Annotated in this window: 50 protein-coding genes and 2 riboswitches (1 of these 52 running past the window's edge); of the genes, 8 read left to right on the top strand and 42 right to left on the bottom strand. The window is 46.7% G+C overall.

Features of this window, described 5'->3' with window-relative positions; translation table 11 throughout:
- From K8S19_00765 to K8S19_00645, 25 genes are all read right to left on the bottom strand, one after another.
- On the bottom strand, positions 1–738 hold the start of the coding sequence (locus tag K8S19_00765; protein ID MCD4812216.1) for an MMPL family transporter. The gene continues 1,944 nt to the left of window position 1, outside the view; the window shows 738 of its 2,682 coding nt (coding positions 1–738); its start codon is at positions 736–738; the stop codon falls past the left edge of the window.
- Complete coding sequence (locus tag K8S19_00760) at positions 731–1,408, bottom strand: TetR/AcrR family transcriptional regulator (GenBank protein MCD4812215.1); 678 nt, start codon at positions 1,406–1,408, stop codon at positions 731–733. The genes K8S19_00765 and K8S19_00760 overlap by 8 nt, the downstream gene beginning before the upstream one ends.
- Before the next feature lie 340 nt (positions 1,409–1,748).
- A complete protein-coding gene (locus K8S19_00755; GenBank protein MCD4812214.1) occupies positions 1,749–2,696 on the bottom strand; it encodes a tRNA-dihydrouridine synthase family protein in 948 nt (315 codons plus the stop codon).
- A gap of 33 nt (positions 2,697–2,729) precedes the next feature.
- A complete protein-coding gene (locus K8S19_00750) occupies positions 2,730–4,433 on the bottom strand; it encodes an NAD+ synthase (protein ID MCD4812213.1) in 1,704 nt (567 codons plus the stop codon).
- A 180-nt stretch (positions 4,434–4,613) separates the two neighbouring features.
- Positions 4,614–5,933: a transglycosylase SLT domain-containing protein gene (locus K8S19_00745; GenBank protein MCD4812212.1), complete on the bottom strand. Its 1,320-nt coding sequence runs from the start codon at positions 5,931–5,933 to the stop codon at positions 4,614–4,616.
- Positions 5,934–6,040: 107 nt separating this feature from the next.
- Entirely contained in the window at positions 6,041–6,805 is a 765-nt protein-coding gene (locus K8S19_00740; protein MCD4812211.1) for a hypothetical protein, read from the bottom strand.
- A gap of 13 nt (positions 6,806–6,818) precedes the next feature.
- A complete protein-coding gene (locus K8S19_00735) occupies positions 6,819–7,439 on the bottom strand; it encodes a hypothetical protein (protein ID MCD4812210.1) in 621 nt (206 codons plus the stop codon).
- An 85-nt stretch (positions 7,440–7,524) separates the two neighbouring features.
- Positions 7,525–8,307 carry a GTP cyclohydrolase FolE2 gene (folE2, locus tag K8S19_00730; protein MCD4812209.1) on the bottom strand — a complete coding sequence of 261 codons (783 nt, stop codon included), beginning with the start codon at positions 8,305–8,307 and terminating at the stop codon, positions 7,525–7,527.
- A 17-nt stretch (positions 8,308–8,324) separates the two neighbouring features.
- Positions 8,325–9,263: an alpha/beta hydrolase gene (locus tag K8S19_00725; GenBank protein MCD4812208.1), complete on the bottom strand. Its 939-nt coding sequence runs from the start codon at positions 9,261–9,263 to the stop codon at positions 8,325–8,327.
- 855 nt (positions 9,264–10,118) lie between these two features.
- Entirely contained in the window at positions 10,119–10,967 is an 849-nt protein-coding gene (locus K8S19_00720) for a zinc ABC transporter substrate-binding protein (GenBank protein ID MCD4812207.1), read from the bottom strand.
- A 34-nt stretch (positions 10,968–11,001) separates the two neighbouring features.
- Positions 11,002–12,108 (bottom strand): glycosyltransferase family 4 protein, encoded by a 1,107-nt coding sequence (locus K8S19_00715; protein ID MCD4812206.1) that lies wholly within the window; start codon positions 12,106–12,108, stop codon positions 11,002–11,004.
- A gap of 225 nt (positions 12,109–12,333) precedes the next feature.
- A complete protein-coding gene (locus K8S19_00710; GenBank protein ID MCD4812205.1) occupies positions 12,334–13,146 on the bottom strand; it encodes an archaemetzincin in 813 nt (270 codons plus the stop codon).
- 93 nt (positions 13,147–13,239) lie between these two features.
- Positions 13,240–13,599: a sulfite exporter TauE/SafE family protein gene (locus K8S19_00705; GenBank protein MCD4812204.1), complete on the bottom strand. Its 360-nt coding sequence runs from the start codon at positions 13,597–13,599 to the stop codon at positions 13,240–13,242.
- Positions 13,600–13,760: 161 nt separating this feature from the next.
- Positions 13,761–14,330 carry a hypothetical protein gene (locus K8S19_00700; GenBank protein ID MCD4812203.1) on the bottom strand — a complete coding sequence of 190 codons (570 nt, stop codon included), beginning with the start codon at positions 14,328–14,330 and terminating at the stop codon, positions 13,761–13,763.
- Between the two features lie 410 nt (positions 14,331–14,740).
- Positions 14,741–16,513, bottom strand: coding sequence for a methyl-accepting chemotaxis protein (locus tag K8S19_00695; protein ID MCD4812202.1), 1,773 nt, complete (start codon positions 16,511–16,513; stop codon positions 14,741–14,743).
- A gap of 73 nt (positions 16,514–16,586) precedes the next feature.
- Positions 16,587–18,491, bottom strand: coding sequence for a chloride channel protein (locus tag K8S19_00690; protein MCD4812201.1), 1,905 nt, complete (start codon positions 18,489–18,491; stop codon positions 16,587–16,589).
- On the bottom strand, positions 18,466–18,705 hold the full coding sequence (locus K8S19_00685; protein MCD4812200.1) for a zinc ribbon domain-containing protein: 240 nt from the start codon (positions 18,703–18,705) through the stop codon (positions 18,466–18,468). The genes K8S19_00690 and K8S19_00685 overlap by 26 nt, the downstream gene beginning before the upstream one ends.
- Before the next feature lie 222 nt (positions 18,706–18,927).
- A complete protein-coding gene (locus K8S19_00680) occupies positions 18,928–19,293 on the bottom strand; it encodes a hypothetical protein (protein MCD4812199.1) in 366 nt (121 codons plus the stop codon).
- Between the two features lie 41 nt (positions 19,294–19,334).
- Positions 19,335–20,042, bottom strand: a complete 708-nt coding sequence (locus K8S19_00675) for a type 1 glutamine amidotransferase (protein ID MCD4812198.1) — start codon at positions 20,040–20,042, stop codon at positions 19,335–19,337.
- A gap of 238 nt (positions 20,043–20,280) precedes the next feature.
- The gene (locus tag K8S19_00670; GenBank protein MCD4812197.1) at positions 20,281–21,087 is read right to left on the bottom strand and encodes a GNAT family N-acetyltransferase; all 807 of its coding nucleotides are present in this window, start codon (positions 21,085–21,087) and stop codon (positions 20,281–20,283) included.
- Positions 21,088–21,095: 8 nt separating this feature from the next.
- The gene (locus K8S19_00665; GenBank protein MCD4812196.1) at positions 21,096–21,554 is read right to left on the bottom strand and encodes a GyrI-like domain-containing protein; all 459 of its coding nucleotides are present in this window, start codon (positions 21,552–21,554) and stop codon (positions 21,096–21,098) included.
- A gap of 137 nt (positions 21,555–21,691) precedes the next feature.
- Positions 21,692–22,372, bottom strand: a complete 681-nt coding sequence (locus K8S19_00660; GenBank protein ID MCD4812195.1) for a hypothetical protein — start codon at positions 22,370–22,372, stop codon at positions 21,692–21,694.
- 67 nt (positions 22,373–22,439) lie between these two features.
- Complete coding sequence (locus tag K8S19_00655) at positions 22,440–23,174, bottom strand: HAD-IA family hydrolase (GenBank protein ID MCD4812194.1); 735 nt, start codon at positions 23,172–23,174, stop codon at positions 22,440–22,442.
- A gap of 23 nt (positions 23,175–23,197) precedes the next feature.
- Positions 23,198–23,740, bottom strand: coding sequence for a macro domain-containing protein (locus tag K8S19_00650; protein ID MCD4812193.1), 543 nt, complete (start codon positions 23,738–23,740; stop codon positions 23,198–23,200).
- 6 nt (positions 23,741–23,746) lie between these two features.
- Entirely contained in the window at positions 23,747–24,670 is a 924-nt protein-coding gene (locus tag K8S19_00645) for a hypothetical protein (GenBank protein MCD4812192.1), read from the bottom strand.
- Positions 24,671–24,873: 203 nt separating this feature from the next.
- Here K8S19_00645 and K8S19_00640 point away from each other — a divergent pair, with 203 nt between their 5' ends.
- Positions 24,874–25,182: a hypothetical protein gene (locus K8S19_00640; GenBank protein MCD4812191.1), complete on the top strand. Its 309-nt coding sequence runs from the start codon at positions 24,874–24,876 to the stop codon at positions 25,180–25,182.
- Positions 25,183–25,246: 64 nt separating this feature from the next.
- On the opposite strand, the gene K8S19_00635 is transcribed toward K8S19_00640, so the two are convergent.
- From K8S19_00635 to K8S19_00605, 7 genes are all read right to left on the bottom strand, one after another.
- Entirely contained in the window at positions 25,247–25,768 is a 522-nt protein-coding gene (locus K8S19_00635; GenBank protein ID MCD4812190.1) for a cob(I)yrinic acid a,c-diamide adenosyltransferase, read from the bottom strand.
- A 16-nt stretch (positions 25,769–25,784) separates the two neighbouring features.
- On the bottom strand, positions 25,785–26,771 hold the full coding sequence (locus K8S19_00630; GenBank protein MCD4812189.1) for an iron ABC transporter permease: 987 nt from the start codon (positions 26,769–26,771) through the stop codon (positions 25,785–25,787).
- Positions 26,768–27,550 carry an ABC transporter ATP-binding protein gene (locus K8S19_00625; protein ID MCD4812188.1) on the bottom strand — a complete coding sequence of 261 codons (783 nt, stop codon included), beginning with the start codon at positions 27,548–27,550 and terminating at the stop codon, positions 26,768–26,770. The genes K8S19_00630 and K8S19_00625 overlap by 4 nt, the downstream gene beginning before the upstream one ends.
- Entirely contained in the window at positions 27,547–28,485 is a 939-nt protein-coding gene (locus tag K8S19_00620; protein ID MCD4812187.1) for a helical backbone metal receptor, read from the bottom strand. The genes K8S19_00625 and K8S19_00620 overlap by 4 nt, the downstream gene beginning before the upstream one ends.
- Before the next feature lie 446 nt (positions 28,486–28,931).
- On the bottom strand, positions 28,932–31,040 hold the full coding sequence (locus K8S19_00615) for a TonB-dependent receptor (GenBank protein MCD4812186.1): 2,109 nt from the start codon (positions 31,038–31,040) through the stop codon (positions 28,932–28,934).
- 19 nt (positions 31,041–31,059) lie between these two features.
- A riboswitch (cobalamin riboswitch) is annotated at positions 31,060–31,244 on the bottom strand.
- A 381-nt stretch (positions 31,245–31,625) separates the two neighbouring features.
- Positions 31,626–31,811: riboswitch (cobalamin riboswitch) on the bottom strand.
- Between the two features lie 235 nt (positions 31,812–32,046).
- Positions 32,047–33,048: a hypothetical protein gene (locus K8S19_00610; protein ID MCD4812185.1), complete on the bottom strand. Its 1,002-nt coding sequence runs from the start codon at positions 33,046–33,048 to the stop codon at positions 32,047–32,049.
- The gene (locus tag K8S19_00605; GenBank protein ID MCD4812184.1) at positions 33,048–34,772 is read right to left on the bottom strand and encodes a L,D-transpeptidase family protein; all 1,725 of its coding nucleotides are present in this window, start codon (positions 34,770–34,772) and stop codon (positions 33,048–33,050) included. The genes K8S19_00610 and K8S19_00605 overlap by 1 nt, the downstream gene beginning before the upstream one ends.
- Positions 34,773–35,214: 442 nt before the next feature.
- Here K8S19_00605 and K8S19_00600 point away from each other — a divergent pair, with 442 nt between their 5' ends.
- The 5 genes from K8S19_00600 to K8S19_00580 all read left to right on the top strand — a co-directional run bounded on the left by K8S19_00600 (position 35,215) and on the right by K8S19_00580 (position 41,204).
- Complete coding sequence (locus K8S19_00600; protein ID MCD4812183.1) at positions 35,215–36,309, top strand: hypothetical protein; 1,095 nt, start codon at positions 35,215–35,217, stop codon at positions 36,307–36,309.
- An 86-nt stretch (positions 36,310–36,395) separates the two neighbouring features.
- Positions 36,396–37,718 (top strand): hypothetical protein, encoded by a 1,323-nt coding sequence (locus K8S19_00595; GenBank protein ID MCD4812182.1) that lies wholly within the window; start codon positions 36,396–36,398, stop codon positions 37,716–37,718.
- A 24-nt stretch (positions 37,719–37,742) separates the two neighbouring features.
- Positions 37,743–39,149, top strand: a complete 1,407-nt coding sequence (locus K8S19_00590) for a HAMP domain-containing histidine kinase (GenBank protein MCD4812181.1) — start codon at positions 37,743–37,745, stop codon at positions 39,147–39,149.
- 4 nt (positions 39,150–39,153) lie between these two features.
- Positions 39,154–40,479 carry a sigma-54 dependent transcriptional regulator gene (locus K8S19_00585; protein ID MCD4812180.1) on the top strand — a complete coding sequence of 442 codons (1,326 nt, stop codon included), beginning with the start codon at positions 39,154–39,156 and terminating at the stop codon, positions 40,477–40,479.
- A gap of 17 nt (positions 40,480–40,496) precedes the next feature.
- Positions 40,497–41,204, top strand: coding sequence for a hypothetical protein (locus tag K8S19_00580; GenBank protein ID MCD4812179.1), 708 nt, complete (start codon positions 40,497–40,499; stop codon positions 41,202–41,204).
- 60 nt (positions 41,205–41,264) lie between these two features.
- Here the strand turns inward: K8S19_00580 and K8S19_00575 are convergent, their stop codons facing one another.
- Positions 41,265–41,783 carry a hypothetical protein gene (locus K8S19_00575; protein ID MCD4812178.1) on the bottom strand — a complete coding sequence of 173 codons (519 nt, stop codon included), beginning with the start codon at positions 41,781–41,783 and terminating at the stop codon, positions 41,265–41,267.
- Between the two features lie 126 nt (positions 41,784–41,909).
- Complete coding sequence (locus K8S19_00570) at positions 41,910–43,028, bottom strand: hypothetical protein (protein MCD4812177.1); 1,119 nt, start codon at positions 43,026–43,028, stop codon at positions 41,910–41,912.
- 372 nt (positions 43,029–43,400) lie between these two features.
- On the opposite strand from K8S19_00570, the gene K8S19_00565 reads away from it, so the two are divergent.
- The gene (locus tag K8S19_00565) at positions 43,401–44,120 is read left to right on the top strand and encodes an RNA methyltransferase (protein MCD4812176.1); all 720 of its coding nucleotides are present in this window, start codon (positions 43,401–43,403) and stop codon (positions 44,118–44,120) included.
- Positions 44,121–44,167: 47 nt separating this feature from the next.
- Here the strand turns inward: K8S19_00565 and glgP are convergent, their stop codons facing one another.
- Positions 44,168–46,726, bottom strand: coding sequence for an alpha-glucan family phosphorylase (gene glgP, locus K8S19_00560; protein ID MCD4812175.1), 2,559 nt, complete (start codon positions 46,724–46,726; stop codon positions 44,168–44,170).
- A gap of 422 nt (positions 46,727–47,148) precedes the next feature.
- On the opposite strand from glgP, the gene K8S19_00555 reads away from it, so the two are divergent.
- Positions 47,149–48,201 carry a DUF933 domain-containing protein gene (locus K8S19_00555; GenBank protein MCD4812174.1) on the top strand — a complete coding sequence of 351 codons (1,053 nt, stop codon included), beginning with the start codon at positions 47,149–47,151 and terminating at the stop codon, positions 48,199–48,201.
- 10 nt (positions 48,202–48,211) lie between these two features.
- Here K8S19_00555 and trpD read toward each other — a convergent pair whose 3' ends face one another.
- The 7 genes from trpD to K8S19_00520 all read right to left on the bottom strand — a co-directional run bounded on the left by trpD (position 48,212) and on the right by K8S19_00520 (position 57,471).
- Positions 48,212–49,282, bottom strand: coding sequence for an anthranilate phosphoribosyltransferase (trpD, locus tag K8S19_00550; GenBank protein MCD4812173.1), 1,071 nt, complete (start codon positions 49,280–49,282; stop codon positions 48,212–48,214).
- Entirely contained in the window at positions 49,282–49,755 is a 474-nt protein-coding gene (gene bcp, locus K8S19_00545) for a thioredoxin-dependent thiol peroxidase (protein ID MCD4812172.1), read from the bottom strand. Before bcp ends, trpD begins: the two co-directional genes overlap by 1 nt.
- A 178-nt stretch (positions 49,756–49,933) precedes the next feature.
- On the bottom strand, positions 49,934–50,563 hold the full coding sequence (locus tag K8S19_00540) for an RNA polymerase sigma factor (GenBank protein MCD4812171.1): 630 nt from the start codon (positions 50,561–50,563) through the stop codon (positions 49,934–49,936).
- A gap of 481 nt (positions 50,564–51,044) precedes the next feature.
- Entirely contained in the window at positions 51,045–53,045 is a 2,001-nt protein-coding gene (locus tag K8S19_00535; protein ID MCD4812170.1) for a PhnD/SsuA/transferrin family substrate-binding protein, read from the bottom strand.
- Between the two features lie 42 nt (positions 53,046–53,087).
- Entirely contained in the window at positions 53,088–54,494 is a 1,407-nt protein-coding gene (locus tag K8S19_00530; GenBank protein ID MCD4812169.1) for a sigma-54 dependent transcriptional regulator, read from the bottom strand.
- Positions 54,491–55,855 (bottom strand): HAMP domain-containing histidine kinase, encoded by a 1,365-nt coding sequence (locus tag K8S19_00525; GenBank protein MCD4812168.1) that lies wholly within the window; start codon positions 55,853–55,855, stop codon positions 54,491–54,493. The genes K8S19_00530 and K8S19_00525 overlap by 4 nt, the downstream gene beginning before the upstream one ends.
- Before the next feature lie 17 nt (positions 55,856–55,872).
- Positions 55,873–57,471: a T9SS type A sorting domain-containing protein gene (locus tag K8S19_00520; protein MCD4812167.1), complete on the bottom strand. Its 1,599-nt coding sequence runs from the start codon at positions 57,469–57,471 to the stop codon at positions 55,873–55,875.
- Positions 57,472–57,671 lie beyond the last annotated feature (200 nt).

The following is a 57,671-nucleotide window of genomic DNA, read 5'->3' as shown; positions in this document are numbered from 1 at the left end:
GGTATCAATCACTGCCTGCATATCCAACACACCCGCATAGGCGAGGTCGGTATCATCTGCGGTAAAAGTCGGCGCAATAATTAACATCGCCATTTTGCGATCAGATGATAAAAAATATTTCTCCCCAATCGTGAGACGTTCTACCAGCATTTCCATGTCGCCATCTAAAACGTTTCCCGTGTTGGATAAACGCGAGAGTGTATCTGCCAAAACACCCAGAGCATTGATCTGTGAAGCAATCTGTGCTTCATCCTTTTTCATATTCCCGGAATCCTCGATATATTCCCGCTCAAAATCATCATTGAGCGCTGTCAACCACGGAAGTAGGTTGGGATCGGCCAGCATACTCTGCATGCGTTTTAGATCTTTAGCCTTGGAAAGCATCAGACCATGTTTTCGGATAAAATCAAGATCCACTGTATAATCAATTCGCTTGACCCATTTACCCAGCGTTTTTAAACGAGCCGCAGTTTCTTCTGTCATGGCGATAACGTCTTCCTCTGTCGGCGCCTCAACCACGACCATGATCATATCCGTGGTACCAAAGGTCTTCACCAAATGACGGTACTCCTTCACAAATGCTTCTTTTTGGGGCATCATATCCATCCAGGTCATGGCCAGTTTCAATTGGCCGGCCTGCCATATAAAAAACAGTGTCAATAAAAATGCACCACCAATGATCCACCAGGGTTTGGCCACTGAAAAATCCACAAATTTTGAGTATAGTCTTTTAAACATTATTGCTCGCCTCCTTCGGATTTTCCTCGTCCCTGGACACGGTCTGTTCAGGACGCAATCCCTTGAACAGAAGATTCATCACCACCTCTGTCATGGCATGAGGATTAACCGGTTCCACAAAAATATGCTGCATAATCATCCCGTCAATAAATCCCACCAATAATCTTGCCAAACGATGGGTATCTGCCGGACGCATCAGCTTAGCTTGCACCGTCTGATTAAACAATTTCTCTAAAATACATATAGTGGATTTATACAGCGAACCGACAGCCGCATGCATTTCTTCTGCAAAATCCCCTTGGGTCTCGCCGATTACAGAATAAAAAATATTGTACAGCTCCTGGTGATGCACAACTTTTTCCAGCCAATTATAAATGATACTGCGTAATTTTTCATGCAGCGTACCGGATTTTCCAACCTCTGCTTCAAGTTGCTCAACCCAGTCAGTGTGAATCTGAGAAATAATTGCCTTAAATAATTCTTCCTTGCTTTTAAAATACCAATAAAGTGTTCCGCGCCCCATATCCGCTGCCTGGGCAATTTGAGTGATTGTACTCCTATGGTATCCATTGCTACCGAAAACTTTAACTGCGGCAAAAATGATTTTTTGCTTTTGCATTTCCTTCTCTTCCTCAGTAACAGCGATCTTTTTTCCTGCTTCCTGAACCATAATAACGCCTCCAACATTTCCGTTCTCGAACGCCAAGTCTATTCAATGTTTAATAAATCTTATAACAGACCGAACGTTCAGTCTATTATAAGTATCCACCTATATTGTCAATTTGTCAAATCAGTTTACCTTTAAAAACTCCAAAGGTACCTGGCACTTTGGGGTACATCATTTTTTGTAGGGAATGGTCAGCTTGCCGGGCGAATGCCGGGCGACCATTCCCTACTGAGTTTGATCAATACCCAGGAGCATCCAGTTCTCTGCAGTGCTCTAACTATTTTAATATCAACAAATTTTGGTGCCTGGCACCACATGGCCTGTGGCTGGCCCGAGCGGGTAACTAAAAGTTATTTTTCATGAGGAAATCGGTGGCAACTTCAATAATACTCTCTGAATCCCGCAAACCCTGTATTTTACCCCAAAACCAGTGCGGAACCGGCATTCCTTCTGCAAAATACTCACAAAAAGTCTTTAATTCCGATCTTCTTTTGGGATGAGATACTTCTTCCCCCATCAGGTCAATCAGTTCGTGAAATATCATGGCTTTACTTGAATAAAAAGGCTTTTTTTCATGGATCAGATTAAAAATATCCGGATTTGCAACCGCACCCCTGCCAATCATAATGCCGTCACACTGAGTTTGCTCCAGCATCCTCTTTGCATCTGCCGCAGTAAGAATATCACCATTCCCAATCACAGGAATACTTACCATGGCTTTTACCTCTGCGATCCATTCCCACTTGGCAGGCCGGGTAAATATTTTTTCCGGTGTACGCGGATGCACAATCAGAGCATCAATACCCTGCTCCTCAATCATTTTTAAAAACAGTCCCGCTTCTTTGATGCTTGACCATGCATTTCTAATTTTAACTGTGAAGGGTTTCAGCGTCTGCTTGCGCATGGCAGCCAACACTTTGGAGGTCGCATTGAAATCCTGAAGCATGGCTGCGCCCCATCCATGCCGCATAATCGCCGTGCGCGAGCACCCCATGTTTAAATCATACCCCAAAGGATTAAACGATTGCTCCAGTCGTCTAATTGATGCCGTCAGTTGATCCGCCTGGTTCCCTAACAATTGAATCATCAGGTTGGATTCATTCTCAAAACCGCGAAACAGCGGGACGCTGTCCTTTTCTATCGGAACACGCCGGGCATTGAGCATTTCTGAGTAAAAAAGATGACACCCGCCTGCCCGGCGGACGAGTTCCCGAAATGCCCATCCGGATAAATCCATCATAGGTGCCAACAGAAGTAAAGGTTGATCTGTTTTTTTTCTTAGTTTAAACATAGTGAATACCTGAACAGACAGAGCGATCGCCCATCAAGACAAGGGTTCAGTAGGATCAAATCGATTGGTGATTGGAATACGTCGATCTCGTCCAAATGCTTTTGGCGTAATTTTCACCCCGGGTGCAGCCTGGCGCCGCTTGTACTCGCTTTTATCAATCATGCGGATGGTTTGAAATACAATGGCTGCATCCAGTCCGGTTTCCACCATGGTTTCCGCATCCAAATCCTCTTCAACATACCCGCGTACGATTTCATCCAGGATTGCATAGGGTGGCAGACTATCCTCATCTTTTTGGCCGGTACGCAACTCCGCAGTCGGCGCACGCGTAATCGTACTTTGCGGGATTACATCATCCTGACTGGTTTCATTCATAAACTTTGCCACCTGGTAAACATCTTTTTTCAGCACATCTTTGATCACCGCAAAACCACCTGCCATATCCCCATAAAGCGTACAATACCCAACAGCAGTCTCACTTTTATTTCCCGTCGTCAGTACCAGCCATCCAAACCGGTTCGAGAGTGCCATTAAAATATTTCCCCTTATTCTCGCCTGAAGATTTTCATTCTCAATCCCCGGCTTTCCAGGCCCAAAGACTTCCTTCAGTTCCTGCTGGTAGCCCGTTAAAATCCGCTGAATCGGTACTGTCAGCAAGCGCATCCCCAACCGTTTTGCTGCCAGCACGGCATCATTCTTGGTTTCAAACGAAGAAAACTCAGAAGGCATGGTGACACCCATCACATTTTCGGCGCCCAATGCCTTACAAGCAATGGCCGCTGTCAAAGCCGAATCAATACCACCGCTCAATCCCAAGACTACTTTTTTAAATCCGTTTTTCAATACATAATCACGCGTCCCCAAAACCAGGGCCGAAGTCATTTCCTCAATTCTGGATAAAACCGGAGCACAGCTGTCGGCCGCCTTGCCGGCCCGGCTGTTCTCAGAATCAGACACGCTCACCTTGGCAGGTAACCGGTCTGCCTGCCCCGGTTTTGGATCTATTTCCATTGTCACGGATACCAAGGCTTCCACAAATTGAGGTGCACTGGCTTTTAAGGTCCCGCCGGAATCGAAAAACATGCTGCCGCCGTCAAAAACCAGTTCATCCTGCCCACCCACCAAATTAACATAAGCAATGGCGGCTTGCGCCCGTTTGGCCAAACTCGCCAGCATGCTTCTTCTCTCATGGGTTTTCCCGGTGTGAAAGGGTGACGCAGATAAATTTAAAATCAAATCAGCTTTTTGCTCCACGAGAAATTTTTCGACCTCACCTTGTAAAATCCATATATCCTCACAAATCGTAACCATGGTTCGTATACCATGATAATCCAGGATCAAGGGGTGTCGACCCGCTGAAAAATACCTTTTTTCATCAAAAACGCCGTAATTGGGGAGCTCTACCTTCCGGTAGCTGCCAACAATTTCCCCATCATGAAAAATGGCGGCAGCATTGTAAATTTTCTCTTTCTCTTTTTCAACAAATCCCACAACCGCTGTCAGTTGACGGGTCGCGGGTGCCAAACTATCTAAATAATGCCGCGTTGCTTCTAAAAATACCGGCTGATGCAGCAAATCTTCCGGCGGGTACCCGCAAAGCGCCATTTCAGGAAAAACCACCAGACCGGATCCTTGGCAACGCGCCTGTTCAAGCCGGGCAATAATACTGGAAGCATTCTGCTTAAGATCACCCATGATTGGATTGGTTTGCGCCAATGTGCAGTGTATTGTTCTCATTTCAACCGCCCTTCATCCCGGCATATCCTAGGAGCTTGAGCATTTAGTCGAATTATTTGTATTTTGCCGTCATACCGGCGGAAGCCGGTATCCAGGAATCTGAATTTCAAAGCTTTTTCTGAACCACGGTTTTCACCGGGGTGACGAACAATACCAAAAACAAACTAAATGCTCAGACTCCTAGCGGGTTCTGTAAATCCTCAATTTTTTCCCGGAATGAATATATTTGCTTTTCCGTACACTGGGATTCCAGCGTTTGATTTTCGCTATGGTAGTATGATGCTTTTTAGCAATAAGATAGAGGGAATCACCCGGTTTGATTTTATAAACAAAATAGACCCCTTTAAATTTACGCCGTGCCATCTCTTCCGGACTAAGATACTTTCTATCTTCCGAAATAGCCGCAAACCCGGTAGAAAATGATTCTAAACTTCCTTTGGGCAGCCGCAATCCATACGCTTCCGGCCCGGGCGGGGTGCATCCTTTGGTTAATTCTGTATTCATGTCGGCAATCACGGTTACCGAAACCCCGATCGCTTCAGCCACAATCTTAAAATCAACACTCCCGGGAACCGTAACCTCATCACAGCTTTCTTCGTCTTCATACTCCGGATTGAATCCATAAAGATGCGGTTCTTGGGCAATAATCAAGGTCGCATAAAATTTCGGAACATAGGACTCGGTTTCAGGCGGCAGCGCCAGTTTCCAATAATCCCGTACACCCTGGGCTTTAATGGCACGACCGATCCTTCCTGAACCCGCATTATAAGCGGCCAGTGCCAGGTCCCAATCACTAAATTCCCTGTAGAGTGATTTCAAATGCTGAATGGCCGCCCGCGCCGCTTTTTCCGGATCACGCCGTTCATCAACCCAAAAGTTTTTTTTCAGACCCACCATCTCTGCCGTACTTTGTATGAACTGAAACAAGCCCACTGCTTGTTTATGCGAGCGGTTGCGGGGATTGAATCCGGATTCCACCAATGCCAGATACACCAGGTCCCCGGGCAAGCCCGCCTCAATAAACATCTGACGAAGACGCAGAACATACCGGCCGGACCGCCGTAACCAACGGGAAAATCCCTTGCGACCATGTTTTAAATACACATCAATCTGACGCTCTATCCTGGCGTTATAAGGGATTGACATCGTAAACATTTCAGGATCAATTTCCACCGAACTTGTGTGCAATATCCAGTTGAGTCGCACTGTAAGCAGGCTTACTTGAGAGGTTAAAGATGCATAGCGTTTGCCGTCACCGTTTTGAGGTGATTGCGCGCTATAGAGCACGCGGGCCGCACGAACAATGGCCAGCTCTGCGCCTGCCCAATCGCCGGCGTCATAACTTTCCAATGCCAGGTCAACTTCCAGCTGCGCCGCATCCAACAACGCACTTGTCAGCCGAACACCCTCGCCGGCCTGCACCACGTGTACCGGTGGCGCGCCGGCACAACCGGACAGCAGGACCATTCCAATTATCAGCACAACCATTTGATTCTGCATACAACGTCTCATTCCCTCTTTTGAAAATAAATATTCCATCAGATCAGGACACAAGCCCCGACTGGAATAACTATTGATCCGCAGGACACTTTTCAGCCTGTAGATTTTTATCCCAGTGTATGAAATACAGCTTCCCGTGATTTGGTTTGGACAATCGCAAAATGACCGTCAGCCAATGAACCGGGATTCACAACCACCGTACTGCCCAATTCATTAACCTGAGGAACTGCAAAGGACGAACCGCAAAAAAGAAACGAAGGCGCTACTGTCGTCACAATCTCATTGACCAATCGGCTTCCTTTTTGCATCCCGGCTTCTTCTTCAACATGAATAATCGGTGCTGAATGAAAAATCAGAATGCGCGACGGATTAATATAGCGCATCCGCCGAGTTCCAAATAAAGTTTCCTGACGAGGATACTGTAGAACAAAATAGTCCTCTTTTTCATGCTCCGTCAATTCCCCGCCAAACCCGGCCACGACATACTCATCCAATTTAACCGTATTTTCGTGGAGTAAAAGAAGATTGTCCGATAAGAAAACGGCCTGCTGCATAAACATAAAATAACGTTCCTCGGGCGCGTCCAAACTACCGGGAATAATCAGGCTGGGAATTCCCAACGAATCAACCAGGGCACAAAATTTTCGATAAATCCTGAGATCTTCCAGCGCTTCTTCCAAAATATCAGTCTTATTCCGGTTGGGAACCCGGCCGGTATGCTTCGCACTCGCCCATTCATCAACCCGCGCCCGCCCATGGACAATATTGCCGCAAAAACAAAGTACATCCGGCTTAAGAACCGCACATTGTTTTACCAGTGCTTGCAGATTTTCCAGTTCACCACGCAAATCCGACAGAAGTAAAATCTGCATGCAACCTCCCGAACTATACCGGTGAGAGAATCCGGCGATCAGTCAATAATTCAATACCGCTCCGCGTCTTCATCAAGCCACTATGGCTGCCGCTCCATTTAACCCGAAGTTTTTTCGCTTGTGCACCTGCACCGACAAGTACTTTTCCTTTGGTCCCGGCAAAAACATAACGATTTTTATCCACCTTATAATTTACCAGCAACATAACCGAACTACCCTTGGAAACCTTGGGTTGACCGAAAAACTGAACTGCATAACCCAATTGATCCTCAAAATAGGTATTCTTATTTCTGCTGACAACAAAATCTTCAACTTTTCCGGCAAAACGTTCCACCCGGTTTACAATCGCATAAGTCTTGGCTTTCTTCTGTGTCAAATTTTCTTTAACCAACAGCTTAAAACCCAACTTGATTTGATCCCAGTACCGAAACACCAAATCTTCAATCGTCTCAACCCAGATTTTAATCGTGCCATCGTTTTTAACCCAGCCTTTAAGATAATTATCGTAGCCTGCCGGATTCAATCCTGCATGGTCAATAATTTCCTGATGACTTTTTTCACTGATATAGGTGTGACTTTGTAAATCCACCAGAAATTTCATTTCCTTGGTTTTATCGCCACCGCTCCAACTCATGAATTCCCCTCCTCAATACTGCAATTTGTTACTTAAAATTATAGCGCAAGCATTTACATGCTGCAATGGTAAACTCATACCCTCCCTATGCAGACGTACGCTTGCCTTCAATAAACGCATAAGCATTGTGATTGTGAATACTTTCCATATTCTCGCTCTCCACCGTAAACCAGGTAATCCGTGTATCCGCATGGAGACGCCCGGCAATTTCTCTGACAATATCCTCGACAAAGGCAGGATTGTCGTAGGCGCGTTCGGTGACATATTTTTCATCTTCCCGCTTGAGCAATGCAAAAAGATCACAGACCGCACATTCCTCGACCAATGTAATCAAATCTTCAATCCAGACCAACGTTGTCATCCGTATGGAAACCGTCACCAAAGACCGCTGATTATGTGCCCCGCGATTACTAATCTCCTTGGAGCAGGGACATAGGGTTGTCACCGGAACACGTACGGTTAAAGCCAATTCATTGTCTCCGTTCCGGTGTTGACTGGCTACCATGGTGCAGGTGTATTCCATCAGACTGACGGCCTTGGAAACGGGTGCCTGTTTTTCAATAAAATAGGGGAAAGACAGTTCCAGATAAGCGGCTTCCGAATGCAGGGTTTCGCGAATTTTCTTAAGAATTTCATCAATTTTCTCAATATTAATTTCCCGTTGATAATCATTGAGTATCTCGACGAACCGGCTCATATGGGTTCCACGAAACTGTTCCGGCAAATGAACATATACATTGATATCGGCAACCGTATGTTGAACTTTGTGCGCTTTATCCAAAACAGAAATCGGATATTTTATATTACGTATACCGACCTTATCAATTTCAAGATTGCGGGTATCTTTTTCACTTTGAACATCACGCATGATTTTTCTCTTTTCCATCAGTAGGCATCATCAATTTTTTTCGATTTTTGCGTAAAAAACAGTTTAATCATTTCATAAACCGCATCAGGATTTTCTTCCTGGGGTAAATGCCCTTGCCCTTCAAGAACCTTCATCTCGGACCGGCCCAGGCTTCGCAAAAGACGTTGACCCGCTGTTGCCGGAAGCACGCGGTCATGACTTCCCCATAGAATAAGCGTTTCTGTCGCATACCGTTCCTCGTATGGAAGATAATCAAAATCCATCCGACTCCGGTGCAATGCAAGAAAACCTTGTCTTCCGTTTTGGGTTCCCAAAATACGCGCGTACCGCTCCACAATTTGGTGCCAACCCGCATCTCCTGCGTGCCATGATCGTTTAAGCAAATCACGAATAAACTGCCGGTCCAACCTCACGGTTGACCAGAGCTCACCCAAAATCGGAAAATGCCAAATTTTACTCATCACCCGGGCAGAAGTTCCAACTGATGAATCCGGTGCTATCAGAACAACCTTCTCCACCATCTGCGGAAAAAGTGCGGCGGTTACAATCGCAACACCCCCGCCAAAATCATGTCCTACCAAATCAACTTTTTGAACACCAATTCGATCCAAAAAAAGCTTGATGAGAACTGCCAGCGATTCCGGGGTGGGTGCTTCACTTAACTTTTTACCGGAGAGACCTGCCCCGGGAAAATCCATTGTGATAAAACGATATCCTTCAAATGGCCGACTGGCAATCGCAGAGAACGATTCTGAATGATAGGGGAAACCATGTAAAAATAAAACCGTCTTACCTTTGCCTCTGGCAATTGTATACAGCTTTTTCCCGTCCAGATTGATATATTCTCCCCGCACCGGAAAAACAGCCTTCGATGAATAAAAACGTATTCCATGCAGCGTTCCAAACAAAAACAATACAAACAGTGCTAAAACAGTTACGACTCTTTGCAGTTTCATAATAAACCCGGCACGCTCCTTAACATGGATTGATGCTATCAAAATCCCTTCGAGTCTGTCAAACGCTTTACCCCACAATTCAAAACAGAATGACAAATATCGGTCTTTTGTTTACAATACTCTTTAATGAAACCTCTTCGTACTTTTCAATTCAAATTATTTTTCTTCGGTGTGCTGTTTTCTTGTCTGCATGCCCTTCCGCTCCAGGCTTATTGGGAGCACGGATCTATTTCCCAAACAACCAAGCTCCCGTCGGACCGGCCGGCCCACCGGACCGCAAGCTTCCTATTTGACGACAACGGCCTTTACCCAGGCAAAATTTATTTCCCCGGCAACAGCACCTTGACCATTACGGTTTGCAATGTGGCGTCGTATACAATCCATGTCCGCAGGCCGGACACTTCAAGCAAAATTATGATTCTCCCCGGGAGAAAAAAAACAATTCCTTTCGGAAAAATGACCACCGGCACACACATTTTTTTTATTGATGCAGCGCCAATCCACACGCCGGATACTCAGCCTGCTCCCGGGCATGCTAAAATCCCAACCCTCATGAAATGTTTCCTCCATGCAACCCAATGGCCGGGAACCCCAACACCCTACCGCACATCTGTCGTTTGGCATCAAGGCGCCTTTTATCCCCCGATCCTCTGGATTCCCGCCGGCAAGCCGGTAAATATTTTTTGCGTCGGTATGTCCGGCGCACCCGGCGTACGATTAAACCATGATGATTACTCTTTACAATTTATCCCTGGTAAAATCACGCTTACGGAAATCCCCGCTTCAGCGGGTAAGCGCATCACGTTTCCCGCCGGGGACACCCAGCCACCCTTCATACTCCGTTTCCGGTAAAAATCAATGCCATTCCACCGCTTGCAGTAATGCCTGGGTGTTGTTTTTAATCAGATCTTCCCAGCTGTAATGTTCCCCATCCATGCCGATCACAGGAAACCCGTCCAAAACAACGGTTTCGCCGGCAATGGCTTCAGCAATTTTTCCGATCATTTCCACACCGCTATTTTGATGATCGCCGACCACCAACCAGACATCCATCGCCACAGCCGTATTCTTCATTTTTTTTAAATGCAAGGCATTTAGTGCCTTGGTCTCATCAAACGTCGCAACAACTTTCAGACCCAGCCATTTCAAGTAATGCGCCTGGCGTTTCCCGGAAATACAGGTCAATCCCATGAGCTTACTTTTTCTTGATTTGGCCAGCAACAGATTTTCCGTCGCTTTGACCATTTCAAGCAGTTGGTCATACTGTTCCTGCATATAGGTTGTATACTCCGGATAATACTGCGCAAGACTCTTCTGCATCTCGCGTGCAGCACTTAAAAAATCTTCCGGAACAATCAAATTCATTTTCCCGCGCATCGGATTTTTTTTTGCATGCTGTTTTTCAAAATGATCCATCGCTCGGGCCATCCAGGTCTGAAAAGGATGGTAATAAAACAACGTCGAGCGTTCCAACGCCGCCACCTGCTCATCGTCCAACGAAACCGGTTCGCGGGGATTATTTTCCGGTCCCAGGATCAATAGACAATCGACCTCATCTCCCAGCAACGCACCTACCAGTGATGCCAAAAAACTGTTACTGCAGCTCACACTGCCCTTACCGGCAGCGCTGTCGCTTCCCGCAATCAAACCCAGACAGAAAGTCAAATATAAAATTTGTGTGAATTTTCGAGAAAAACGAGGCATGGCAACAGCTCCTTTCCATCCCGCACGGGTCGTTCTAGCCGGCGGACAAAACACGTCGAAAAACATCCGCAACTGATTTTGCCATCAAATCAAGATTGAATTTTTCTAAAACAATTTCCCGTCCCGCCTTGCCCATGGCAAGCCGCTCGGAATCTGTTGTCATTAATTTTTCCAGTTTTTCCGCCATCACGGTATTATTGTTGTACGGATAAAGGTAACCACATTTCCCTGATTCGATAATTTCCGGAACACCGCCGGTATCCGGGCCGATCACAGGACGTTCCATGGCCATCGCCTCCACCACCACCATGCCAAGCGACTCAAATTCAGATGCATTGGCCAAAATATCAAACGTATGCATCACTGCCGGCATATCCGTACGATACCCGGTAAAATGGACACGCGCAGCAAGCCCAAGATGTTCCAGCTTACTTTTTAATTCAGCGGCATATTTTTCTTCATTTTCGCCGACCGCTTTACCCACGAGTACAAAATGCCAATCAGGATGGCGAAACGCAATTTTTGAAAATGCCTCCAAAATATGATGCGGTCCTTTCCCCCGATTTAAGCGGCCTACGTATCCTAAAATAGGTTTCCCGGCAGGTACACCAAACGTACTCCGCAAATCTTCCTGATGCACTTGTTCAGGATTCCATTGTTTTTCCAGTTCGATCCCATTATAAATGGTTTCAATTCGTCGCGCCGGCACTCGAACTGTTTTTTCAATATTTTTTGCCACCAAATCGGAAATAGCAATCACAAAAGGCGTATTTCGATAGACCCAACGGTGAAAGACATCATGCTTATCTTCCGTTGCATAGACGTGTTTGGTGAGAATAACAGGAATGTTACCCGCTAATTTAGACGCCAAAATTAAATTGGAGAGATCCTTCGACCAATGTGCATGAATAATTTGTATGCGCTCTTTTTTCAGAAAGCGAACCAAGGATATAATATCCGCAGGATCAAAATACCATTTCATGTTGGTTAAGATGACCGGCAATTGCCATGTAAGCGAAAGACGTTCCACCAAGGTCCCCGGCCGGCACATCACCCACGTTGGATGCCCCTGGGCAATAAGTTTGCGCGCAAGCACCGGAACATCAATTTCCCGACCGCCCACACCGGGTGACGAGATCATTTGGAGATTCCGAATGGGTGACGTCATAAATAAAATAAATGCAAGCCGTGCAAATTCAATTTCCCCGTTCTAAAGAGCAGGGATTTGGATATGATCTGTAAAAAATCATGATTACTCTTCCGCAGTTCGTTTCTCAAACAAACTACCCCCAGCTTAACATGCTTTCCAATAATGCTTTCCCGCTCATGTCACGTAGTCAAAACCGGGGAATTCACGGCGAGCATACTAAGCATCCTTTATTTTGGAATCCGCGTCCAGTGGTTCCTCAGGCCCGGAAGCTTCAGTATGCATGGCCGCCTCTTCAGCTGCCACCGGCCCTTCCGGCTCTAACATTTCAGCTGCAACTTCAGTCTCATCCTCGACCGTTTTTCCCGGATGGATCTCAGGGCTCACCTCATTGACAAGCTGTTGTTCCTCCGGACCCCCGCTGGGTTGTTCATCCACGTCATCGGCCACCATTTTTTTATCATTCCCGGATTTCCCGGGCTGTAAAACGCGTTCCATTTTTATTTTACAAGCATCACAAAATGTCTGTTCTTTCCCATCCAAGCGCCAAAGTGACGTGGTGGGTAATAAAATACATTTTTTCATAATGCAGGGTTGTAATCCCAATGTCATTCCAACCTGGAAAATGGATTCGGTCACCGCCCGGCGCAAAAACAACTCCAAGTTAGCCGATTTTTTATAATACTCCTCGCGCAATCGCGATAGCGCAACCAGCGCGACCCTGTTCTCGGGTTTGTGCAAACCAAAGATAAAGTTTTTTTCTCCGCTAAACATATCCGCATCCACAACACCTAAAACCGAGACCAAACTTTCCCGTTTTCTTGCCTTCACCAGTGCCGTCAGGCTTTCCGCATTAAATTGCCGGCGTTCATCACTGTACATCTCCATCCCGGGTTCTTCGGAACGCCCGATATGAACATGATATTTATAGGTTTTTCGCAGTGCAACTGCAATTTCACTAAGAATATCCACCAAAACTTTCCCGACCGGAACAATTAATATTTCCTTTCTTTGTTCCCGTGATTTGTCCATGTTGTCATCCTCCTTGCGATACAATTCCATGATTGATATTTTACCACAACTACATGCCGCGTGTTTGTTATTTTAATAAACCAGTCGTCTTGCTCATGGACGAAAAAACATTTTTGCTCCCACCAGAATCAAAAGCAGGCCAAAAGCTCTGCGCAATACCACCGGCGGTACATTTGCAATCAACTTTGCACCGATGAACCCCCCGATTAGAAATCCCAAACAAATCCACGCAGCCGCCACCCAGTCAGCCTGCCCATGTCGCCAATATTCCCAGGCGGCAAAAAAACCGATTGGCGGGAGCATTAGCAGCAGCGTTGTTCCTTGCGCCATTTTCTGATCCATACCGCCAATATACACCAGGATGGGAATAATAAGAATCGCACCGCCAATCCCCAGTGCGCCGCTGGCAATCCCGGCCAGTAAACCAACAAGAATCATCCCGCCAACAAACATATCCGCTCCTTACCCGCCCGGCAATCACTTTAGAAGATGCAAAAATTATTACGATTCCATAGGCAGCGCCCCATCACCGTGTGTGCCTATCAGACAAAATCTTTGGCAGGTTAATTAATCAGAATTGAGCGACACTTGAAAACCCGCGCAGCCGCGACCGCCTACTTATTCAACTTGGCAATCCTGCGTTCTTCATTTCTTCTTTCTAAATTTCTCCGGTCACGAATACGCCGCTCCATACTGACATGCACCAGGGTATTTCTCCGATCATCAAAGCGCCGTTCTAAATCACGCCTTTCATTTGCCCGACGATCATGAAGAATAAGCAGTGTTTTAGGACGAATGGCGCGAAAAATCAAATAATTGGCACTGGTGGAAACAGCCATGAGTATCAAGTCGCCATTTTCCACTCCTTGTTTTTTAAACCATTCTTTCAAACCAAAACCAACCGGCCAAAAACGCTGACGCTTAAAGACTTTTCCCTTTTTCCCTTTGGCTTTACGCTGGCGGCATCTAAAAGTAACTGGTTCTTCAAATTTCCCATTGACATCAATCATCACCACATGGAGCAACTCATCATCAATATGACAGCGGGGCGGGATATCCATATTCGAGAGATTGAGATAGCCGTCACCGACTTCGGTCATCGAAAGCCGATTTTCATAAACGCTTTCCGACTCCACAACTTCACGAAAAATAACCCGATTCCATAATTCTTTCACTTTATGCATCTCATCACTCCTCGTCAGGTATTTTGCGTTGATTTCTTATTCAACTTCCCCATTCTAATCCGGCACCCGGCCTTCGCCCCCACATACGCGGGGCAAGCTGGACACGGTCCGCCGGACAAAAAAACAAACGATCAAGGAAGTCCCGTTCTCCCATTATCTGTCCAGTCGAAAAATTTGGATATAATCTGTAGAAAACCATTATAACTGTCCCGCTTCAGCCCCACCGGGGAATTCGCGACCAGCATATTAAACATAATAATCACAGTTACGGTTAAAATCAAGAAAAATCAAGAATTGTGAAACTTCCCCGGACATGCAACCGAAAAAAATTCCATACGATCCCCAAACCGACCGGGGCGGAGCCACCGACATTATTAGGTAAAAGCGTTTTCCTTCCGACTATCCATCGTTCAATCAATCTTAAATTCTACAACCAGTTTACGAATATTTTGAGCGTCTTCACTTAGTTTTTGAATTGCGGTTGTAATCTGTTCAAAAGACACTGTCTGTTCCTCGACCGAAGCCGCTACAGACTGGGCTGCTACAAAATTGCCTTTCACCAGCTGCTTAACATTCTCAACCTGCGTGATCATCTCTTTAAGAGAATCAGATTGCATGACCAAACTCGAAGAAATATCTTCGGCCACACCCGCTGAATGCTCGGCACTTTGCATAATAGTGCCCAGAGCATTTCTTGCTTCATTAATCATCTCGGAACCCTGCCCGACAACCTCGGCACCCTGACGGGTTGCCTCACTGGTACCTTTAACTTCCGCCTGAATTTTTCCTATCAAATCCTGAATCCGCTCGGAAGCACCCCCGGAATCCTCTGCCAACTTCCGAACCTCTTCCGCTACCACGGAAAACCCCCGACCAGCTTCTCCTGCTCGAGCCGCTTCGATAGCGGCATTCAATGAAAGTAAATTGGTCTGCGATGCAATTTTTCTAATCGATTCTACAAATTCTCCGATGCCGCTCAAGGACTCATTCAACCGACCCATCCGTTCTTCTATCAAATTCATTTTATCGGAAATACCATTAATCATCGCAACTGTTTCGGTCACCGTCTGACCGCTCTCCCGGGAAACTCTTTCAGTTTCAGCTGAAACCTGGTAGGCATCCTGAGATTTTTGAGTTGTTTGTAAAAGCAATGTAAGAATTTGTTCAATGGTATTATGGGTGGTAGTCGATTCGGTTTCCTGAAGTTCCAAATCACTGGTAACACCCTGAACAGTCGAATTGACGCTATCCGCATTGGCGCTCAGCTCTTCAGCAGTGGATGATATCTCCTCCAAAGAAACATTCATTTTACCAACCAATTTCGAAGTTTCTTTCACAATCCGGGAAATATTATCAATAAACTCATTAAAATAAACCGCCATTTCACCGAACTCATCTTCACGATCAAGCGTCAACCGCTGCGTAAGATCACCGCCCTTTGAAGCAATATCCTTCATGCGGGCAATAAATTGATGAATTGGCGTCAGCAGAAAATTTATAAAATAAAAACCAAATACCGTCCCCGCGACTAAAGCCAACAGGCTAATAATAAACAATTGAAAAATAATTTTCCGTTCAACCATTTCCAGGCGGTTTAAAGACATGCCGACATGCACAATACCAACAGTACTGCTTTCCTGTTCATCCAAATCACCGCTTAGGTCCGTTTCTTCCCCAAATCCCTCTAAAAAAGCAAGCTCCTGATTCACCACAGTATCTGCGGCCAATGCGTTTTTTTTAATGCCCACAATATGATTGTACGCCTTCTTGCCGTCCGGCAACCGAATCTTGGCGGCATTCACAGCATGACTTGCCGGCAGTTTCTTCAATGTCTCTCTAAGGAATTCAAAGTCAACCGTACCATTTTCCGCCAGCACATTGCCCTGCCCATCCATAATCAGAACCCACATTAAATCACTCTCGCGCATAAGACTATCTACCAAGGTGAACAAAGCATCACGGTCCTGATCGCTCAAAATATTTTGACAATTGAGTGCAAAATTTCTCGTAAGCGATTTCCCGCGTTCAGCAAATTCCTGAGTAATATGCCATTTTTGCTGAAGATAACTTGGAATCACAAACACCAAACTCAGACTAAAAACAAACACATAAATAAAAATAAAAACGGACCGTTTGATGCTCTTGCTCTTTAAAGAACTGAGATAGTGCAATAGTTTATTCATTAACAATATCGGCTCCCGTCAAATTGGGTAATTGGTTTGTTTTTATCCCAGCCTATCCACACGACTTCTCAAACTACAAAAACCCTCCACGCTTCCCCATCTCCGCACCCGGCGTTTTAAAACTTTCCAACTTACTGTTATACGCGATCATAACATCATTTTTTGACAAAACACCCATAAGTTTTTTTGTTTTTTCGTCCAAGACCAACAGTTCGCTCAAATTATACTGGGCGAACTTGGTAATTGCACTATGTAAATTCTCATCCGGTGTTATAAAAGGGAACCGCATTTTCGCAACATCAGCTGCAATGATCAAATTCAAATCAAGTTCACCTTCAAATAATACGTCTCTTAAATCCTGGAAATAAATAACCCCTAAAACAACCTCGTTTTGATCAACCACCGGCACAATATCCTGTTCGCTTCCGCTGGTCTTTTTCAGCATATCCGTCAATGTAGTAACGGCACGTACCGAGACCGGTTTAACGGACAATGCCTTGGTACTGCGGGTCGACAAACCATCCAAAAAATCAGTGATAAAATCACCCCGGTGGGCCGGCGAATCAATGGTGGCATTAACCTGTTTTTCATAGAGTGAAAAATTCCGGGTAAAAAGAACGGTAATGGTTGAGACCAGCATCATCGGCACCAGCAAACCATAACCGGCTGTCATCTCGGATACCATAATGATACTGGCGAGCGGTACCTTGGCCACCCCGGCAAAAAAACCGCCCATTCCCACCACCACCAACGCGGTTGAATCAGGCATGAAATTTCCCGGAAACCATCCTGTAAAGAGCGTTCCCACCGCACCACCTAACATAGCGCCAATAAACAGTGATGGCGCAAAAACACCCCCGGATCCGCCGGAACTGATACTAAACGATGTGGCGATAATCTTCCCAAAAACCAGCAGAAACATCAAACCCATACTCAATTGATGAGACATGGCTTGCTGCATGATATCATAACCACCGCCCCAGACCTGTGGCAGGAACACAAATAATCCGCCAAGCATTAATCCGCCGATGGCAGGTTTAAGCCATTTAGGGATTTTCATAGGCGAATAAACATGATCCCTGAATCCATAAAAAATCTTCACGTAAAACATCCCCACCAAGGCACATATTATTCCCAGAATGGCATAAATCAATAATTCTTCCGCACGCTCAAACCGTAATTGAGGAATAACAAACAGTTGTTCCCGGCCTACCAAACGGGTGTAAAGCGAGTAGGCAGTCAACGAAGAAATAACCCCGGGAATCAGCGCTTCGGTCTCCAATTCGTGATTCCGGTACAATACTTCTGTGGTGAAAATCGCACCGCCCAGCGGCGCCTGAAAAATTGCAGAAATACCGGCAGCCGCTCCCGCCAGCACCATCAACCTTCTATCCTTCACCGAAACCCGCATCCATCGTCCCAACAAAGAACCAAAACCAGCCCCGATCTGTGCGATCGGACCTTCCCGGCCCGCGCTGCCGCCGCTGCCAATAATGGCTGCCGACGCAATGGTTTTTACAATGGGAACCCGGCCGCGAATCAAACCACGACCACGATGAAAGCTATTAATCACACCATCTGTCCCATGACCTTCGGCTTCCGGTGCCCAGAGATATACCAAAATTCCTGAAATGAGTCCCCCGCAAAATGGAATCAGGGGAACCAGCCACCACCAGGAATAAGAGAGCAAAGAGCGATATTGGCCGGGCTGCATAGCTGCATGGGGAATGATTTTAAGCAGGGCATGATCCGTAAAAACAGTTTTGGAAAAATTAAGCAGCAGCATAAATACCCAAGCACCCAGACCGCCGACAACACCAATCAAAATACCGATAAAAAGCCACTTGCCGATAATATTTAATTCAAAATGATCTACAATCCGTTTGATTTTTTTTCCGAACCAAACCTTCAATACGTCTCCTCTTTCTTCCGGCACACTACGCACCAACCAATCATGAAACAGAACAACTTCCATCACCGCAACATCCGCCGCCACAATTGCCCGAGTTTATTTCATTCCCATCCTTAAACCGGACCGGCGCTCCCTTAATCGACACACCCGGCGCGGTAAAAACCCGTTCGCCGGTAACGTGACAGGTTGGGCAAGTCTCTAAACGCGCAGCCTCTGCCATGGGTTTATCCACTTCATATTGCTTGCTGCATTTTGAACAAAAATAAACATACCGTGCCATGGAACCACTCCTTGCCGGACCTCTACCCGGTCCGTTTTAATTAATATCGGTTAAGAAAAGATAAGTTCCGGCTTACGACATGCCGGGATAAACTCCAGCCGGTATCCAGGAAGTATCTTTGCTTATACTACAATGTTTTTCTGAATTCCGGCTAAAACCACGCCGGAATGACGAACCCATAAAAAATAAATACACGCTTCCGCAACAGAAACTGTACAACCTTCACCGATTTTTTTGATTACCCGAAAGAATAACACGTCGGGTTAAAACAAAAAAAATACCCAATAAACCTAACGGAATACCAATAACAGCTCCGCTCATCAGTGGTTCACCACGAAACAGCGATGTGATGGTTAACAAACCGCCCATAAGGACCATGGCGGAGCCGTAGGGTATGGGTGCCCGCCTTGCCATAAGAACCAAAAACAACATGGCCGTACCCGGCAATAGGCTTATCAAATACTGCCACCAGGCTGCCGGTGTTCCCACCACGGACAAAAAACCAAAAAGAACCCAAAAGGAACCAATAAACACACCGCTCCCCATTAATAACAGCAACTGCCAGGGTTGTTCATTTCGTATTACCATTATCTTTTCCTTCTATTTTTTAACAGGAATGAAACTATCACTTACTCCATTGCGGTCACAGAATCCCAAAACCGGCGAATCACCTGACGCCCGTACAAAGAAACCATGTGACCTTTGGCATTGGCATCATCCTTGAGTTTTTGCGGTGTAAGCGACGGTACACGCGCAAGCATCTCGCCGTAAGCCTGTGCAAACGTTGCAACCAACTCCGGCGTAACTTCAAGATGAAATTGAAATCCCCAGGCATTCCCATAGCGGAATGCCTGGTTGGGGTAATCTTCCGTCCCGGCAAACCGTTCGGCGCCCTTGGGCAATTCAAAACCCTGCTCATGCCATTGAAAGACAGGCAAATCCATAGGAAATCCCAACAACAGCGGATCCGCCACCCCTTCATGGGTCAATGTAACGGAAGAATAACCTATTTCCGAACGCGAACCATTAATAATTTTCGCTCCCAGGGCTGCGGCAATAACTTGCGCTCCCAGACAGACACCCAGCACATGAACTTTACGATCAATCAATTTCTTAATATAATCAATCTCCGCAGTTAAATAGGGATGGTTCTCCGAGTCATTTACGCTCATCGGCCCGCCCAAAATAATGGCCGCCAGCGTGTCTTCCGGTGCCGGCATGGCTGCGCCTTCCCAAACCTTGACATATTCATAACGGGCATACCAGCGTTTTAATTCTTCTTCCCATATCCCCAGCGGCTCACATTCAATGTGTTGTAAAACATAAAATTTTTTCACACTATTTTCCCCCGTAATTTACCACGCTACAATAACAAAGCATAAAAATTCATAAACTTACGTTTTTTGTCTGTCCTGCTTGTCCTTATTTTCATACGGGAACTGTTTTGCCTGACGATCATCTTGCGATCCACCCCTGCCCGCAGAACCCTTTTAATTACTTTTTCAGGATAAAATAAATTGCTTATTTGTGCAACCTAGAATTCCGTTTTCTTTGTAACTTTAAACCGCGCTTTATTTACGGCCTGAAATTAATAAAATGCGCCCTGAGACCGGCCCCCAATGATTCCACCAGCCCCCTGGCAGCCTCGTTTTCAGATGGTGTTACTGCTAAAAATTTTTTATTATCCGCCAATATCTGCAAAATAGTGTATGTCGTCAGATAGCGCCCATAGCCTTTCCGGCGCATACCTGCATCAACAATGCAGGCGGTCGTAACATACGGTTCAATCTGAGGAACACAATAGCAGACCGCCAGCGTCTGATTTCGGTTCACCAGGCGGTAATGCCGCCAAAGTGCCAGACTCTTGGTGAGCGCCATTTCATCCGGGATTCCGCCGTCCTCCGGACTGGCAGAAGCGTAAAGCGATAATAACTCCTGCGCCTGGTCCATTCGGCATTGTTCTATATGGATGTCGGAATCTTCCACCCAAACCGGTTTCTGCTCCAAACAATACAATGACGCTGCCACTTCATTAGGGAGGCGTAAATCCATCAATAAGGGAAAACCACGAGTATCATCCGTGCGGCTCATCACCGTTGCCGGACTAAGCGCATCAAAAATCTTTTCCAGAATCGTCCGGGCATATTTAGTTTGTTCAAGATCAAGACAAAATTCAGGAATCATCGGGTCCCGATCCTTTAAAAAAGTATCTTGAGAAAAAATAACATACCCCAATGATCGACCCATATCCTCAATACGAAAAGCCTGACCCATCCGGCATAAAGCTTCATGAAAATCTGAAATAACAGGAATCCCCAATTGCTTTCGATAGGATTTCCTCAGTGTCTCCAGTTTTCCCCCGGGAATCGGACGTAAATCCACATCACACCTTAAAAACCGGGACGTTCTACCGGAATTTGAATCTCCGTTAGGTACGTGGCGGAATCAGCCGGCGGACCGGAAATATAATACTCATGCGGCGGACCGATTATTTTAAACCCCTTGTCGTGAATCCAGCTTAAAAGCCGCTGATACGCGTCTGTTAGTCCGGCATAATCACCCTGATGGCTTTCACATGCCATAATCGCAGCACTCTGAATGACCACCGTGACCTCTCCGTCACCGGTACACTCCCCTGCCAGCTCCACTGCAGCTGCAAAATGTGCGTGTGCGCGGTCAATACCCTCCGGCGCATCATAAAAAATCGCCAGCCGGTCACCCTTGATCGGAACGCGCCGTTCCTTGACAAATGTATCAATTTGCCGATAGAGATCGTGTATCGATTCAAAGGGCCCGGTGGTTTCCAAGCATAATAATTTTCCGGATTCAACTTTTCTAATTTCAGGCATTGGCAACTCCTCTTTTTTTTTACATCGCGTAGGGTTCAAACCGGCGATGGTCGGTATCATTTCCCCTGCGCTGCATACCCAGGCAACCGCCTGCATCGTTTCATCCCAGGGATTGCTCTGTCATACCGTGCATCAGGTTATTCCCCGCTCAAACTCTTCAGCATTTTTTCAGCAATCTGTTTTGCATCTTGTTGACTGCTTTTATCCAGTTTTTCAATCGCAGTCCTTAAATAACGTTTGGCAGCCGGTTCATCGCCTCTGGCTTTGGCCAACCTGGCCAGATTGATATACGCCGGACCGTACTTCGGGTAAAGCACAAGGCACTTCTGATAACTTTTTTCCGCCTGTTGATATTTTTTCAAATGAGTATTTAGACTTCCGTAGTAAAAGTGTACTGCAGGCTCCTTCGGATCAAGCGTACGTATTTCCATAAGCTGCTTTTCCGCGAGGGCATAATCCTCCTGGTCAACCGCCTTAAAAAACTCTTGATAACGGGGCCATTTCTTAATAAAACACCGGTACGCAACCGCGTGCTTAGCCTGCGGGCGCATCGACAAAAAGATGCGCATGGCCTCAGTCCCTTCAGAAAAATCATATTGCCGCGAACTGCCGTCAAATGGTTCCCCCGGCCGGATCATCAGGGGAAGTTCTTTGGGCAACCCAAAAAACACGGTTTTCCATGAAGGAATTTCCACCATCACCATCCGGGGTTTGGTTACATCAATTGCCTTCGCTTTACTTTTTGCCTCTCCCACCGTCACCCCTATCCCGGTCAGTATGAGCAGACACCCGATTGTCAGCACCCATCGTTTCAGCATCGTTTCCTCCTTGTTAATCCGCCGCTGTAAATCCCCGCAGCAAGCCCCGGCTTCCACTCCGGAAAATTTAACAAAAATCCAAAACTGCATGCAGAGAATCGGCCATAGCGACATCTTGCTGCCTACGGTCTTGGGACCGTTCAATCAAAAGCGCGTCCATTCCGGCTGCGTACGCGCCATAAATATCATCTTCCAGGGAATCGCCCAAATGAATCGCTTCGTCCGGCTTCACACCCGCCCGTTCCAGCGCCATATGAAAAATGGCCGGGTCCGGTTTGGAAATACCTACCATGGCCGAAGCAATAATAAAATCAACCTTTCCGGAAAGCCCCAGTCCTTCGCAGATCTTCAACAAACGCGAATCCCAGTTAGAAACAATCCCGACAACCAATCCGCGTTCACGGCAGGTTTCCAGCACATGGCAGGTCTCGGGAAAAAGCTGCCACACCTCCGCAGAAGCAAACAGTTCATACAAATGATCAAAAAACGGATCAAAATGATCCATCCCGCCCAGCCGGTCAAAAACCGCTTTTACCAAATCGTACCACCATTGCCGTTCTTCTTTGAGCGTACCGCCCAAATCAAATCGCCCTCGGGAAGAACGCTGCTTCCATTCCTCCTGAAAATAGCGTTCCAAAGCCGTCTGCTCACCCGGGCCTAATTTAAAACCAAATAATTTCGCGGTCCGGGCATAGACCGTTCCTACCGAGGGCTGTACTTTGAACAACGTATTCCCCGCATCAAAAAAAATCGCTTTGTAGTGTCCCGGCCGAATCGTGCCTCTTGGAATTGTCAACATCATGACTCCATCGAATGCGTCCCGTATCAAATCAACGCTTGCAGTGTTTCTTGATAAACATGCAAATGCTCGTCTGAATACAAAATAAATACGACACGCACAAGTGTTGTTCCTCGAAGCAAATACGCTTTCACGCTCTCCAGGGCCGCCTGCGATGCTTCACGAACCGGATAATCACCCATACCCGTCCCTATCGAGGGGAACCCGATTGTCTTCAACGCCATTTTTTCCGCCAGCACCAGACTTTCCTTATAAGAACCGGCAAGAACCCATGCCGCCCTTCCCGGGTCCTTCTGCCAAACCGGCCCCGCCGTATGAATCACATGCTTTGCAGGCAATATCCCGCCGCCGGTGATGACCGCTTTCCCTGGTTGCAGGCGTCCAATCGCGCGAATCAATTGGCGGCATTCAAAAGCAATTGCCCGCCCGCCCGCCCGATGAATCGCAGCAGCAACACTTCCGCCGCCAATCAAATGCGGGGTCGTTGGATTGACAATAGCATCAACAGCATGTTTGGTGATGTCGCCCTTTTCGAGCATCAGCTGTGTCGAGCCAAAAACAGTTTCCATAGATACCTATAACTGATCTTGTTGAGAAATAGGCATCGTACTTTCTCTGGAAATACCGTCATCATTGTGTCGTAGCGGCGATTTTTTTTCCACGCTCACTTGCAGGATAGGCGAGCCGGGACCTGTCAGCCAAAAATAAGCTATACTGGTTAACACAATCATATCGCGCATCATAAACCGGCCTCCGGCGCGCAAAAGGTCTTTGCCGGCAAACCAATTCATTCCAATAAGATGAATCACGACAATCGCCGCAAGGGATGTCAATGCCCAGCGGTACTTAATCCCAGTAAGAATCATCACCCCAGCCAGCATCTGTACAATATAAAACAGAACCATTATCACACTCACTGCATTATCGGGCACCAGCGGAATCTGGGTGAAGGTCCCGCTCAAAAAGGTTAAATAGTGGTTGGCATTCAATGCCTGCAAAAGCCCGTCCCAGATGCAATACACACCTAAAATAGCGCGAAAAACCAATTGTATTTTTGGCTGTAGTGCCGGTAACCCGGCAACCCGGCGCCGTTCCGGATTAAACGGATCGGTCGGCTGTACGACCAACATCAGACATGCGCCAAACCATACCAAATTTTTCAAAAACAGCGGTCGAAATGGCCCCAAAACAGCATTCACGTTGGGAGCCATAAAATTAAAAACCAACAAAGACAGTAATAAAAAAACACCCAAAATTGCTGTGGCCTCCCGAAAATACCAGCCGCTAAAAATCAAAACACCGCAAGCCAGCAAGATGACAAACCAGGCCACCATGATCTGCCCGGACAAAACACCCCCAAGGGGAAATGCTGCAAAAAAAGCATTGACCTGTACCTGATGGACAATCACATCCCAAGCTGTCCACAACGTCACAAAACCAATTCCAATTCTCAAATAATAGACCGCCAGTTGGTTTGCTCTTTCAGAAATACCGTTCAAAGGAATCCACCTCCAATAGTTCGTTGTTTGGCCAGACACCACTTCGTCCCCAGTGCCTGCCCTATCTGAAGTCATCATTATAAATACTTTCAATCTGCATACCAAGGTCTTTTATTTTTATTTTTTACGAGCCAATGATTGACCCTGTCAATTACTTTCGCTATAATATCCCATCAATTATTTTCGAGAGGGGTTTTTAGCCCATGGTAAAAGAAGTTGCCATTTTCAAACTCAAATCCGATGTCCAGGAAGAAGCCCTGCAATTATTCGAAAATTACGCTGCTTTCAAACGGACCTGTCCCGGCTGCCGGACTGCCTGCGTCAACCCGATGGTGAAAGACCCGACCTTACCGTACCTGGACCATGCCTCTATCCTCATTTATGCGGAATATGATGATTTAAAATGCCTGGCTGAATGTACCCATGCCCTGCAGGCTCATTTCCAATTTCACAAAATGCCCTTTCAGGATATGCTGGTCGGTCCGCCGGTTTACGGCATCTTCGAGGCCTGATTTTTTTTTAATTGTAGGGAACGGTCAGCTTGCCTGGCGAATGCCGGGCGACCGTTCCCTACAATCAATATTCAATCCCGCGTCGGGCCATGACACCTTTTTGATAATAATGTTTCCCTTCCTTCATCTCAGTTACCAAATCCGCCATACGCTTCAGGCCGGGAGAAGCATTCCTGCCGGTCAGTACCAGTTCAACTGCTTGCGGACGTGCTTGCATGCATTTTTTTACATCCGACTCAGCAATCAATGCCATGCTGACTGCTACCAAAATTTCATCCGCAATGACCAAATCATACCTGCCGGAAAAAAGTGCGGTCGTAACCGCAGCCAGGGCCTTTTCGGTTTCAACATAATCTGCCTCAACCGCTTTCTTCCCAACCAAACAATCCCGCCCGAATTTCTTGAGTGTAATCCCTTTGATTTGTTTCAACACACGATGCTCTGAATAGATACCGCCCTTTAAAAACTGGATAAAGCAGACCCTCTTTCCGGCACCAACAGCACGTACCGCCAGGCCTAAAGCCGCCGTGGTCTTGCCCTTGCCATTGCCGGTATAGATATGTGTGTACCCTTTTTTATTTTTCATTGTGCTCCTATCCGGCTTACGATATTTTCTTCCGGAGCAGCACCCAGAGGAAAAAAGGCCCGCCCAAGAGCGCGGTCACGATGCCGACCGGCAATTCAGACGGCGCAATCAGCAAACGGGCCAAAGCATCACAAACGGACAGAAAAATCCCGCCCAGCAGTACACAGGCAATCACCAGTCTGCGATGATCCGGGCCGATAAGCAACCGGCAAATATGCGGCACAATCAAACCGACAAACCCGATCGGCCCGGCCACTGCCACCACCGCCCCCACCATAAGACCGGCTGTGACCAGCAGCACAATCTTTGTCCGGTTGACATTAACCCCGCGCCCGGCAGCCAAATCCTCACCGGTGGAAATGAGATTCATTTCCCAGCGGTAAAAATAAATTACCACCGCGCCCAGCAGCATAAATGGCAGCACTTCCAAAAACTGACGAAATCCCACCACTTCCAAGCCACCCATAAGCCAGCGCAAAATCCGCAGACTATGCGCCTGGTCAGCCATATACTGGATCAAAAGAATCAGACTCGAAAAAAAGATGCCAATCGCGACACCTGCCAGGAGCATGGTATTGGTTGACATCCCGTTTTTAACCCGTGAAAATCCGTAGACAAATGCCAGTGCCGTAATGGCGCCTAAAAAAGCAAACAACGTCTGCCCGCTAATACCCAGCAGACTGATGGACCACCCGGCCCAAATATAGACACTGGCTCCCAGACTGGCCCCGGAAGCTGTCCCAAGCGTGAAAGGTGTTGCCAGGGCATTCCGGAAAAGCGCCTGAAAAGTCATTCCCGCCATTGCCAGCACTGAGCCTACCAGCATACCGGTCAGTACGCGCGGTACCCGTAATTCCCAAAAAATATGCTGAATTTGATTCTCCTCCGCTGTAAAAACCTGCGCCGGGGTTATCAAATCAATCCCCACAAAAGGCAGTATGACCAGGGCCGCAACAAAGCCGGTTATCAGCAGGGTAAAAAACAACCAGGGATTTTTTCTCATATACTTTTCCCCGTGGGCATCACGACTTGGCAATTATTTTCCGGATGACGCGCAAATGTGAAGTGTTTGCCATAAATAGCGTACAGTACTTCCGGCTGCATTAACTCCTCCGGTGTGCCGCAAAAAACGACTCGCCCCTGCCTTAATCCCAAAATAATATCATGACTCAAAGCGGCACGATTGACATCATGCGTGACCTCAATTAAGGTGACCCGGGTCCGGGCACGAATGGTTTCCAGCAGTGCATAAACCTGGTCCTGCTGTAAGGGATCGAGAAATGCTGTAGGTTCATCCAGCAGCATGATACGCGCTTCCTGCACCATCGCTGCGGCAATCATAACTTTCTGCCGTTCCCCGCCGGATAACGTGTCGAGCCGGCGCTGGGCAAATGTCTGCATACCTGTCATTTCCAGAGCTGCATCCACCTTGTCACGGTCTGTTTTCCGCAATGAAGTAAAAGGCGAAAGATGCGGATAGCGCCCCATAAGAACAAACTCATGCACTGTAAAGCCATTGGTGTTGAATACTGTCTGCGAAACATAAGAAATCCATGTTGCCAGATCTCTTTGTGAAAACGCGGACATTTTTTTTCCCGATAAAATACAGTCCCCAGCTGAAAGCGGCATCAGCCGGCAAAGCGCCTTGAGCAAGGTTGATTTACCTGCGCCATTGGGACCGATGACAGCATACCGCAGCCCGGCCTCCACCTCAAAATCCACCTGGTCCAATAAAATTTTATCCTCAACCTGACAACTGCATTGTTTGGCACTCAGAATCATTGGCCTGACACCTCTTGCAAAATGGTCCGCAATGTTTCTAAAAGCCGGATAATCCGTGGTCCGGGGCGCACAAGATATGTCCCGGTTAACAGTCTGATCGGTATTTGGTTTGGTTTATTCAGACCGGGCAACGCATACCAGTCATGGGTAAGTTCGGAAACCGGCCGGGACACTTTTTCCGGTTCAGCCACTAATTCAACCACCACATCGGCCCGCAGCGCGAGAATCCCTTCCTGGGAAAGCTTGGGATACCGGGGCGTGGATCTGGTATAGGCATTTTTACCGCCGGCCAAAAAAATCAATTCATCATAAAAATCACCTTGCCCGGCAATATATACCTCTTTGATGGACGAATTGTCATAGTCACGACTGATCACCAGCATAACCGCCGGACGGATTTCCCATGGCTGCCGTGCGAGCGCATCCAGCATGGCGCAGCGCAGGGTCTCCGCCAGATGGATGCCTTGGGCTTCCTTGCGGCAAATCATCCCCAATTGAATGAATGTATTCATAATACCTACCAGACTATTCATCTCCACTGTCAAAGTCGGTATGCGCAAATATTGAAAACGCGCACGGAATTCAGCGTGTTCCGGCAAAAGCACTACCAGATCAGGTTTTAATCTCAGAATAGCTTCAAAGTTGGGATCATAATACCCTCCCACCTTGGGAAGCTCTTGGGCTGCTTCAGGAAAATCGCAAAAATCCGTGACACCGCAAACCTGCTTGCCGGCCCCTATTGCAAAAAGCGTTTCTGTAATACCGGGTGCCATGGAAATAATCCGCTGCGGCGATTGCCCTTTGGCCAATTGATACAAGTGCATACGTCCCACCTGACCACCCGGCATAATGAAAGCCACAGCAGGTATTGCGATGACACAAAATCCTAATATGCAAAGACCCAGTACCCTGACCCAAAGATTCTTTTTCATCATACAAAATTACCCGGCTTTCATTTTTTTCAGTTACATTTTCTTTTCAAATTAATGAATCTTCCTGGAAAACATCCATTCTCCCCTCCAAAACGAAAAAACCACATTCAATCACAGGTACTGCTTGGCAAAGCGTTCTCTTTATTTTCTTTATACCGTAATTGTATGGAAAAATGAATACTTTCCAGAAAGACAACTCCCAACATTTTTAACTGTTCCGCACGCCAAAAATCAATGCCATCTATTTAATTCCATTACAATCCGGATTACCTATTTTAACAGTCACTCCGGCGAGTCTTTATTTCGGTTATACGATTACGCTATAAAGTATCACGGAAAACAATTTGCCAAACAACACCTTCTGTAAATGATACGTCTTTTCGTTTTCGTATAACCGAAATAAAGACTCGCCGGAGTGATCCTGTCTTTCTTCAATTATTCTCTCTTAATTACAAATCAATCTTGATCCCCGCATAGGCTGCAAAACGCGCCGTGGTGTATCCGCTCACTTCCACATAATCCTCATCCAGCATATTCTGTAGTTTCACATAGACTTGGGCTTGTGGCATCGCCTGATAACGCAGCACCATATCAAGCAGTGTGTACGATTCCAGTTCCTTTTTCCCGCTATCCCAACGCGGCCCTACATGACCTACATGCAACGCAGCGGATGCTTTTTGAAACGTATATAAAATATCCGCCGCCACTTGATAATCCGCCCGACGAATTAAGGGTTCCGGACCGATCGTATCTTCATGAGTCAAATCATTGGCAGTTAGTTTCGTGTAAACAATTTTGCAAACAAGATCATCCCAAGGTTCAACACTGATCTCGACCTCCCAACCTTTGGTCTCGGTCTTTCCCAGATTGGTATAAACATATTTATAAACCGTCGCATCAAAAGGTGCATCAATCTGGTTTTCATAGGTTGTCTGAAAATAGGCGGCACTTACCATTATTTTATCATCCATTATCTTTTGTTCCACACCAATATCCCACCCCATTGAGGTTTCCGGTTCCAAGGCAGGGTTCCCTTGAGAATATATATCCTCAACATAGAGTTGATAGAGTGACGGTGCATTAAATGCCGTCCCATAGGTTGCTTTCACACGCGTACCCCAATCTGCCAACCGGTAGGAAGGTGTCACTCGATAGGTCGTATGACCGCCGTATTGATCATGTTCATCATAGCGCACACCGGCATTGACGACCAGTCCTTCCCAGGTATATTGATCTTCCAGATAAATACCCGTGGTATGCGTGCTGCGAATAGCAAAATTATTTTCCGAAACCGCAGACATAAAAGTATAGTAGTCCAGATATTCACTATAATAGTTGAACATACCCTGTTCCTGCTGATAACCGACGCCAAGCGCCAGATGATTCCCTGCCATGACATCCAGTTGGTTGTGCCAATCCAGGGTTAATGTCCTCGAGCGGTATTCGCTGCGTGTCATATTAAAGGGATGATCCGTATCAAAATCATTATTCGTAACGCGGTCCAGCTGGCTCAATCCCGCACTCATCCGTGTCTTCCAAACATCCGGAAATACTTGATAAACCGCATCAAAACGATGGGCGGTCTGAGTATAGGCAGAGACAAAATTAGGATCATCACCATAATCTCCGCCATAAGCATCAATCTCTGTCATCGCGCGGATCAGACGATTGGTCAAACTGAACAAAAGGTCTGACACTGCCGAATAATCCAAATTCACATCCAGGGTCAAGTTACGAAACCCATCATCTTCCATCGCAGGAACGGGCTGGGCCGCAACAAAATCATCGCTATGCCTGGCTGCTGAAAAGCCTTCCGTACCTTCCAGCGATGCGCCAACCGTAGCTGCCAACCCGGCCCACGCACCGCCGGCCTGCAACTTCCCTAACCACGAACCATATTTCCCGCCTTCAGCCGTCATCGTTAAAAAGGCGTCTTCCGGTCCTCGTTGCGTGATGATATTCACCACGCCGCCCATCGCGCCTGACCCAAACACCACACTCTGCGGCCCGCGCACAATCTCGATCTGCTTGACATTGTCCAGGCTGATCCGGGAAATATCCGTATTTCCGGCAGGCGACATGGGATCATTGAGCGGCACACCATTAATCAAGACCAATGTTCTTTCCGATGCGGCACCGCGAATAAAAATCGATCCTAACTGACCTGGACCGCCGTTTTGTGCCAGATCAATACCCGCAACACCTTGTAAAATCTCTTTCAAATTTTGTGCTTTGCGTGCCTCGATCATCTCAGCAGTAATCACTGTAATCGAACTCACAACTTCTGAAAGCGACATTTCCATGGTGGAAGCAGTCACGATTGTCGGCGCAAGTACAACCGGTTTTTCATTCATCACATCCGCTGTTACTTCCGGCACCACAGGTGCAATAACATTGTCCTCAACCGCCTCACCACTTTTTACATTCATTACTTTTTCTTCCTGAATTTCACCTGCATTTTCCAGTGCTTGAACAACCGTTTCTTCCGCTAAACTCATACAGGGTATTATCCCTGCCAGTACAACACCAACCAGCACTCTTTTTGTTAATCGTTTCATGCTTCTTTCCCCTTTTCTCCCAAGAAATTATTCCGGCAGCCCTGTTTCCTGGCTCGCATTCATCCTACTTACCGCGCCTTCCCGGGTCATCCCAGTGGCAATCCAGCGGCTTTCGTCCTGCTCACAGTTGCCGGGCAGCTGGGGTTTTTCACCCCATTCCGCATGGCAGCCGGTGCGGATGACACTGTCATCCTGTTTACGTCCAAACTCACTCATATCTAAGTTAATAAACCACACTGTTTCACAATCACCTTGAATACTGATTTTTTAATGAAAAAACTTGTCCAGCGGACCGTGTCCGGCGAATGCCGGATGCAGGACGCACCTCAAACTTATGAAAGAGCACTTAGGAAATTGTATCGTCTAATCCGGCTCTAGCGTGTGGACACAGTATTGATTTTCATTAAAAAATCAGTATTCAAGGTGATTCCATTCATTATCGTATTTTTCAGATACGAATGTCCTAAGACAAACAACATTCCTCCTTTCCCAAAATAAAAAAACGCCTTAAACTGCATCCAATACGGTTGCGGTTCAAGGCGCCTGAAAACCTGATCCATCATTCCCCTTTATCTGCCCGAAGGGTTGTGATACCGCTTTGCAGACAGGTCTTCTGACTTCCGTAAATGCATTTCAGACTTCACCTTCCCATCCAAACGGACAGTGGCGAAACAAGTCTGGGTATACGGTTACAGCGGCGGGCCCGTTCCTGATTTGCACAGGATTCCCTTTTCATCCCCTCGCAGGGACATCTGCAAAAACAAGCAATTATGTAATGGGAGGATTATAGTCAAATATCGAGACAAGTCAACGGGAAAAGGATCCCTTGGAATCATTACTGTGCATGCCGTATATATAAAAATTGCCGCGCGTGGTCTGCTTTTCAAGCATTGAAAAACAAAAATACCCGGACGCGATCAGCATTGCTGTTTGTCTAGAGGAAGAATGGTGCGCAAAATTTTGTTCCAATGTTTGAAAAACAAACCACGCGCGGCAAGCCGATTAATTACTTCCCTGCCCGGACCGGTTTTTGAACCGCAATTCCCCACCGGGCTTTTTTCCCGCGAACATCCAGGTGGACAAACGGGCCGTGATTCCGGTTTTTTGCATAAAGCCCCAGCCCACCGACCAATGTCTTGCCCGCACCTTGCCCGTCCATCCGTTCAATCATTTTGTACAGAATGGCGGCATCCATATAATTATTTTTTCCATCTTGGTTCAAATCATCCATCAACCCATCCCGGTCTTCATCCACATAGACATCTGCTGCCCGGCCCCAGACATGGCTGCTGAAGCGGACATTTCCCAAGCGGCGGTTGTAATAAGGCGTCCGATAACCGCTCATAACCACCAGAGTCTGACAGGGATACCCGGCACGATTAAGTCTCTCCACCAATTGCTCACACTTCACCACCAACTTGGGGTCCAGCAATAGATACTGCGGAAATTTATCCGATTGTTTGCAGGCAAATTGCCTTAGTTGAAAATGCGGACTGACCTGGGTGGCTTGATTCGCTTGCGTCACCCGAATAAAACCTCGGGGCGGCTGATACAAGACAGAGCTGTGTACGGTTCGCCGGGGATAGTTCCCAATACGGTAACCCTTGATCCGGGTAGCACTGCCGGCCTGAAAAGGCACCATCACAAATACATGAATTGTCATCGTATAACCGGTATCCGGCTGTTGAATCAACAAACGCCGCAATCCCGGTTCAGACGGGGCTTGCCAAATCCAGCTCCCGGCAGCGATGGGTGCCACCGGAGTCTGTGTCTTCAGGGCAATACATTCTGCCGCCGGTTGCGGGTCTGTCATTTCCAAACGGACCGTTTCATCGGGCAACACTGCCAGACTTTCAATCGCATACGATAGTATCCGGTCCTGATACTGAACACGCAGCCGGGACTTCCCTGAATCAAAACCTGTTTGTGCTGAAATCAAACCGGGCCATACAAGCAGCGCGGCCAACACCAGATATAGTTGACACGCCGAAAAATACTGTCTGAACATTATTTTGATTCCTTTGCTTCCTGCTGCTTTTGATAATCCGGAAAATATACATCTGCGAAAGCCTGCCGGATTTTTTCGTCCCGCTGGTAAATATCCTCACGAAAATTCACCCGACCGGATGCATCCACCCAAGCGGTCCAATAGAGAATATGGATCGGCAGCGGATTCGTCAACTTAATTTTTTGTTCAAGTTTCCCTTTCAACGCTGATCGCAAACGGGATTTGTTCCAAAACCGATCATGCCGTAAACAGTGCACTGCCAGTGCATAGGGTTTTTCCAGACGAATACATCCTGAGCTAAACGACCGGACTGCGCGGTCAAACAATTCGCGCTGAGATGTATCGTGCAGATAAACATTATAGTCATTGGGAAACATAAACTTGATCCGACCCAGGGGGTTACCCGGTCCGGAGGCTTGACGAAGACGGTATTTTTCAAAAAAATCCCTGATCCTCACCTTTTTCCAATTAATGTTTGCGGGGTTTATCTCTTTTTCCGATTTCCCCCATCCCCGGATAACCTTGATATTCCGTTTCTTGAAAAAATCCGGTTCATACCGGATTGCATAGAGCTTATCCCGTAATATAATTGAAGGCGGTATTTCCCAGAAAGGATTAATCACAATAAAACGCAAGGAATCACTGAAAATCGGTGTTTTACGGTAGGTCTGACCTGTGACCACGCGCATGGTCAGAACCTCTTTTTCCTGCTGCACAACTGCCAATGAAAAATCCGGAATATTCACCACAATATAGTCAGCTTCCCAGTTCATCGGATGCCAGCGGAGCCGCTCCAGGTTGACTTCCAAACGTTTAATATAATCTTTTCCCGGCAAGTTCAACCACACCGCCGTTTTTTCATCCATCACACCGGTCGCCTCAAGTCCATGCCGCTGCTGGAATAACTTCAGCGCTGTTTCTATCTCTTTATTAAAAAAAGTATCATCAACCACAATGACTTCTTCAAGATCTCCCAGCAAATGCAATTTGATGCGCAGTGCCGGAATCCGCTTAGGATCACGCGCCCCCTTTTTCAAAGGTGGTACAGAAGCAATTTTCACAGCATCAAGCGTCTTTTCCAGTTGACGGTATTTCATGAGCATCCGGCGTAACCGGAGATACTCCGGCTGAATGGGAGCAATTTCCGAAAAGCACTCATGAATTTTACCCGTCACCAGGACCTCTTCCAGCATTTCCGGCAAAAAAAATGTTCGCACAACCGCCGGCAATTGTTCATCCACCCCGCGCGGATCAACCCTACCTTGCGACAGATGCGAGGCATAAAGGAAAAAAGCGTCTGTCAGCAAAAGATCCAGTGCCGCAACCCGGATCGGCCTGAGGAATTGAATAGGGCCGCCAGGTCTTACGCGCCGTAGAATCTTTTCTATCTTTTTCAAATGATAATTTTCCGGATCCAATCCCTCATTGGATGCACCCCTTAATACGGTGAGCACTTTATCAATATCCGCCAAAATCGGACCATGGTCATTGCTCCAGGCAGGCCGAAACCCCCTGGTTTGGTAAAACCGGAACACCAGAGGTGTGGCGTGAATGGTAACCCCGCCCACCCGGATTTGTTCAACCTTATCAATCGCGCCCAACCAGTCCTGAAGATGATAGGTTACCCGAATGAGAGGAAAGCCCAGTGTCTGATCTTCCGCACTTAAATAGCTCCTGAATCCTATCAAAACTATGATTACGATACTCATCCAAACTTGCTTCATTATTAAGGCTTCCTTTTTTTACGACAAACCTAACAGCATTGTCTATGCTTCAGGCTGGAATTAGTCTCGACTGAATTTTCATTTTCATTTATAATAGTTTGGTTCAGAATAGTACAGAATGACCTTTAATTCAAAGAAAATGATAAAATTAAAAGGAAATCATTTACATTACCTGTCTCGGACACATTGTAACGAATATTCGTCACTCACGCTAATTTTCGTCTTTTTTAAATATAGTATGATTTTATAGTGTTTTTCAAAAAATTCATATGAGCGTATCAATATCCGTTGTTATAGATGTGACTATTGACATGTGCTCAAAAAGATGTTCTTTCTTTTTCTTTATTTTTAAGGGTTTTTATTCAACAATACGCACACTAAATTTCTGGCATGCTTTGTGCATTATATAACTGTGAAAACTAATTCGAAAGGAGAAAAAAAAATGAAAAACACAGTTTTCAAATTGGTTCTTGGATTGAGTATGATCTGCCTGATCTCCACCTCAGCCTGGGCGATCCGTCCGATTCATGACCTCCGAACCCCGCAAGAAGTGGAAAACACGATTGTAGAAAAATTCACCAGCGATGCCGAGGCTGTCGCACCCACCCAGACCGAAATTGAGGAAAAACGCTCCCAAGAAGTTGAGCGCATTCGCAACGTACTCCGCTTGGATGAATTAAACCGCGAAAACACCATGGCGGATGCCCTGCGCCAGGAAAACCTCGAAGACCGCGTACGCGGCCATGAGGACCTCCAACTGGCCATGGCGGAGAAAAACATAGACCTTCACCTGGGAAAAGTCCTGACGGATATGCACGGTAACCGGGTCCGGATGGAAGAATATGTGCTCCGCCCGGAAGCCAACCAGGTCCAGTTCCTCAACCTCACGATGCGTGACAACCGGCTGGACTATGTGAATTATCTGGCCACTTTCAATGACATCCTTCCAAAAAACATCCATGGTGTCTGGGCCAAAACATGGAAACATACCGGAGAAAACGGACCGGCGATTTATTTGACTGAAGAAGCGATCGAATATTCCAACATGCTTGACAAGGTCAATTATGGCGTGGATTACTTTTCACCGGAATGGAATTCCGGTTTCAGTCAATTTGAACTCTATGAAAAATCCGCCTATCTTTCGGTCAATGATATTCATAAAGCCGGCCATGAGCGGCTCACCTCTGCCGAAGATATTGAATGGGACGGCATCAAGCATACTTCCGTTGATTACATTGATAAAAATTTGCTGGCCACCCGGATTATCTATACCTTTGATGATGACACCTTTCTACAAATTGATGACTACATGATCAGCGAAGAAGGCGGACTGCGTCAGTGGCGATATGATTCCATTGATAACTTTCTTAATGACTTGGCAAATCTTGTAGAAAATTTTTCCGCCCTGGTTTTCAATACCTACAAGGAAAGAATCATGACTGCAACTGAATTTGAAGGCCGGAACATTGATACGGTTTCCCAGTTCATGCACTTGGTTGATGTCTTTGAAGATGAATCTAAACGCCCCTGGCGTTAGCTAACCTGCAGGTCCACAGCGCGTGTGCGCTGTGGACCTGCTTTTTTTTACCTAGATGTGACGAAATTTCAAACAGGAGGATTCAAATGAAAACCATTTCTTCTTTCAGTTGCCGGTTTTTAATCACCTTGCTGGCCTTCGGCCTCACCGGCTCTGCGTTTGCTGAGATCAAGCTGGCCCCCGTCATTGATGCCAGTCTGTCTGTCAGCAGCGCTGCGTATGACCCCGACTACGTCACCGAAGAAACACAGTCTGTCAATCCGGATGACCGCTCTACTGCTGAAAACATCTATCTCTATTTTGCACCCAATGTTCGCTTCACCGAAATTCCGGGCTTATGGATCACACCGGCTGTGGAATTTGAATACAACGGAGCCAACAATATCCTGCAGATTGATGATGAGGCCTTCATTTTTGCCCGAGGTTATAATCTTTATTATCTGCTGGGCGCCAATTACCGCTTCAATCAAACCTGGCAGGCCAAACTCAAAGGCTTCGGACGCCTGGAACGTTCCGCAGAAACCAGCGACGAGACTCTGGAAAATGGGATTTATAATTATAGTGATGCCGGCGCCTGGGGCGAGGTCAATGCCCGTTACAAACTCGGTGTGCCCATGCGCTCCAAGCTGGGATACAAAGCTTACATGCGGCGTTATCCCAATTACTCAGTTAACTGGCGTCAGGAATTTATTGATGAAGGCGGCGATACGCTGACAGCCCAGGCGCTGCCCGATGATCTGGATGAAAAAGACATCAATGTCACGGAAGTCTGGCTGCGCCAGGAAATGACCTGGGGCACATTCCCGCTTTTAACCAATATCGAATTCCATGTTAAAAATGTTTTCTATACTGAAATGCCCAAATATGAACCTGACGGAACCTTTTCAAACGAACTGCGCGAAGACATCTATGCGGATATTATTCTTGAAATTCCTTATATGATTAATAAATTTCATCAGATAGAATTCGATTACAGCTACCGTCTCCACTATACGGCTACCGGGTATTATGATACCAGCCAGAGTGCTTTTCTGGACGGTTATTACAACTACCGCGAGAACAAGCCCCGACTGCTTTACAATTTCAAATTTTGGTTCCCGATCACCGGCTTTGCACCCCGCGGCTCGGTCTCCTTTGGATGGCGTAACCGGTATTATTATTCCCGGCCTTCTTACCAACAAACCGGTTCCGGAGAAAATACGGTCACAGAATATAAATGGGATGACCCGCACTGGGAATCCAGTCTGGATTTCGGCATCACCCTGCGGCAGCAACTGTTTGCGGAATGGTTCAATCTTTTCCTGAGTTTTCATGCCATCTCACAAACATCCAATTCCACTGTGGAAGACAATGCAACCTATAATTATAAATACAATACCGTGACCTTGGGAACTGCGGTCTCTTTTTAACATGACTAATAGGATATTGCTGACATGATAAAATCATTTCGCTGGTCATTAAAATGGCAGCTACTCACCGCTATTTTAGGGGTACTGCTCCCAACCCTGTTGCTTTACACCTGGATTGCGGGCAATCTTTTGCTCACTGCCCTGGACCGTGAACTGACCTCCCGCCTGACCATGGTCTCCAATCTGGCAAAAAACTACGTGCCATTGGAGACCATGCTGGGCTATCTCCCGGATGATGAGACAACCCGGATTTATATTCATGATGTTGCAAAGCTCAATAATTTTGCCCAAACCAATCTCCTGGACCGAATCAGTATCCTGACCAACCAGGGTTTGGTCAAAATCGATACCCATGACTGGACACCCGGCACGGCCACCGGAATAAGCGACACGATTATACAAAATCCCAACGGTGCTCTGACCCGGCTCCATCGCAGTACCCAAGGGGCGTGGCATAAAATGGTATTGACCCGGTTGGATGAAAACCATTTACTCCGCCTCTCCGCCGGATCGGAAATGTTTGCGATGATTGACCGCGTCCGCATCCGCAGAACCATCATCCTCATCAGCGGCATTATTCTGGCGCTGGGGCTGAGCTTCGGTATGGCGTTTTGGCTGGGCAAGCGCCTCTCGCGCCTCTCCAATGCTTTTCGGGCCATGCAGGCCGGCAAAAACAGCATCCAGATCCCGGTCAGCGGCAGTGATGAGCTGGCATTCCTCTCCCGGTCATTTAATGAAATGACACTTGCGCTGGAAAACAAAACCCAACAGGAGCGGGACCAGCACGAACGCAGGATTTCCGAATTAAAAGTACTCTCTGCCGGAATCGCCCATGAAATCCGCAATCCCCTCAGCGCCATCAGCGGGTTGGCCGAATTGCTTGCCCGTCAGCCTGCGATTCAGGCGACTGCGGATAACCAGGATCTGGTGAACCGTATTCTCAACGAGATTAGACGACTGGACCTGATTGTCATGGATGTCATGGCCTATGCCCGGCAACCCACACTGTTGCTTGCATTTATTGGTTTTTCTGATCTCAAAACAGCGATCCGGGAAATAGATCCGCATTGCCATATTCATTTTCCAGAAACGTCAAAAGGACTCCAGGCTGACCGTACCGGTCTTTTGACCATGCTGCGCAATCTCATTTGCAATGCCCGGCAGGCGGCAGGTAAAAACGGCGAAGTTGCCATTGAAGTCCAGCGCGAACCCCAAGCCGTCACCCTGCAAATCAGTGATAACGGCTCCGGGATCGCCCCGGAGGAGGCGCAACAAATTTTTCAGCCTTTTTTTACAAAAAAATCAAATGGTACAGGACTGGGCTTGGCCATTTCCCGAAACATTGCCGAAGCGCACGGCGGTACGCTCACGCTCGCACCTTCGGAACGCGGTACCGCGTTTTGTATTACCCTTCCCCAGGACAAGGAGTAGCCCGATGGAAAAAATTCTGATTGTCGAAGATGAAGAAAACATCCGCGAAGTGCTGGCCCGATCGCTGGCTGAAAAAGGATTTACAATTAAAACCGCACCTGACAGCGAGACCGCCATCACTGATATTCAAAACCGCGAATATGATCTTGTGCTCACCGATCTCCGCCTCCCGGGAAAATCCGGTCTGGATCTGTTGGATCACATTAAGGAAAACACCCACGACACTGCCGTGATACTCATGACTGCGTATGGTTCCGTGGAAAACGCAGTTGAAGCAATGAAGCGCGGTGCAGATGATTACGTTGTCAAACCTTTCCGGCTTGAAGAGGTTGAAGTGAAAGTCGAGAGGATTCTCAATGAAAAGCGATTGGTCGACAAAAATCGTTTTCTCCAGGAGCAGGCGGATGCCAAATTCGGAAGTATCATCGGCAATTCAGAACCGATTAAAAAGGTGACGCGTTTGATTGAGCAGGTCGCATCCTCCGACTCCACCGTGCTCATCACAGGTGAGACCGGGACCGGCAAGGAACTCATCGCGCACTCGGTGCACAGCAGCAGCCCGCGTGCCAACGGACCCTTCATTGCCGTGCATTGCGCCGCCTACAGCCAACAACTCATTGAAAGTGAACTCTTCGGCCATGAACGCGGCGCCTTCACCGGCGCCTCCGCGCAGCGCAAAGGACGCCTGGAAATATGCCACAAGGGAACATTGTTTTTAGATGAATTAGGTGAAATTCCGCTGGAAATGCAGGTCAAGCTGCTCCGCTTTCTGGAAAACAAAACATTTGAACGTGTCGGCGGCAATGATCCCGTCCAGGTTGATGTCCGGGTCATCGGCGCCACCCACCGCGATTTGCCGGCCATGGTCCGGGAAGGAAAATTCCGCGAGGACCTTTACTGGCGCATGAATGTCTTCCCTATTCCCCTGCCGCCTTTAAAGGAACGCGGCGATGACATCCTGCTGCTGTCTGATTTTTTCCTGCGCAAACACCAGGGGGATCGCATATTTAAAATCAGCCGTTTCAGTGAACGACTCATGCGTGAATACCATTGGCCGGGCAATGTTCGCGAACTTGAAAATATCATTGAGCGGGCTGTTTTGCTCTCTACCGGCGACACCCTGCGAATCGACCAGGCACTTTCCAAACCCAGTGATGAAATCCGCTTGGGTGATCAAAATTTAAATCAGATGGTTGAAACCATGGAAAAAAAACTTATCGAAGAAGCATTGGCACAAACCAACGGCAATCAGGCCCAAGCAGCCAAATTGCTGGGTATCCAGCGCAGTACATTACAATATAAACTTCAGAAATACGGCTTGGTTCATTAAAAACCGGGAGGGTGATCATGCAAATACATCCATTGACACTTCACGCACTAATCCTGCTTAGTCTTATGCTGCCTCTCCAGGTTCCGGCCGCAAAAATGGAACCTGTCCTGCCGGATGAGACACAACAAAAAATACTGCGCAATGACCTCGCGCAATGGCACCGCTTAAGCGAGAGCCGGTCTTCCTTGAAAGAGGCGTTCCAGACGATTGATGCGCAAAATGATCCGGAAAGAGATGAACGCTTCTGGTGGAATCCATTCCGGCAAAATGCACGCGAAACCCAGGCCCAGGAGGCCAATCACCTCCTCCTCCAGATCCAAATGGTCGCCCGTGATTTAAAAAAAATGCAGCCAACACTGCTGGACCGGACTTCCGCCTTCGCCCATGCCGCGATTGCCCAGCCAATGCCGCTCAATCAGGACCAACTGACATTATGGATGCAAAGCGATACCTGGCGTGTACCGATTATTCTAAAAACACCGGATTGGAAACAATTTTCCCGTTCCAACCTGACCCGGCTTTCACCGGAACTGTATCAAAACCGACTGCGCTTCCTGCAGGAAAAAAGATTCCAATGGGAAACATTAAAAACTTATCTTGAAAAAAAACAGCCCGGCCTTTCTGAAAATGCCGTCAAACAGCAGCACAGCGATTGGGAGAAAATTACAAAGGATTATTTGGAAAAATTAAACAAAATTATACCGACAACACCTGATAAACCGTGATTGCCGGAAAATATTTTTTTAGCAAATGCAATCGCCGCATCTGTTCACGAAACAGCTTAATTATTCGGAGGATTTTCCTTCATCTTCAGGTTTAAAAATAGGGATATCAACTTGCGGTATTTCCTTTTCTGCGGGTGAATAAAGCGGTTCAATGCGATTATCTGTGGTTAATTCATCCACCGAACTCAAAACCGGCGGTTCTTTGGCCGTCCCCCAGCTGAAAAAAGCGGCAAAAAAACTTAATAAAGATGCATATAAAAAAAGTTCGGCAATCGCGAGGCCCAATTGCTCTGCGCTCTCCATTTGCGCCCAATTCATAATTCTGTTTTGAACCCTGACAACATGAAATGCCCATTCTGCCGCAATACCACCGACCAATCCAGCCATGGCACCAGCCAGAGATGCTGCGCGCGGTCTCCCGCGAAAATAAAGCCCGGCCACGATTGCTGCTGCGAACATCGGAATGGGTGCATAGACAAGATCAATAAATGCCATGATCCAGGCAGTCAATGCCTGTGTCATGACAATCCAAAAAAAAGCGCCCCAATCTTTCCCCTGCAAACCGCTTTGTACGTTCATTCACTTCCCTATCTTGATGACTTTCGCTTCGAAAACCAAGAACATTCCAACCAGATACCCTCGCATAGGGTGTCCGTAATGAAAAGCATTATACCTTGGCAAAAGACTTTGAGCAATAGGGCCCGCCTATTTTTTCGTAATTTTTTTCTTTGCTTTTGTTTTTTTCAATGTAATTGGTTTACTTACCTTCTTTTTCACAACCTTCTTTTTCACAACCTTCTTCTTCACAGCCTTCTTCTTCACAGCCTTCTTCTTCACAGCCTTCTTCTTCACAGCCTTCTTCTTCACAGCCTTCTTCTTTACGACCTTCTTTTTTACGACCTTCTTTTTTACCCCGCTGGTTTTTTTAGCTTGCTTCGTAAACAACTTCTTTTTTACCGTTTTTTTGAGAAGCGGCGTCTTTCCAGGACTCCGCCCCTGCAAAGCCGGATTAAATGAAGCCCCCTCCAGACGTTCCAGGAGCAACCCGATTAAAACCAGCCACTTTAAAATCCTGGCCGGGTCTTCCGGCACAGATACTTTTGAATAAACCAAAGGTTTTGTCAGCGTGAGAATCCCGGAGCACAAATTACCAATACCGCTTAATTCCTCATACAATTTCTTCCCGGATAAATCCGGCAGAAGCAAGCGCGGCGGGTCCATGGACAACTGGGTCACAACATCCCCGGGTTGTTTAATACGGGCATGCAGCAGAGCTTCCAGGCGTGTCACCAACAACCCCACCACCGCAGCGATGGCTTCTTGAAACCGCCCGGCAAGAAACGGCTGTCGGGCCACCCGAATAACATCCGCATGCATTAACATTGAGCCAAACAAACGCTCCCGTTCCTGATCATGAGCATCATTTCCACCCTCGGAATAACTCTCACTTAATAAAAATTCTTCAATACGTCTGACCAGACGTTGTTGGTGATCAGGCGACTCCATCTCGCACTTAAGCATCAGGCTAATGTAATCATGCCGACGAACAAGTTGGAATTTTAAATTCATGCCTTTCATCCACTGATTGGAAAAAAGAATTTGATGAATCTCCGGCCAGGTCTGAGGATTGATAAACGTCCCCAAATCTACCGGGGTCAGTTCGTCATGCAGGCGCTCATCATTATTTTTCTTGATCATCAGATCAAACTGCGCTTCTTCATCAAAAAACATACTTTCCACCAGCAGCTGCACCATTTGAATACATTTTTCTGGACCAAACGTAGGCCGCACACGAAAAGTCAAATTAATCTGAGATCCTGACATGTCTGCATCCTCCCTTTTTCAACAAAAATAATGATATGCTTAAACAAAAACAATTTTGCTCCTGAGTGATATCCTGGGATTCCATCGCGCCCCTCATCCCAGGCTGTTTTAATACCTATTCCACCTTTTCATTTTAAACGAGAGTCCGGATAGTTTCCAGGAGTTTCTTCAGGCAGCCGACTATTCTCCGTCACCTGCCTGTCTGGAAAAACCGCTGGTAAAATGGAATAGTTCCCCGTAAAATAGGCTTGTCCAAATTTCAGTAAAGGTCACTGCTTTCCAAGTTTAAAACACACTGTCTTCCATTCGACCTAAGCGCTGATCCGGTTAGATGCCATGTTTTAATTTAGACAAAATGAGTAAAGGAACCTCATGAAAAAATCATGTTCACTGCCGATCGTTGTTCTGGTCCGCCCGCAAATAGCTGAAAATATCGGTGCCACCGCCCGTGCCATGGTTAATTTTGGAATCACAGAGTTACGTCTGGTGACACCGCGCACCTATGATGAAGCCCATGCAGCCCGTATGGCCTGTGACGGACGGACGATTCTGAAAAATCTACAGATTTTCCCTGATTTAAGAACCGCACTGGAAGATTGTGCTTATACGATCGCCACCACACGCCGCGCCCGCCGGGTTAAAATTTCTTCTTTGCAGCCCGAAGAAGCGGTTTCCCGGCTTTGCCGGATTGAGCACTCAGAAAAAACCGCAATTATTTTCGGTGCCGAAGCGGCCGGATTAACCAATGAAGAGGTGTTTTTATGCGACACCACCAGCACCATTCCGACAGGTGAACTCGGCAGCCTCAATCTGGGACAAGCAGTGATTATTTATCTATATGAATGGTTCCGGAAGTCACCTGCGATCCTCCCGGAAAAAAATCCCCTCGACCGGCTGGCGACCCATGGTGAAAAGCAGCGGGTGTATGACCTTCTCAACCAGCTCCTGATCACAAGCGACTACCAGCCGCGCGGCCGTCTGCCGGAATTTATACGGCGGGTCAAACTGCTTTTCGAGGACCGCTTGCTGACCTTCCGCGAGCAAAAAATCTTCCTCAAGGTCCTGCGCTATCTGGAAAAAAGAGATACTTAAAAAAAACGTCGGAGCGATAATTCGCCCCGGCGCTTGTCATATCTCAATTAATCTCCCCAGGTAATTAAATTCGTCTCAAAACGGTGAATCTGATCATCATGCCGCGGTAAAACCCGAATGGTCAATCCGTGATTACCGGTTGTCACACAGGGGATATTTCCGGTAAAGGTCACCTTGCCGCCTTGGGTATCTTTCTCAGGATTCATGACCACCGTCCGGGTGGCATGCATCTCTTGCTTCTCATCAATCGCACCGTAAAAAATCTCGACCTGAACATCCTCGGTGGAAAGCCCGCCGAGATTAACCGTCGCTTTCACCGGTAATTCACCCCCAACAGTATGCTCCTTTTCAGGAATATCATAAACCTTTTCCACCTTCACCGCCGGCCACTCCTGCGTGACTCTTTTCTTCCAAGCAGCCAGGTCTCTGACAATTTTACAGTTGTTAAGTTTGAGCCGCTCCAACCGCTCGGTCTGAGGAACATAGAACCGTTCAGTGTACTCCGTGACCATTCGGTTGGTATTAAAAACCGGACCCAAACTGGTCATAGAACGCTTCATCATTTTCAACCAGTTTTCAGGAATATTATCCGGTCCCCGGTCATAAAAAAGCGGAATCATTTCATTCTCCAAAATCTGATAAAAAGCCGAACTTTCCACCTGATCCTGATACTCATTATCATCATATTCTTCACCCCGGCCGATCGCCCAGCCGTTTTTGCCGTTATAACCTTCATCCCACCAGCCGTCCAGAATCGAACAATTCAAACCACCGTTGAAAATCGCCTTCATCCCGGATGTCCCGGATGCCTCCAATGGGCGACGGGGATTGTTCAGCCATACATCCACGCCCTGAACCAAATAATGGGCGCAATTAAGATCGTAATCCTCTAAAAAAACAACATGCCGTCGCAATCCGGCTTGACGGGCAATCTTGACAATCTCCTGAATCAACCGTTTACCGGGTTCATCATGGGGATGGGCCTTACCGGCAAAAATAATTTGAATCGGCCTGTCCTTGTCTGAAATCAGCTTCGTGAAGCGCTCAATATCCTTAAAAATCAGGGTTGCCCGTTTATAGGTGGCAAAACGACGGGCAAATCCGATGGTCAAGGCTTCCGGGTCCAACACCTGTGACGCCATCTCGATCTCCTCAGCCGGCGCGCCGCAGTCACTAAGCTGTTGACGCAATTTGCGTCTTACATACCCCACCAGACGCTCCCGGCGGCGGGCATGCGTCCGCCACAATTCCGCTGAAGGAATCTCCATAATCCTTCCCCAAATTTTCTGATCACCCGGTTCCTCCACCCAACGGGGACCGAGATACCGGTCAAACAACTCCGACATTTCCATTGAAATCCAGGAATTCACATGCACCCCATTGGTAATATGCGAAATCGGCACTTCATCTTCCGGCAACAAGGGCCAGAGATTTTGCCACATTTTCCGGGAAACCTCACCATGCAGCCGGGCCACACCATTGGTCTTGGCTGCCAGATTAATCGCCAAAATCGCCATGGAAAAATTTTCATGCGGATCATCGGCATTTCTCCGGCCCATGGCCAAAAATTCCTGCGCAGAAACACCAAATTTTTCAAAGTAAGGCACAAAATAATTTTCAATTAACTGGGAACTAAACATATCAATCCCAGCCGGCACGGGCGTATGGGTGGTAAAAATATTGCTCCCCTTCACCAATTCACGCGCTTCGCTAAAACTAAGCTTGTCATTTTCCATATGATAACGGATGCGCTCAATGCCGAGAAACGCCGAATGCCCTTCATTCATATGCGTCACTGCCGGAAGCAGTTCCAAGCGCTTAAGGGTTAAAACGCCTCCCACACCCAGTATCAACTCCTGCTGCAAACGCAGCTCTTTATCCCCGCCATACAATTTGGCCGTAATATTGCGGTCAACCGGTGAGTTACCGGGAAGATTGGTGCTGAGCAGATAAAGCGGAACCCTGCCCACCTGCACTTTCCAAATACAAACCTGAATTTTGCGTCCCGGAAAATCCACTTCCAGAATGATCGGTTTTTTCTTCTCATCCCGCATTAACATCGCTGACATATTATAAAAATCGTTTTCCGCATACCGTTCCTGCTGCCAGCCATCCTGGTTCAAATACTGACGAAAATATCCCTGATGATACGCCAACCCGATGGCAACCAGAGGCACACCCAGATCCGAGGCGGATTTGAGATGATCTCCCGCCAAAACACCCAAACCGCCGGAATAGATCGGCAGCCCCTCATTAATCCCAAACTCTGCGGAAAAATAAGCAATCCGAACAGGTTTTTCTTCCGGCCAGCGATTCTGAAACCAGGTTTTTCTTTCCATGTACCCTTTGAAATTCTTCATAACCTGATCAAGGTGATACTTGAATCCCTCATCCCGCGTCAACTCTTTAAGCCTTTCCTGTGAAACTTGTCCAAGAAATTTAATTGGATTATGTCCGCAACGCGTCCAGAGATCTGCGGCAATATGCCGAAAAACATTAAAGGCATCGGCATTCCAGCACCACCAATAATTAAATGCCAGGGTCCGCAGTGGCGCCAATTCCTCAGGCAAGGTGGGAATTACATTAAACGTTTGCATTATTTTCATGATAAAACTCCTTTTTAAATACACATCCCGTTCAATTTCCCCGCTCTGAAGATCGGGAATTTGGATATGATCTGTAGAAAATCATTATTACTATTCCGTTTCATCCCCGGCTTGAACTCCGGGGAATTCACGGCTAACATATTAAAAATGATTTGTATTTTACGGAAATGAGAACATAAGTGCAAGTCCAATTAAATGCCTATCTCCTATCTGCAAACAAACTCCCCAGCGCCCCCGCCGGCGGCAATGCCTCGGTCACAATTATCGCTTCGCTGTCTCATTTTCAAAAAACATATTTTATAATCAATACCTTATTCAGTCTCGGTCATTTAATACCTGTATTAAAGATTTTTTTGTTGGATTGACAAGCCATGCCATTTTGGCTAGAATTGTGGCTCATTTGATCTCCAGGAGGATTTTTCATGCAAATCGGTTTTCTAGGCGCTGAATCCAGCGGAAAAACAACCTTATTTGAACTGCTTAGCAATACCCAGGGAGCCTATCTCTCCCCTGACAAAGCCAATACCGCTACGGTCGATGTTCCGGATGACCGGATTGATCAATTAACCGCGCTCTATCAACCCAAAAAAACCATTTTTGCCAAAATAACTTTTGTCGACATCAACCGTCTCGCCCCCGGCGACCGCGAAAACAACAATAAATCATTAAATCATCTTAAATTGATGGATACACTGGCCATCGTGATCAATGGCTACGCCCAGAATCAGGATGGAAAAAAAATGCAAAAAGAACTCGATTTTTGTCTTTCCGAGCTCATCCTTTCCGACCTGGATCAAGTGGAGCGCAAGCTGACCAAAATTAAAAAAACCAATAAACCGGCCGTGCTTGTCGGTATGCCGGAAAAAGAAATTTTTGAAAAACTCAATGCAACTCTGGAAGCAAACAAATGTCTTTCCGAGCTGGAACTGCCGCCGGAGGTCTGGAAAGAACTTCAATCCTATAGCTTTCTGACGCGCAAATCCATGTTCGCGGTTGTCAACCTTTCAGAAGAACAGGGTGTGGAAGGGCCTCCGGGAATCATTGAATTTGAGCAGTATGCCAATTCCCTCAACTTCCCGGTTGTCCGTATCTATGCCAAACTGGACAAAGATCTCCAGGAACTTCCCCCGGATGAAAAAGCGGTTTTTGCGCAAGAATATAACCTGCCCCTGGATGGGAAAAATACGTTTATCCAACAGGCGTATGCCACCGCCGGTTTAATCAGTTTTCTCACTGTGGGCAAAGATGAAGTCCGGGCGTGGACCGTAAAAAAAGACTGCCCGGTCAAGGAAGCGGCCGGTACCATCCACAATGATTTGATGAACTTTTTTGTCCGCGCTGAGGTTATTTCTTATAAAAAACTGATGGAATGCGGTTCGGAACAGGAAGCCACCAAACGGGGATTGTTGCGGGCGGAAAAAAAAGAATATCCGGTCCAGGATGGAGACATCCTGCATATTCTTTCCACGAAATAGTAGGGGCGATTCATGAATCGCCCCTACCGATCCGTTTACTCACAGCAATCAGGGCTTCCAGCTTCTCCAGCGCTTTCCCGGATTGAATGACATCGTGTGCCAGTTCAGCCCCTTTTTTCAGATCAGAAACTTTACCGGCCACGACAAAAACAGCAGCTGCATTGATCACCACCGCATTGGTCTTGGGACCGGTCTTGCCTTTGAAGATATCCAGAATAATCGCGGAATTTTCTTCCACCGTACCACCCCGCAATTCTTTTGCATCTGATTGCGGCATCCCAAAATCCGAAGGCAAAACCTGGTAGGTCTTCACCTCGCCCTTTTTTAATTCACTCACCGTGGTAGGGCCGGTCAAAGAAAATTCATCCAGCGTCCCATGACCATGCACCACCATGGCCTGTTGTATCCCCAGCTCCTTTAATACCGCCGCCATCACCGAGGTCAACCCCGGATCAAACACGCCCAATACCTGTACTGTTGCTCCGGCCGGATTGGCCAACGGTCCCAGTATATTAAAAATAGTGCGAATCCCGATTTCCTTGCGCGGACCGGCGGCATGCTTCATGGCCATATGGTAAAGCGGCGCAAATAAAAAACCTATCCGGATTTCCTGAATACAGGCCTGAACCTGCGCCGGCGTCAATTTCAGATTCACACCCAGCGCCTCCAATACATCCGCGCTCCCACATTTGGATGAAACCGCCCGGTTCCCGTGCTTGGCAACCGTCAATCCGCCGGCAGCGGCTACAAACGCCACTGCAGTGGAAATATTAAATGTCTGAGCACCATCCCCCCCGGTACCGCAGGTATCCACAATAATTTCCTCAGCACGGTTGCTGCCGTCGCTTTCCAGTGCAACCGGTTCACCGGTCACCTGTATTGTCGTGGCCAGACTGCGCATGGCCTGAGCGCACCCGGTAATTTCCTCTACAGATTCACCCTTCATGCGCAGCCCGGTTATCCAAGCCGCGATCTGTGCAGGCGTGGCTTCGCCGTTCATGATAAATTCCATACCGGCCCGGGCTTCCTCGCGGCTTAAATTTTCCTTTGCCACCACCTTGCCAATAAGCGCCCTGATCATTACCGCAACTCCTTTTTCAATTCATCCAGCACATTGGCCACATGTCCGCCCACCCTGACTTTATAATAAATTTTATCAATTTTCCCGATGGGATTGATAACGAAGGTGGAACGGATAACCCCCATGGATTCACACCCCATCATTTTTTTCATCTGCCATACACCATAGGCCTTCAATGTATGTAATTCTTCATCCGCCAGCAACCGAAACGGCAGTCCGTATTTTTCCATGAATTTCCTGTGCTTTTCCCGGCTATCCCTGGAAACCCCCAGCACTACCACATTCAAGCGGGTAAAATCTTTTTCATAATCACGAAAATCGCAGGCTTCCCGGGTACATCCCGGCGTACCATCTTTGGAATAAAAATAGAGCACAACAATTTTCCCGCGAAAATCTCTTAATCTGACTTTATCACCTGATTGATCATCCAGTGTAAAATCCGGCGCCTGGTCACGGACCTTCAACTGAGTCATGGTAGTCTCCTCAGGTTTTATTGCTTTATTTAATCTGATAAGTATAACCTAATAATTCATATGGGACAAATGCATAATCCGTATCAACGCGTATGTATTAAATTAAGATTTGTTTCAAATTAAAAAAAGAATGGAATAATTGCTAAAAATCATTGAGTAAACCGGAAACCGACTTTGTTTAGTTCAGCGCCATCTGTATCCTGGGATGGATATCCAGTAACCCGAACGAACAATCCTGTCGGATTTCTTTTCTTAAAAATTGAAATATCAATTTTCTTCCGTACATAAGACGTACACCAAGAATATTCACAGGAATATTCAATTCTTTGGCAGCTTCTTTGTAGGAGTAATCACGAATATAAATGGAATACATGGCTTTTTTGCACTTCCGGGGGAGTCCTTCAATGGCATCTTGTACTTTTTCCTGAATCTCTGCTTTAATAAAATTCTCTTCGGGACTTTTCCGCTTACAAGGCACTGTTTCTTCCATAAGATTCATGCCTTCTTGATCCATGAGATTCAATTTTTTGGTACTCCGGTTACGGAACTGAGATTTGCAAACATTGATTGCCACGCGTATCAACCAGGTGGAGAGTTTCGATTGACCGCGAAAAGAGATAATTTTTTTCTCTGCAATAACTTTAAAAAACACTTCTTGCGCTGCATCCTCTCCATCCGGAACCGAGTTGAGATACTTTGAACACATAAATAAAATTTTCGAATAATAGCGCTGTGTTATTTCCTCGCCCGCTGCCCGCTGTCCGTTTTTAAAAGCCAAAATAAGTTGTGTATCTGTTTGAGTATGCATAACCTTATGTCCCCCTCATAATGGTTACTGCACGAAATGGTATCGGATGAAAAGTCACTTTTCATGCATATTAATACAATGCATTTTTTGTGCCAAAATTCAGGGTATATTTTCACTATATAAATTAAGGTTTTTTTTTCCTGGGTTAATTTTTGTATGTAAACATGCTCATTTCGGAAAGATTTATCGTTCGGGAGAATGGAAATACTTTCGTGACAACAAAAGGAAATAGCCCATTTGAAAAATAGGCGGATGACTTTTCAATTTTCTTATTAAGAAAAAATCCGGTTAAAGCGCCGGTCCGTCTCGCTTTGGGGCAATCGTATTGTCCAGACAAAAATGCTACGGGCTCACCCGGCATCCAGCATTCGCCGGGCACGGTACGCCGAACACAGTACGCCGGGCAGGCTGCCCATCGTATTCGCGCCAGCACGATAAAACAGTCCCGGCAGTGCCGCTGGGTTTTATGTTCGTGGAAGAACTATTGATCTTTAAAAAACTGCTCATACTTTTCTTCCTGAAACAAACTAATTTTATCAAAAAAGAAAAATTTCATAAAACTGCTGCATTCGGGAACAGTATGCGCATTGAGCAAAATATCCTGGACGTGCTTAATTTTCTTCCGCTTGTCTTCTCTCAAGCCCGTGCGGATAAATACGGGAGCGTTGGGTCCAAAGCCATATTTATCCAAAATACGAATTCCCTGATTCCCTTCTGTTTCCCGCCGTAAAATTGTTTCGATATATTCCAAACCCACCAATACATCAATGTCCTGCAAACGCAACGCCATAATACCCCCGCGGGCAGAATCCATTTTCCGGGTGGTCTTGAAAAATTTACCGGAAGGGTAATTGGGTAAGCTCTGGGACAGGTAACGTTCTAGTCGTTTGATACATAATGAATTTAAATAGCCCACTTTTTTTTGTTTTAACTCATTGAGCGTCATAATCGGATTATCTTCACGGACAAACAACAGGTATTTCTGAAAATCCTTGCCCTGGTAGGTAAAGGTTAAAAACGGATCTGCAATCCCCTGCTTATACAAGGTGGAAAAAATACCGCTGGAGGGGATGGCAATATCGATCTCGCCTTGTTGAAAAGCATAGGTGATCTCCTCGGGGCTGCTAAATCCCCTGCGCACAAAAGTATAACCGGTTTGCTGTTTCAAATATATCTCCAGTTTTTCCACCTGCTCACGAACCGCTTGAATATAGGCATAATCGGATAATAATTTGGTTTCATATCCAATCACAATCACAGGATTTATATTAACCGGATACTGCTCAGCCCGGTCACGATCCAACTTTTGGGCACGCACCTCAGCCTCCGCCTGACGTTCCCGTCTGGCTTGTTTCGCTCTTTGAAGTTCTTCCTGCATCGCACTCACTTTTTCTTCCAATCCGGTAATTTCCATTTCCGATGCTTCCAACTCATGCGAGGTCTCTTCCAGTCTGCGTGAAATAGCCTGCTTATCTTGTGTGGCCTGATGAACTGCCGCTGCCAGCTGCTGTCTGGAGTAATGCGGGTCCCAGCTCAGTGTCACTCCGGCACGGTGGGATCCGATGGTCTCCATAACATAAAAAGGATAGGCAAAGGCATAGTCAAAATGCAGCTCAAAGGGCTGGCTGGACAATTTCTTCCAGTAACTAAACCCCAGTGTGACTTGATCTAAATTCACCCCGGTCCGCAGCCCTATTTCCTTCCCTGCCAGCCAGGTCTCAAAACCGAATTTTATATTGTAGCTTTCATTGCGTGCATGCAATTCCAGCTGAGTCCGCATCGACTCCAAGCCGTCTATTTCCCACGGAAGAAAATAAGCCGCACCCACGCGCAAGGCAACCGGTGTAATCGCCTCCGAATACAATCCCATATCAGCCGGCACCAGATTATCCGCACTGATACCCACCTGGAATCCTTCAAACGGCGAACTTAAAATTCCTGCATCCAGGGTTCCGCCCCACTTCTCCCATTCTGAATAAGACTCTGTATACGCCGTCTTGGAAACCGACCAGTTCAACACCTTAAGCGTGATCCCTAAATCAATATTGTAAGCCTTTAAAATATTTCTGGCATAAGATAGATAAAACTGATTTTCTCCATAGAGTTCTGAATAAAACCGCGACCAGGCCAAACCAAACGAACCAACGGCATCCGCAAACGGCAGAACAGTTGCAGCCAGGCTGTATCCAATGCGGTCCTGATTGCCGGTATACTGCCGGTCATCCAAATTCATATAAAGCCTGGAATACATCCCCATAACCTCAACCTGTTTCATCCCGGAAATACCCGCCGGATTAAACAGCACGGTATTGGCATCATCGGCAATCCCGACAAACGCCTCACCCATCCCGGCGGGACGCACGCCATAGACCGCATCAATAAAATATGCCTGCGACGGACTTGCGAACATCAGTCCCGCACCCAGGAAAAACATACCCAGCCAAACGGAACCATAGCGAATGAAACCTTTTTTTTTCAGCATATTCCCATACACTCCTTCATCATTTCCCAAACAAATGGATTGTTATTGATCCTTCTTAATTTTAAATTCCCGCATTAATTCATTCAATCGCTGACGATGTTTGATCCCAATACTTTCCGCAGTTTTGGGAACTTGCCAGTTATTTTTTTGCAAATGATGGACTAAATATTTTTTCTCGGCATCTTTTAGTTTTTGTTTAAACACCGGATAGGCCGTATCCAATTGCAGGTTAAAGTCTTCCAAGCAGAGCATTTTTTCTTCATCAAGAAATTTGATGCAATGTCGTTCAATATAGCCGGCAACATCATGCAAAATAATTTTCCCGCCAATACAGCGCCGGGCGCCTTCAAAAATACAGTTTTTCAATTGACGAACATTGCCATCCCAATACAACTGTTGAAAAAGCTCAATAACATCCCTATCAATATCGTGAATTTTACTTGTCGCAGTCAGATTAATTTCCTGGATAATATGCTCCACCAGATACGGAATATCATCCAGGTATTTGCGCAATGGCGGAGTTTCCAGTAAAACCCCTTTACTCAAACGCTGATATAAATCATTCCGGAAAATCCCCTCATCCACCATCTTTTTCAAAGGCCGGTTGGTGGCTGCCAAAACAACAACATCAAGATGGATATCTTCATTACTCCCTAAAGGTTTAATCCGCTTGGTCTCTAAAAAATTAAGTAATTTCTGTTGTTGAATATCCGTCAACTCCCCAATCTCGTTGAGCAATGCAATCCCGCCATCAGCTTCCCGCAAATCACCGGCCCGATCCTCATTTGCGCCGGTGAAAGCCCCTTTGCGATGACCGAACAATTGTGATTCAAATAACGTATCGCTCACATTGGGACAATAAATAATTTTAAGCGGTTTTTGGCACCACATACTTTGTTGATGGTACATTCTGGCCACCAGGTCTTTTCCCGTACCTGTCTCTCCTAAAATCAGTATATCTGATTTATCCCGAACCGCTTTCCACACATTCATGGTTAAATCCAAGATCGGTTTTGATCTTCCCGCAATGCGTTCACTCCAAGGTTCCAGCGGATCAGCGTCCGGCGGGACCGGGCCCTCTTCCAGGGTCCGTTTAACCCGTTCAATCAACCCGGCGATGGTAAATGGTTTGCTGATAAAATCCGTCGCGCCCAGGTTCATGGATTCAAGCAGCTGGGCTGATTCCCCCTGGGCGGTAATCATAAAAACCGGCAAAGCATCTTTGTCCCATTTTTCCCGAATCTCGCGCAGCACATCAATGCCAAAGCTATCTTCACTGTTTCCCCAGAAAACATCCAGGATAACAATATCCGGATGTTTTGATTCTATAATCCGGATCGTTTCGCGGTAATCCGAAGTTCCCTCGGCGGCAAACCGCTCCATTTCAAATCCTTTAATGATATTTGACACAATAATGGGATCGTCATCCACCACCAACACGCTATTCATAGATCATCTCCTGTCGAACCTGCATTTTCCGCCGGCACCAGCGGCAGCGAAAAGTAAAAAGTCGTCCCAATATTTTTCGCGCTTTTATACACCCCCAGTTTCCCTTGATACAATTCAACGGATTTTCTGGAATTAGTCAGCCCCAAACCCGTACCGCGTTTGTCTTCCGGCCGGACAAAATCACTGTCTGCAAGTCTGACCGAAGGATCAAAAATAATTTCCCATTGCTTTTCCGGAATCCCCGCCCCTGCATCCTGAATAAAGGTCACAATCTTATCCGCTTCCTGCCGGCACCATACCTTAATCTTACTGTCCCGCCGGGTATATTTAAATGCATTGTGCAGCAGATTAAACACCACCCGTTTGATCAATTCGCGATCAACAAAAACATACGCAGTCGGATTTTCATGAAAAAACTCACACTGAATGTTTTTCTTGGAAAACATTTCTTTCAAACTGGTAAGAATGGTGCTGAGAAATTCAACAAATTGGATTTTTACAGGATTTTCAATCACCAAACCACGACTGAGGTACTCATTGTATTTAAGGTCCTCCAACAGCTTGGTCAGTGAACCATTGCTTTCTATAATGTCATTGACAAAAGGCAGGATATCCATTGCTTGCTTCGTATTTTTTGCCTGCGCTTTTAAATTATCATTAATCATCTGAATCACGGTGACATAGTGCAAAGCATCATGCGCAATGGCCTTGATCATGCCGGTCTTGGTCTGTTCTTCCACTTTGAGTTTCCGACTGGTTTCCGCCAGCTCCCGATTCCTTTCCTGCAGTTGATGCGAGGTCTTAGCCAGCAGGTAAAAGAGAACGACCGATCCGGTTACCAGGCTGACAATACCGACAATCGACCAAAGAATACTTTTTTTATTTTTTTGAAATTCCTCCAGAGAAAAAACCACCAATAAACTGCTCTGCTTTTGGATCACATCTTCCGCTTCGACAAAAGGAATATTTAAATAAACGTACCGCTGTTTGCGGATTATTTTTATTTCCGCAGCCCCTGTTTGCCGAAGAATCTTTTCCGTCATTTTCAAATTAGAGCCATTGCCGGCTGTGTAGCGGGGTTGGCCGCCCATATTAAATGCCATGTATTGAATGGCTGAAGTTTGGGTTTGTACCTTCATCATATCCTCGATATTTTCATACTGGCCTTTGAGATAAAAATTCATGGTCAGGTCGCTTAATTTCATGGCCGTGTTCCGGTATTCCAAAACCTGATCTTGCTCCATGGCCTGTAAATTGACATAAATAGATCCTACGACCGCGATCATGAGCCCGCCAATCCCCGCGCCGATAAAGAGCAATCTGAGTTGCTTCCATTTTTTTAGTGACTCCCAAACTTTCAAACCGACTACCGCCCTTGTCAATGAATAAGTACAAGTTTTCCGCTCACCCGTTTATCCCCCGACTCAATCTGATAAATATAAATACCGCCCTCACACAAACGACCTTGATTGTCCCGTCCATCCCATTCATTCTTCGATGCTAATTTTTTCACAATCCGGCCCTGCAAATTCATAATCCTGATGGTATATGCGCTTTGACTTCCGGATAGGATAAAATTAAAAAAGACCTTCTCTCCGCGGTTGGGCAAAAAAGGATTGGGGGTGGCAAAACCTCCCTGAGGAAAAACAGCTGCCGTAGGGCTGGGTGTCGGGACAGGGACAACCGGCGTTGGCGTTGCCTGCGGACGGTAAACCTGTATATAATCAAGATCATAATTCACACCTACTTGCGTCCCCTCAATATACAATTCAAATGCCATCAAGGTCGGCCCACTCCACAGCCAGCCCGGTATATCATGCACATCAAACGTAAATACCCCGTCACCGGAACCCGCTGTTATCGAGACTCCGGGCCAGCCATTGCCCAACTCTCTCACCCATAATTGCCAGGAAGTATTGATTGCCACACTGGTAATCTGCATTTCGATGTGATCATACACTTCAGTATCCCAAATAATGCCCGGCGAGAGGACTTTGCCCCAAGGCGCCAGGGAATTACCGCCATCATCAATAAGTTCAATATTACCCGAGGATGCCAGGGTTGAATCAGAATAACGAATCTCAGCATTCAACGTATTGTCCTCGGTCTCGTCCCACCATGATCTGATCTGAGTATTGGGTTCTCCCACGAAATCCTCACGCCAGAAGGACTTTTTGTCTGTTGGATTTCTAAAAATGCTGACATAGTCAATCACTAAATACTCCCCCACAGCACCCTTCATGGCAAGACGAATACTAAAATCCTGCGTCCCGGACCACCCGGTCATATCGCGCATGTGGAAGGAAAATGTCCCGGTGGCCCCGGTGAAGTCATGCAAAATGTGGTAGCGCCTATCACCACTGCTTTCCTGCAAACCAATACTCCATGATGTCACACTGGTAGAAATGGAATCCACAACCCGAATTTCCACGGTATCAAAAACATCCACATTGCAGTGGATGTTTTCTGAGAAAACATCCCCCGTTTCCATGGTTTCAGCGGATCTGGTTAGCGCCGCATAAGAATCCTGATAACTGTAAATCAGTTCAACTTCCCGCCCGCCATTGTCGGCATCCTGCCAGCGACTTGGCTGGGTATCCGGCGCTCCCTGACTAAAATCATCCATCCAGGCGGTATCATAATTATAACTCCAGTCAGCCCAACCGCTGCGAAACATCAGCAAACAAGCGACGACAAACAAAATGCAGCTTAGTGATTTTTTCATCGTCGGATAAAAATCCACAGGCTTACCCGGCATCCGGCATTCGCCGGACACGGTACGCCGGGCAGGCAGCCCGCGGTATTTTTGTCGGGAGATGTTCGCCTTGTGCGAAGCCTCCCGATGCTTGTATATCTCTTCCGGTCGGGGCGGCGATATTTTTACTCGCTCCATTGATGGACTTACCCGGCATTCGCCGGGCAGGCTGTCCATCGTGTTCGCGCCAGCACGATAACTCATTCCAAATTCAGGTGCCATTCCCCCCCCTACATGTTTGATTCAAACTCGGGTATCTTTATTATGATAATTTTTAATTTTTTTAAGTGAAAACGAATGAAAACCGGGGAAATTATCCCACGCCGGGATTTAAAATGCAATGCTGTTTCGGGGTTTGATAATCAAAGGTGAATTGTAACTTATAGTGCGACACATTCAACTCAGAAGACCTTTTTGCGTAA

This window comes from bacterium (genome assembly GCA_021108215.1).
Lineage (GTDB): Bacteria > Oederibacteriota > JAAXVQ01 > JAAXVQ01 > JAUVAV01 > JAIORK01.
Note: the sequence above shows the minus strand (reverse complement) of the source record. Positions and strands in the feature narration are given on the sequence as shown.

What these genes read in the sequence shown, in the direction of transcription:
- K8S19_00760 (MCD4812215.1), bottom strand. Translation starts at nt 1,408, where the DNA reads ATGGTTCAGGAAGCAGGAAAAAAGATCGCTGTTACTGAGGAAGAGAAG.
- K8S19_00755 (MCD4812214.1), bottom strand. Translation starts at nt 2,696, where the DNA reads ATGTTTAAACTAAGAAAAAAAACAGATCAACCTTTACTTCTGTTGGCA.
- K8S19_00750 (MCD4812213.1), bottom strand. Translation starts at nt 4,433, where the DNA reads ATGAGAACAATACACTGCACATTGGCGCAAACCAATCCAATCATGGGT.
- K8S19_00745 (MCD4812212.1), bottom strand. Translation starts at nt 5,933, where the DNA reads ATGCAGAATCAAATGGTTGTGCTGATAATTGGAATGGTCCTGCTGTCC.
- K8S19_00740 (MCD4812211.1), bottom strand. Translation starts at nt 6,805, where the DNA reads ATGCAGATTTTACTTCTGTCGGATTTGCGTGGTGAACTGGAAAATCTG.
- K8S19_00735 (MCD4812210.1), bottom strand. Translation starts at nt 7,439, where the DNA reads ATGAGTTGGAGCGGTGGCGATAAAACCAAGGAAATGAAATTTCTGGTG.
- folE2 (MCD4812209.1), bottom strand. Translation starts at nt 8,307, where the DNA reads ATGCGTGATGTTCAAAGTGAAAAAGATACCCGCAATCTTGAAATTGAT.
- K8S19_00725 (MCD4812208.1), bottom strand. Translation starts at nt 9,263, where the DNA reads ATGAAACTGCAAAGAGTCGTAACTGTTTTAGCACTGTTTGTATTGTTT.
- K8S19_00720 (MCD4812207.1), bottom strand. Translation starts at nt 10,967, where the DNA reads ATGCCTCGTTTTTCTCGAAAATTCACACAAATTTTATATTTGACTTTC.
- K8S19_00715 (MCD4812206.1), bottom strand. Translation starts at nt 12,108, where the DNA reads ATGATCTCGTCACCCGGTGTGGGCGGTCGGGAAATTGATGTTCCGGTG.
- K8S19_00710 (MCD4812205.1), bottom strand. Translation starts at nt 13,146, where the DNA reads ATGGACAAATCACGGGAACAAAGAAAGGAAATATTAATTGTTCCGGTC.
- K8S19_00705 (MCD4812204.1), bottom strand. Translation starts at nt 13,599, where the DNA reads ATGTTTGTTGGCGGGATGATTCTTGTTGGTTTACTGGCCGGGATTGCC.
- K8S19_00700 (MCD4812203.1), bottom strand. Translation starts at nt 14,330, where the DNA reads ATGCATAAAGTGAAAGAATTATGGAATCGGGTTATTTTTCGTGAAGTT.
- K8S19_00695 (MCD4812202.1), bottom strand. Translation starts at nt 16,513, where the DNA reads ATGAATAAACTATTGCACTATCTCAGTTCTTTAAAGAGCAAGAGCATC.
- K8S19_00685 (MCD4812200.1), bottom strand. Translation starts at nt 18,705, where the DNA reads ATGGCACGGTATGTTTATTTTTGTTCAAAATGCAGCAAGCAATATGAA.
- K8S19_00680 (MCD4812199.1), bottom strand. Translation starts at nt 19,293, where the DNA reads ATGGTAATACGAAATGAACAACCCTGGCAGTTGCTGTTATTAATGGGG.
- K8S19_00665 (MCD4812196.1), bottom strand. Translation starts at nt 21,554, where the DNA reads ATGCCTGAAATTAGAAAAGTTGAATCCGGAAAATTATTATGCTTGGAA.
- K8S19_00660 (MCD4812195.1), bottom strand. Translation starts at nt 22,372, where the DNA reads ATGCTGAAACGATGGGTGCTGACAATCGGGTGTCTGCTCATACTGACC.
- K8S19_00655 (MCD4812194.1), bottom strand. Translation starts at nt 23,174, where the DNA reads ATGATGTTGACAATTCCAAGAGGCACGATTCGGCCGGGACACTACAAA.
- K8S19_00650 (MCD4812193.1), bottom strand. Translation starts at nt 23,740, where the DNA reads ATGGAAACTGTTTTTGGCTCGACACAGCTGATGCTCGAAAAGGGCGAC.
- K8S19_00640 (MCD4812191.1), top strand. Translation starts at nt 24,874, where the DNA reads ATGGTAAAAGAAGTTGCCATTTTCAAACTCAAATCCGATGTCCAGGAA.
- K8S19_00635 (MCD4812190.1), bottom strand. Translation starts at nt 25,768, where the DNA reads ATGAAAAATAAAAAAGGGTACACACATATCTATACCGGCAATGGCAAG.
- K8S19_00630 (MCD4812189.1), bottom strand. Translation starts at nt 26,771, where the DNA reads ATGAGAAAAAATCCCTGGTTGTTTTTTACCCTGCTGATAACCGGCTTT.
- K8S19_00625 (MCD4812188.1), bottom strand. Translation starts at nt 27,550, where the DNA reads ATGATTCTGAGTGCCAAACAATGCAGTTGTCAGGTTGAGGATAAAATT.
- K8S19_00620 (MCD4812187.1), bottom strand. Translation starts at nt 28,485, where the DNA reads ATGATGAAAAAGAATCTTTGGGTCAGGGTACTGGGTCTTTGCATATTA.
- K8S19_00615 (MCD4812186.1), bottom strand. Translation starts at nt 31,040, where the DNA reads ATGAAACGATTAACAAAAAGAGTGCTGGTTGGTGTTGTACTGGCAGGG.
- K8S19_00610 (MCD4812185.1), bottom strand. Translation starts at nt 33,048, where the DNA reads ATGTTCAGACAGTATTTTTCGGCGTGTCAACTATATCTGGTGTTGGCC.
- K8S19_00605 (MCD4812184.1), bottom strand. Translation starts at nt 34,772, where the DNA reads ATGAAGCAAGTTTGGATGAGTATCGTAATCATAGTTTTGATAGGATTC.
- K8S19_00600 (MCD4812183.1), top strand. Translation starts at nt 35,215, where the DNA reads ATGAAAAACACAGTTTTCAAATTGGTTCTTGGATTGAGTATGATCTGC.
- K8S19_00595 (MCD4812182.1), top strand. Translation starts at nt 36,396, where the DNA reads ATGAAAACCATTTCTTCTTTCAGTTGCCGGTTTTTAATCACCTTGCTG.
- K8S19_00590 (MCD4812181.1), top strand. Translation starts at nt 37,743, where the DNA reads ATGATAAAATCATTTCGCTGGTCATTAAAATGGCAGCTACTCACCGCT.
- K8S19_00585 (MCD4812180.1), top strand. Translation starts at nt 39,154, where the DNA reads ATGGAAAAAATTCTGATTGTCGAAGATGAAGAAAACATCCGCGAAGTG.
- K8S19_00580 (MCD4812179.1), top strand. Translation starts at nt 40,497, where the DNA reads ATGCAAATACATCCATTGACACTTCACGCACTAATCCTGCTTAGTCTT.
- K8S19_00575 (MCD4812178.1), bottom strand. Translation starts at nt 41,783, where the DNA reads ATGAACGTACAAAGCGGTTTGCAGGGGAAAGATTGGGGCGCTTTTTTT.
- K8S19_00570 (MCD4812177.1), bottom strand. Translation starts at nt 43,028, where the DNA reads ATGTCAGGATCTCAGATTAATTTGACTTTTCGTGTGCGGCCTACGTTT.
- K8S19_00565 (MCD4812176.1), top strand. Translation starts at nt 43,401, where the DNA reads ATGAAAAAATCATGTTCACTGCCGATCGTTGTTCTGGTCCGCCCGCAA.
- glgP (MCD4812175.1), bottom strand. Translation starts at nt 46,726, where the DNA reads ATGAAAATAATGCAAACGTTTAATGTAATTCCCACCTTGCCTGAGGAA.
- K8S19_00555 (MCD4812174.1), top strand. Translation starts at nt 47,149, where the DNA reads ATGCAAATCGGTTTTCTAGGCGCTGAATCCAGCGGAAAAACAACCTTA.
- trpD (MCD4812173.1), bottom strand. Translation starts at nt 49,282, where the DNA reads ATGATCAGGGCGCTTATTGGCAAGGTGGTGGCAAAGGAAAATTTAAGC.
- bcp (MCD4812172.1), bottom strand. Translation starts at nt 49,755, where the DNA reads ATGACTCAGTTGAAGGTCCGTGACCAGGCGCCGGATTTTACACTGGAT.
- K8S19_00540 (MCD4812171.1), bottom strand. Translation starts at nt 50,563, where the DNA reads ATGCATACTCAAACAGATACACAACTTATTTTGGCTTTTAAAAACGGA.
- K8S19_00535 (MCD4812170.1), bottom strand. Translation starts at nt 53,045, where the DNA reads ATGCTGAAAAAAAAAGGTTTCATTCGCTATGGTTCCGTTTGGCTGGGT.
- K8S19_00530 (MCD4812169.1), bottom strand. Translation starts at nt 54,494, where the DNA reads ATGAATAGCGTGTTGGTGGTGGATGACGATCCCATTATTGTGTCAAAT.
- K8S19_00520 (MCD4812167.1), bottom strand. Translation starts at nt 57,471, where the DNA reads ATGGCACCTGAATTTGGAATGAGTTATCGTGCTGGCGCGAACACGATG.